This window comes from Roseateles sp. (assembly GCF_031397715.1).
In the GTDB taxonomy this organism is placed as follows: domain Bacteria; phylum Pseudomonadota; class Gammaproteobacteria; order Burkholderiales; family Burkholderiaceae_C; genus Paucibacter_A.
In genome coordinates this window covers 1-57,178 of sequence record NZ_JANNMI010000454.1, presented here as the reverse complement: position 1 = coordinate 57,178, position 57,178 = coordinate 1, and the positions used below count along the sequence as shown (strand labels likewise).

47 protein-coding genes are annotated in these 57,178 nt (G+C 64.7%); 23 read left to right on the top strand and 24 right to left on the bottom strand.

Annotated elements, in window-relative coordinates; translation table 11 throughout:
• Positions 1-1,666, bottom strand: a 1,666-nt coding sequence (locus tag RMO57_RS20245) for a putative bifunctional diguanylate cyclase/phosphodiesterase (RefSeq protein WP_310389740.1), incomplete at its 3' end; no start/stop codon positions are given.
• Positions 1,667-1,695: 29 nt separating this feature from the next.
• Positions 1,696-2,976: an HD-GYP domain-containing protein gene (locus RMO57_RS20240; RefSeq protein ID WP_310389738.1), complete on the bottom strand. Its 1,281-nt coding sequence runs from the start codon at positions 2,974-2,976 to the stop codon at positions 1,696-1,698.
• 290 nt (positions 2,977-3,266) lie between these two features.
• On the opposite strand from RMO57_RS20240, the gene pcaF reads away from it, so the two are divergent.
• From pcaF to RMO57_RS20225, 3 genes are all read left to right on the top strand, one after another.
• Positions 3,267-4,472, top strand: a complete 1,206-nt coding sequence (gene pcaF, locus RMO57_RS20235) for a 3-oxoadipyl-CoA thiolase (RefSeq protein ID WP_310389736.1) — start codon at positions 3,267-3,269, stop codon at positions 4,470-4,472.
• A 67-nt stretch (positions 4,473-4,539) separates the two neighbouring features.
• Positions 4,540-4,743, top strand: a complete 204-nt coding sequence (locus RMO57_RS20230; protein WP_310389734.1) for a hypothetical protein — start codon at positions 4,540-4,542, stop codon at positions 4,741-4,743.
• Between the two features lie 110 nt (positions 4,744-4,853).
• Complete coding sequence (locus tag RMO57_RS20225) at positions 4,854-5,699, top strand: IclR family transcriptional regulator domain-containing protein (RefSeq protein ID WP_310389732.1); 846 nt, start codon at positions 4,854-4,856, stop codon at positions 5,697-5,699.
• Here the strand turns inward: RMO57_RS20225 and RMO57_RS20220 are convergent.
• Complete coding sequence (locus tag RMO57_RS20220) at positions 5,696-7,222, bottom strand: 3-hydroxyacyl-CoA dehydrogenase (RefSeq protein ID WP_310389729.1); 1,527 nt, start codon at positions 7,220-7,222, stop codon at positions 5,696-5,698. The two genes, RMO57_RS20225 and RMO57_RS20220, sit on opposite strands and share 4 nt — an antisense overlap.
• The gene (locus RMO57_RS20215) at positions 7,219-8,004 is read right to left on the bottom strand and encodes an enoyl-CoA hydratase-related protein (protein WP_310389727.1); all 786 of its coding nucleotides are present in this window, start codon (positions 8,002-8,004) and stop codon (positions 7,219-7,221) included. Before RMO57_RS20215 ends, RMO57_RS20220 begins: the two co-directional genes overlap by 4 nt.
• A gap of 82 nt (positions 8,005-8,086) precedes the next feature.
• Here RMO57_RS20215 and RMO57_RS20210 point away from each other — a divergent pair, with 82 nt between their 5' ends.
• From RMO57_RS20210 to RMO57_RS20200, 3 genes are read left to right on the top strand one after another with little or no spacing between them, the layout of a single operon-like run.
• Entirely contained in the window at positions 8,087-9,787 is a 1,701-nt protein-coding gene (locus RMO57_RS20210; protein ID WP_310389726.1) for an NAD(P)H-dependent oxidoreductase subunit E, read from the top strand.
• Positions 9,780-12,587: a formate dehydrogenase subunit alpha gene (fdhF, locus tag RMO57_RS20205; protein ID WP_310389724.1), complete on the top strand. Its 2,808-nt coding sequence runs from the start codon at positions 9,780-9,782 to the stop codon at positions 12,585-12,587. The genes RMO57_RS20210 and fdhF overlap by 8 nt, the downstream gene beginning before the upstream one ends.
• Positions 12,587-13,765, top strand: a complete 1,179-nt coding sequence (locus tag RMO57_RS20200) for a hypothetical protein (RefSeq protein WP_310389723.1) — start codon at positions 12,587-12,589, stop codon at positions 13,763-13,765. Before fdhF ends, RMO57_RS20200 begins: the two co-directional genes overlap by 1 nt.
• A gap of 125 nt (positions 13,766-13,890) precedes the next feature.
• On the opposite strand, the gene RMO57_RS20195 is transcribed toward RMO57_RS20200, so the two are convergent.
• From RMO57_RS20195 to RMO57_RS20135, 13 genes are all read right to left on the bottom strand, one after another.
• Complete coding sequence (locus tag RMO57_RS20195; RefSeq protein ID WP_310389721.1) at positions 13,891-14,502, bottom strand: PEP-CTERM sorting domain-containing protein; 612 nt, start codon at positions 14,500-14,502, stop codon at positions 13,891-13,893.
• 394 nt (positions 14,503-14,896) lie between these two features.
• A complete protein-coding gene (locus RMO57_RS20190) occupies positions 14,897-15,304 on the bottom strand; it encodes a PIN domain-containing protein (RefSeq protein ID WP_310389719.1) in 408 nt (135 codons plus the stop codon).
• Positions 15,288-15,509 carry a ribbon-helix-helix protein, CopG family gene (locus RMO57_RS20185; protein ID WP_310389717.1) on the bottom strand — a complete coding sequence of 74 codons (222 nt, stop codon included), beginning with the start codon at positions 15,507-15,509 and terminating at the stop codon, positions 15,288-15,290. The genes RMO57_RS20190 and RMO57_RS20185 overlap by 17 nt, the downstream gene beginning before the upstream one ends.
• Positions 15,510-15,518: 9 nt before the next feature.
• Positions 15,519-16,127 (bottom strand): hypothetical protein, encoded by a 609-nt coding sequence (locus tag RMO57_RS20180; RefSeq protein ID WP_310389715.1) that lies wholly within the window; start codon positions 16,125-16,127, stop codon positions 15,519-15,521.
• A 41-nt stretch (positions 16,128-16,168) separates the two neighbouring features.
• Positions 16,169-17,737: a vWA domain-containing protein gene (locus RMO57_RS20175; RefSeq protein ID WP_310389713.1), complete on the bottom strand. Its 1,569-nt coding sequence runs from the start codon at positions 17,735-17,737 to the stop codon at positions 16,169-16,171.
• On the bottom strand, positions 17,734-18,963 hold the full coding sequence (locus RMO57_RS20170; RefSeq protein ID WP_310389712.1) for a toxic anion resistance protein: 1,230 nt from the start codon (positions 18,961-18,963) through the stop codon (positions 17,734-17,736). Before RMO57_RS20170 ends, RMO57_RS20175 begins: the two co-directional genes overlap by 4 nt.
• Before the next feature lie 22 nt (positions 18,964-18,985).
• The gene (locus tag RMO57_RS20165; RefSeq protein ID WP_310389710.1) at positions 18,986-20,110 is read right to left on the bottom strand and encodes a hypothetical protein; all 1,125 of its coding nucleotides are present in this window, start codon (positions 20,108-20,110) and stop codon (positions 18,986-18,988) included.
• Between the two features lie 105 nt (positions 20,111-20,215).
• Positions 20,216-21,232, bottom strand: coding sequence for a tetratricopeptide repeat protein (locus RMO57_RS20160; protein ID WP_310389708.1), 1,017 nt, complete (start codon positions 21,230-21,232; stop codon positions 20,216-20,218).
• Positions 21,233-21,345: 113 nt separating this feature from the next.
• A complete protein-coding gene (locus tag RMO57_RS20155; RefSeq protein ID WP_310389707.1) occupies positions 21,346-21,957 on the bottom strand; it encodes a glutathione S-transferase in 612 nt (203 codons plus the stop codon).
• Positions 21,958-21,982: 25 nt separating this feature from the next.
• On the bottom strand, positions 21,983-23,458 hold the full coding sequence (locus RMO57_RS20150; RefSeq protein WP_310389705.1) for an oligopeptide:H+ symporter: 1,476 nt from the start codon (positions 23,456-23,458) through the stop codon (positions 21,983-21,985).
• 104 nt (positions 23,459-23,562) lie between these two features.
• A complete protein-coding gene (locus RMO57_RS20145; RefSeq protein ID WP_310389704.1) occupies positions 23,563-27,588 on the bottom strand; it encodes a response regulator in 4,026 nt (1,341 codons plus the stop codon).
• A gap of 103 nt (positions 27,589-27,691) precedes the next feature.
• Positions 27,692-28,717 (bottom strand): Stealth CR1 domain-containing protein, encoded by a 1,026-nt coding sequence (locus RMO57_RS20140; RefSeq protein WP_310389702.1) that lies wholly within the window; start codon positions 28,715-28,717, stop codon positions 27,692-27,694.
• Positions 28,718-29,296, bottom strand: coding sequence for a YSC84-related protein (locus RMO57_RS20135; protein WP_310389700.1), 579 nt, complete (start codon positions 29,294-29,296; stop codon positions 28,718-28,720). It abuts the gene before it with no gap.
• Between the two features lie 314 nt (positions 29,297-29,610).
• On the opposite strand from RMO57_RS20135, the gene RMO57_RS20130 reads away from it, so the two are divergent.
• The 4 genes from RMO57_RS20130 (at position 29,611) to RMO57_RS20115 (ending at position 37,079) form a co-directional block, all read left to right on the top strand.
• Positions 29,611-33,411 (top strand): AsmA-like C-terminal region-containing protein, encoded by a 3,801-nt coding sequence (locus tag RMO57_RS20130; protein ID WP_310389698.1) that lies wholly within the window; start codon positions 29,611-29,613, stop codon positions 33,409-33,411.
• Positions 33,412-33,482: 71 nt separating this feature from the next.
• On the top strand, positions 33,483-34,526 hold the full coding sequence (locus tag RMO57_RS20125; protein ID WP_310389696.1) for a phospholipase A: 1,044 nt from the start codon (positions 33,483-33,485) through the stop codon (positions 34,524-34,526).
• 58 nt (positions 34,527-34,584) lie between these two features.
• Positions 34,585-35,625 carry a patatin-like phospholipase family protein gene (locus tag RMO57_RS20120; protein ID WP_310389692.1) on the top strand — a complete coding sequence of 347 codons (1,041 nt, stop codon included), beginning with the start codon at positions 34,585-34,587 and terminating at the stop codon, positions 35,623-35,625.
• 2 nt (positions 35,626-35,627) lie between these two features.
• The gene (locus RMO57_RS20115; RefSeq protein ID WP_310389690.1) at positions 35,628-37,079 is read left to right on the top strand and encodes a GntP family permease; all 1,452 of its coding nucleotides are present in this window, start codon (positions 35,628-35,630) and stop codon (positions 37,077-37,079) included.
• A gap of 62 nt (positions 37,080-37,141) precedes the next feature.
• On the opposite strand, the gene RMO57_RS20110 is transcribed toward RMO57_RS20115, so the two are convergent.
• Genes RMO57_RS20110 through RMO57_RS20095 form a run of 4 tightly spaced genes read right to left on the bottom strand, consistent with a single transcriptional unit; the run spans position 37,142 to position 40,676 of the window.
• Positions 37,142-37,771 (bottom strand): hypothetical protein, encoded by a 630-nt coding sequence (locus tag RMO57_RS20110; protein WP_310389688.1) that lies wholly within the window; start codon positions 37,769-37,771, stop codon positions 37,142-37,144.
• A 39-nt stretch (positions 37,772-37,810) separates the two neighbouring features.
• Positions 37,811-38,956 carry a copper resistance protein NlpE N-terminal domain-containing protein gene (locus tag RMO57_RS20105; protein WP_310389686.1) on the bottom strand — a complete coding sequence of 382 codons (1,146 nt, stop codon included), beginning with the start codon at positions 38,954-38,956 and terminating at the stop codon, positions 37,811-37,813.
• A 36-nt stretch (positions 38,957-38,992) separates the two neighbouring features.
• Positions 38,993-40,225: a hypothetical protein gene (locus RMO57_RS20100; protein ID WP_310389684.1), complete on the bottom strand. Its 1,233-nt coding sequence runs from the start codon at positions 40,223-40,225 to the stop codon at positions 38,993-38,995.
• A 16-nt stretch (positions 40,226-40,241) separates the two neighbouring features.
• Complete coding sequence (locus tag RMO57_RS20095; RefSeq protein ID WP_310389683.1) at positions 40,242-40,676, bottom strand: glycine zipper 2TM domain-containing protein; 435 nt, start codon at positions 40,674-40,676, stop codon at positions 40,242-40,244.
• Between the two features lie 269 nt (positions 40,677-40,945).
• On the opposite strand from RMO57_RS20095, the gene RMO57_RS20090 reads away from it, so the two are divergent.
• Both RMO57_RS20090 and RMO57_RS20085 read left to right on the top strand, forming a co-directional pair.
• A complete protein-coding gene (locus tag RMO57_RS20090) occupies positions 40,946-42,205 on the top strand; it encodes a patatin-like phospholipase family protein (protein ID WP_310389682.1) in 1,260 nt (419 codons plus the stop codon).
• 113 nt (positions 42,206-42,318) lie between these two features.
• Positions 42,319-42,906, top strand: a complete 588-nt coding sequence (locus RMO57_RS20085) for a hypothetical protein (RefSeq protein WP_310389681.1) — start codon at positions 42,319-42,321, stop codon at positions 42,904-42,906.
• Between the two features lie 144 nt (positions 42,907-43,050).
• Here RMO57_RS20085 and RMO57_RS20080 read toward each other — a convergent pair whose 3' ends face one another.
• From RMO57_RS20080 to RMO57_RS20070, 3 genes are all read right to left on the bottom strand, one after another.
• On the bottom strand, positions 43,051-44,301 hold the full coding sequence (locus tag RMO57_RS20080) for a phospholipase A (protein WP_310389679.1): 1,251 nt from the start codon (positions 44,299-44,301) through the stop codon (positions 43,051-43,053).
• A 79-nt stretch (positions 44,302-44,380) separates the two neighbouring features.
• Positions 44,381-44,758, bottom strand: a complete 378-nt coding sequence (locus RMO57_RS20075; protein ID WP_310389678.1) for a PLDc N-terminal domain-containing protein — start codon at positions 44,756-44,758, stop codon at positions 44,381-44,383.
• Between the two features lie 126 nt (positions 44,759-44,884).
• The gene (locus RMO57_RS20070; RefSeq protein ID WP_310389676.1) at positions 44,885-45,832 is read right to left on the bottom strand and encodes a LysR family transcriptional regulator; all 948 of its coding nucleotides are present in this window, start codon (positions 45,830-45,832) and stop codon (positions 44,885-44,887) included.
• Positions 45,833-46,030: 198 nt separating this feature from the next.
• Between RMO57_RS20070 and RMO57_RS20065 the strand changes: the two genes are divergently transcribed.
• The 11 genes from RMO57_RS20065 to RMO57_RS20015 all read left to right on the top strand — a co-directional run.
• Positions 46,031-47,449, top strand: a complete 1,419-nt coding sequence (locus RMO57_RS20065; RefSeq protein ID WP_310389674.1) for a basic amino acid/polyamine antiporter — start codon at positions 46,031-46,033, stop codon at positions 47,447-47,449.
• A gap of 34 nt (positions 47,450-47,483) precedes the next feature.
• Positions 47,484-48,737, top strand: coding sequence for an arginine deiminase (arcA, locus tag RMO57_RS20060; protein ID WP_310389672.1), 1,254 nt, complete (start codon positions 47,484-47,486; stop codon positions 48,735-48,737).
• Between the two features lie 193 nt (positions 48,738-48,930).
• On the top strand, positions 48,931-50,043 hold the full coding sequence (locus tag RMO57_RS20055; RefSeq protein ID WP_310389670.1) for an efflux RND transporter periplasmic adaptor subunit: 1,113 nt from the start codon (positions 48,931-48,933) through the stop codon (positions 50,041-50,043).
• Positions 50,040-53,117, top strand: a complete 3,078-nt coding sequence (locus RMO57_RS20050) for an efflux RND transporter permease subunit (protein WP_310389668.1) — start codon at positions 50,040-50,042, stop codon at positions 53,115-53,117. Before RMO57_RS20055 ends, RMO57_RS20050 begins: the two co-directional genes overlap by 4 nt.
• Before the next feature lie 5 nt (positions 53,118-53,122).
• Entirely contained in the window at positions 53,123-53,737 is a 615-nt protein-coding gene (locus tag RMO57_RS20045; protein ID WP_310389666.1) for a hypothetical protein, read from the top strand.
• Positions 53,730-54,263 (top strand): Na+/H+ antiporter subunit E, encoded by a 534-nt coding sequence (locus RMO57_RS20040; RefSeq protein WP_310389664.1) that lies wholly within the window; start codon positions 53,730-53,732, stop codon positions 54,261-54,263. Before RMO57_RS20045 ends, RMO57_RS20040 begins: the two co-directional genes overlap by 8 nt.
• On the top strand, positions 54,250-54,585 hold the full coding sequence (locus RMO57_RS20035) for a monovalent cation/H+ antiporter complex subunit F (protein WP_310389662.1): 336 nt from the start codon (positions 54,250-54,252) through the stop codon (positions 54,583-54,585). Before RMO57_RS20040 ends, RMO57_RS20035 begins: the two co-directional genes overlap by 14 nt.
• On the top strand, positions 54,570-54,881 hold the full coding sequence (locus RMO57_RS20030; RefSeq protein ID WP_310389660.1) for a monovalent cation/H(+) antiporter subunit G: 312 nt from the start codon (positions 54,570-54,572) through the stop codon (positions 54,879-54,881). The genes RMO57_RS20035 and RMO57_RS20030 overlap by 16 nt, the downstream gene beginning before the upstream one ends.
• Entirely contained in the window at positions 54,878-55,819 is a 942-nt protein-coding gene (locus tag RMO57_RS20025; protein ID WP_310389658.1) for a hydrogenase subunit MbhD domain-containing protein, read from the top strand. The genes RMO57_RS20030 and RMO57_RS20025 overlap by 4 nt, the downstream gene beginning before the upstream one ends.
• Complete coding sequence (locus RMO57_RS20020; protein WP_310389656.1) at positions 55,816-56,166, top strand: NADH-quinone oxidoreductase subunit K; 351 nt, start codon at positions 55,816-55,818, stop codon at positions 56,164-56,166. Before RMO57_RS20025 ends, RMO57_RS20020 begins: the two co-directional genes overlap by 4 nt.
• A partial coding sequence (locus RMO57_RS20015; protein ID WP_310389655.1) for a complex I subunit 5 family protein occupies positions 56,166-57,178 on the top strand: 1,013 nt, incomplete at its 3' end. The genes RMO57_RS20020 and RMO57_RS20015, both read left to right, overlap by 1 nt.

The window sequence follows — 57,178 nt, the reverse complement described above, 5'->3', positions numbered from 1 at the left end:
GCTCAAGCAGCTCGGGCGGCAGGCCCGAGGACTTCAACACCGCCGCCACCGTGTCGACAAACTGGCTCTGCTGGAACTGCAGCGCCGACACATTGACCGCCACCGGCATGGCCCGGCCCTGACGCGACCAGCTGGCCGCCTGCTCGACCGCCTGGCGCAGCACCCATTCGCCGATGGCGACGATAAAGCCGCTCTCCTCCGCCACCGGAATGAACTCGCCGGGCGAAATCTCGCCGCGCAGCGGGTCGCGCCAGCGGATCAAGGCCTCGGCGCCGATGACCCGGCCGCTGCCCAAGGCAATTTGCGGCTGATAGTGCAGGCGGAATTGGCCCTCTTGCAAGGCCTGCCGCATGGCATGGTCGAGGCGCATCCGTGACAGCAAGTCCACGTCCTTGCGCGGCAAATGGAAGTGGAAGGTGCCGCGGCCACTCTCCTTGACCCAATGCATGGCCCGCTCGGCGCTGGCCATCAACTCGTCGGCCGTGCCACCGTCGCCCGGAAACAGCGCAATGCCGGTGCTGCAGGTGACGGTGAAGCTGAGCGTATCGAAGCTGAACGGCCGGGACATCGCGTCCTGCACCCGGCGCGCCGCGTTTTCGGCGCCACGCGCATCGGCCTGGTGAATCAGCAAGGCGAACTCGTCGCCGCCCAGCCGCGCCACGGTATCCACCTCACGCAAGCAACTCTTCAGGCGCTCGGCCACCTCCTTCAACACCCGGTCACCGTAGGAATGCCCGAGGGTGTCATTGATTTGCTGAAACCGATCAAGGTCAACGCTGAGCAAGGCAAAGGGCACGCTTTCACGCCGGGCGACGGCCTGCGCGTAGTCGACCCGCTCGGCCAGTGCGCGCCGGTTCGGCAGGCCGGTCAACATATCGGAATGCGCCAATTCCTCGATGCGCTGGCTGGCGGCGAGTTTTTCACTCAGATCGCGGAAGGAATAGACCCGCCCGACCGCCCGGCCGCGGCTGAACTGCGGCAAGGACACGCGCTCCAGCACCCGGCCATCCGTCAACGCGATCACATCGCTGCTTTGCAGCAAGGGCGCGTCTTCGATCGCGCTCAGGCGCTGCGCATAGACCTTGCTGTCCAGCACGCTGCGGCGCATCCAGGTCTGCACCGCCTCGTCGTTGCGCTCCTGCAGCAAATCGGCGGGAATGCCCCACAGCGACGCAAAGCGCCGGTTGAATGAGCGCATGCGCCCGGCCAGGTCGGTGACCAAGATGCCGTCGGCCGTCGACTCCAGCGTCGCCTGCAACTCAGCCACCAAGGCCTCGCGCTCCTCCTCGCTCTGGCGCTGCCGACTCTGGTCGCGGATCACCACCAACCAATAGCCGCTCAAGCCCGCGCCCCCGAGCTGGACATTCGGGGCGATATAGCTGATGCGGCGGGTGACCCAGAGCATCTGCCCGTCGGCATGCCGCATCAGGGTGTCCGAATTCAAACTGGCCGCGGTACTGCCGGCCGCCTCCATCCAGAACACCGCGTCCTCGGGCGTGCTGACCAGCGACTCGACCGCCTGGCCGATCAACTGCTCAGGCCTCAGGCCCAGCATCTGGTGGGCCAGCTTGTTCACTGCCAGGATGCAGCGGCTCGCCCCATCAACCAACCATGCGCAGTCCAGCAGCCCGTCCAACAGGGCGGCATAGGGTTCGATGGGGGCCAATGGGGGCGCCAAATGCAGCCTGGGAACCGTCACGCCGCCAACTCCGACGCCATGCCCGCACCCACAGGCTCAAAGAAGTAAGCGACGCGTGCGCGCGGGCTTAAGTAGTCCATCGCCGCACGCGGCAATTGCTGCGCCTTGATGCTGCGGCGAATACCCAGGTCGGGCTGGGCTTCCAAACTGAGCACCAAGGCCTCCTCGCGCGGCACCTTGGGGTCGTGCACCATCACGCGGGGTTTGAGCGGCCGCGAGGAGTTGACGGACACCACCAGCGCATACCGGTCATCGGTCAGTTGCACCGCCGAACCCGGTGGGTAGACGCCCATCATGCGGATGAAGGCATTCAACATGGTGGCGTCGAAACGGTTGCGGCCCTGCGCGAACATCAGGGACAGCGCCTCGTGCGGCGTCATCGCCTTGGAGGCCAGCAAGGGATTGCACAGGCCGTCGAAGCGATTCACCAGCGCCACGATGCGGGCCCCGGCGCTCATCTTGTCCATATTGATGCGCTGCGGGAAACCGCTGCCGTCAGCGTTCTCGTGGTGCTGGGCAATGATCAGCAACGGGCCGGGCGAGAGGCCCATGCCTTGCGCAATCGCCACCCCTTTGGCGACATGCTGCTGGTACATCTGCACTTCCGGGCCGGTAAAACCGTCCTCACGGTGGCGCAGCCGCGCCACCACCGCCAACTTGCCCACATCATGCAGCAGCGCACCGACGCCGAGGTCGAGCATCTCGTCGCGGTTGAGGCCAAAAGCGCGCCCGAGCAGCAGCGAAATAATGGACACATTCAAGGCATGCGCGGTGCTGCGGTCACCCGCGCCCTCATTCAGCAGGCGAATATTCAAATCGCCCTCGATCAACATCTTGTCCAACAAGGCCGCTGCCAAGGCGGTGCTCTGTTCACGGCCGCTGCGCGGATCCTTGGGCACCAGCTCCATCACCGCTCGAAACGCGGCGGCCGCTTCGCTGTGTTGGCGCTCGCACAGCTGCAAGGCCGCCCGCTCCGCCGCCAACGCACGCCGATGCGACTCGCGGGCCAGCTCCTCACTGGAGACTGCCGACAAATCAAACGCCGCGACCGTCGGCAGCGGCAACGGCGTCGCATCCATCTGCAGCTCGCTCTTGCCCGGGCTCCACCGCACCTGACTCAAGCCCAGGCGGCGCAAGATCAGCAACTGCTCCTCGCTGGCGAGCTTGAAGCTGCTGAGCGGGAATGGATGAGCCATCCAGCCCAGATCCAGGTGGATAAACATCCCCACCTTCAACTGACTGACATCGATCAATGGATCGGCGCTAATGTCCTTCATATTTTTCCTACGCCTATTCGTTGAGGCGCCCTCGGGTCAAGCTTCGGCACGCGATGATTAAAACTTTAGTCGTTCAGCGAGTATTCGGTGCCTGAAGCTCCAATGGCAGAAATTCCCGTGCGAATTGTCACGCCCGCCAAAGCCCGCACAGCACAGTCGATTGGCACGCGTCGAGTCCGCCTGAATATGGCCCTAACGCTAGCCCGGCCCACTATATATAGTCACACAGCCAGCGCCCCGCTCCGCCTACTCGTTTACGTGCATAAATTCAGCCCCATCCAGGAAACCTCATGACCCAGCATGCCTATATTTGCGACGCCGTGCGCACCCCATTCGGGCGCTACGGTGGCGCCTTGTCCTCGGTGCGGGCGGACGACCTGGGTGCGATCCCGCTGCGCGCGCTGATGGCCCGCAACCCCGGCGTTGACTGGGAGGCCGTCAGCGACCTGCTTTACGGTTGCGCCAACCAGGCCGGCGAGGACAACCGCAACGTTGCGCGCATGTCGGCGCTGTTGGCCGGCCTGCCGATCGGCTTGCCCGGCGCCACCATCAACCGCTTGTGCGGGTCCGGCATGGACGCGATCGGCTCGGCCGCGCGTGCCATTCGCGCCGGCGAAGCGGGCCTGATGCTGGCCGGCGGGGTCGAGAGCATGAGCCGGGCCCCGTTTGTTAGCCCCAAAGCCGAAGCGGCCTTTTCGCGCAGCCAGGCGGTCTACGACACCACCATAGGCTGGCGCTTTGTCAACCCACTGATGAAGCAGCAATACGGCGTTGACTCGATGCCTGAAACGGCCGAAAACGTCGCCAGTGACTTTGCCATCAGCCGCGCCGACCAGGACCTGATGGCCTTGCGCAGCCAGATCAAGGCGGTGGCGGCGCAACAGGCCGGCTATTTCACGGCCGAGATCACCCCGGTGTTGATCGCGCAGAAAAAGGGCGAAGCAATCAGCGTCACACGCGACGAACATCCCCGCGAAACCAGCCTCGAGGCCCTGGCCAAGCTCAAACCCATCGTGCGCCCGGACGGCACGGTGACCGCGGGCAACGCTTCGGGCGTCAACGACGGCGCCTGCGCCCTGTTGCTGGCGAGCGAATCTGCGGCCGCGAAAAATGGCCTGACCCCACGCGCCAGAGTGGTCGGCATGGCCTGCGCCGGTGTGGCGCCGCGCATCATGGGCATCGGCCCGGCGCCGGCCAGCCAGCGCGTGCTGGCCATGACCGGTCTGAGCCTGGCGCAGATGGATGTGATCGAACTCAACGAGGCCTTTGCCGCCCAAGGTCTGGCCGTGTTGCGTCAGCTCGGGCTTGCCGACGACGACGCCCGCGTCAACCCCAACGGCGGCGCCATCGCGCTGGGTCATCCTCTGGGCGCCAGTGGTGCGCGCTTGGTCACCACCGCCGTCAATCAGCTGCAGCGCAGCGGCGGGCGTTATGCCTTGTGCACCATGTGCATCGGCGTCGGTCAGGGTATTGCCGTCATCATTGAACGGGTTTGAAGCGCGCCGCCAGCGATGACTAAAACGCACAAGCAAATGAGAATTGCTCCCGTTTAATCCAGACAGCATGACCGGCGGCTGGGCCTTCGCATGGCATACTCGTTTGGATTTTTTGGCGTACAGCGCCGATATATCAACGGAGATTCCACTAGAAAAGTTGCCGATCCAACGCTTCTATTGGCGCATCAGCAGCGCTCTGCCGCTTCATGGCGCCGGGGCTTTCTTTCAGAAATTGGACTTACGCAAAATTACCCCGATCCACTGGCCTTGAGCCCCGCGCATGGCCCAAGTGACGACTCCTTAAGCCTTGTCGCGGCGGGCAGGCTTGGGCAGGCTTGAACAATTTTGCGCAAGTCCTGAGAAGTACACGCTCTCCCGACCATGTCAGCTGCCCGCAATTTCGATGACCTTGACTACCCCGTCGCCGGCGGTGATGCAGCCGCATCGGCAGGGACTCAACAGACCGCCGCCGGCCCGCTCAAACGCGACCTCGTCGCCGGGCTTGAAAAAGGCCTGGCCGTGATTGAAGCCTTTGACCAAGAGCGCCCGCGGCTGACCATCAGCGAAGTTGCCGTGCGCACCGGCCTGACGCGTGCGGCCGCCCGGCGTTACTTGCTGACCTTGTCGCACCTGGGCTTCGTCACCCATGACCGCAAGATGTTCGCGCTGACGCCGCGGGTTCTGCGGCTGGGGCAGAGCTATATGCATTCGGCCAGATTGCCGCGCATCGTCGAGCCCGAACTGCACAAGCTGGCCTTTGCCTTGAAGGAAGCCAGCTCGGCCGGCGTGCTGGACGGCAACGATGTGATCTGCATCGCCGCCACCAACTCGGGCCGCCTGGTGTCGCCCGCCTTGCAGCCGGGCCTGCGCGTGCCGGCCCATTGTTCAGGCACGGGCCGGGTTATGTTGGCGGCCCTGCCGCCGCTCGAACTCGCGGCCTGGATTGGCCGCCAGCAACTCACCGCGCTGACGCCAAACACCATCACGCAGCCCGAGCGCCTGAACAACGAAATCGCGCGTGCCCGCGTGCTCGGCTATGCCTGCATTGATCAAGAGCTGCAACTCGGCCTGCGCACCGTCGCGGTACCGTTGAGAAACTATGGCGGCGAGGTGGTCGCCGCCATCAGCATCACCGCCCATGCTTCACGCATGAGCATGGATCAATTGCTTGAGCAATGCCTGCCCGCGCTGTTGCAGGCGCAAGCGCATCTGCGCATGCTGCTTTAAGTCGCCAAATCAGCCCAGCGCCGCTGCTGCAGCAAGGGGCTGACGCGGTAGCGCTCGCTGCGGTAGGCCAGGAACAAACCGTCCAGCAAGGCCACCACGGCCTCGGCACCGGCTTGGTTCAGCCATTCAAACGGCCCGGCCGGATAGTTGACGCCGAGCTTGCAGGCCAGGTCCGCCGCGGCCTCGTCGCAAACGCCCTGCCACACCGCATCGCAGCCCTCGTTGACCAGCATGGCGACCGTCCGCGCGACCGCCAGCCCGGGCACATCGCGCAGGCGCAAGGGCTGCCAGCCCAGGGCCAGCCACACATCCTCAACCGCCGCCATGCCCGCCGCGCTGACACGGGGCGCAAAGCTCAGCGCCAAGGCATCGATGCGGTCGGGCGCCAGCGGCCAGTCCATCACGGCCGTTTCCGGATGCTGCCATTCGGCCGCCAACTGCGCCGCCGTGACACCGCGACTCAGATGCACATGAACATGGCCGATCACCAAGCCATTCCAGTCGGCCGACTCCCCGCGCGTGAAGGCCAGGCCTTTCAGCGTCAAGCAAGCAGCCAACCGATCGGCCAGCGCGCCGCGCCCGACCACGCCAATCGGCGCCAGCTCGTCACTCGGCTCAGCCAGCGCCGGCACCGGCTCGGGCAAGCCGATATAAAACCCCTTGCCCGTTTTGCGACCCAGCCGCCCGCCGTCGACCAGGTCCTTCTGCACCAGTGAGGGGCTGTAGCGCTTGTCGCCAAAATTGGCCTCGAAGACCGACTGCGTGACCAGAAAATTGGTGTCATGGCCGATCAGGTCCATCAGCTCGCACGGACCCATGCGAAAGCCCGCAGCGCGCAAGGCGCGGTCAATTTGCGCCGCGCTGCCGGCCTGCTCCTGCAACAAGGCCAGCGCCTCGGCGTAAAAAGGCCGGGCGATGCGGTTGACGATAAAGCCCGGCGTCGACCTGGCATGCACCGGCGTCTTGCCCCAGCGCCGCGCCAGGGCCTCGATCACTGCCGCCACGTCGGCCTGGGTTTCGGCACCCGAAACCACCTCGACCAGCTTCATCAGCGGCACCGGGTTGAAGAAATGCATGCCGACCAGGCGGCCCGGGTTGGCCATACCATTGGCCAGCGCGGTCACGCTGATCGACGAGGTATTGCTGGCGATGATGGCGCTCGCGGACAGCAGCGCGTCCAGCTCGCGCAACAGCGCCTGCTTCGGCTCCAGTTTCTCGACGATGACCTCGATCACCAGGGCCGCGTCCTTCAAGTCGGCCAAGCTTGTAGCGGGCTGAATTCGCGCCAGCAGCGCCGCGCGCTCCTGAGCAGCCATCCTGCCCTTGGCCACCAACCCGTCCAGCGCCTTGGCCGTCTGGGCAATCGCCGCCGCCGCCGCGCCCTCGCGCAAATCCAACAGCAGCACCGCATGACCGGCCTGCGCGGCCACCTGGGCGATGCCCGCCCCCATGATGCCGGCGCCGACCACGCCAATCAGCGCCGGCGCGGCGGCCGCTACCGCCCATTCAGCCGATCCGGTCATAGCGGACTCCAAGCCGCCGGACGCTTGGCCACAAAGGCGGCAAAGCCTTCGCGCGCCTCGTCGCTGCTGCGCACGCGCGCGATCGTCTGCGCCGTCAACTCCCGCACCGGCTCGGTCACCGGGCCGACCTGCAGCTGCGCGAACAGCGCCTTGATCTCGGCCTGCGCCCGCGGGCCGCCGGCCAGCAAGTCGCTGACCCAGCGATCGATGGCCGCGTCCAATTCGGCCGGCGCCACCACCTGGTGCAGCAGGCCGATCTGCAAGGCCTCGCCCGCACCGATACGGTTGGCCGTTAGCGCCAGGCGCCGCGCCTGCCGCGTGCCGACCGCGTTGACCACATAGGGGCCGATGACAGCCGGCAGAATGCCGAATCTGGCCTCGCTGACGGCGAACTTGGCCTCGCTGCTGGCGACCGCGATATCACAGGCGCAGGCCAGGCCGACGCCACCGCCCAGGGCCAGGCCGTGGATGCGCGCCAACGTCGGTTTGGGGCATTCGGCCAGTTGCTGCAGCAGCGCGGCGAAACGCCGGGCGTCGGCCAGATTGGCGGCTTCGGAGGCGGCTGCCGCGCGGCGCATCCAGTCAATATCGGCGCCGGCGCTGAAGGCCTTGCCGGCGCCGGCCAGCACGATCACGCGCACGCCGGGGTCGGCGCGGCAATGCTGAACCGCCTGGGTCAACTCCGCGATCATCAGTTCATTGAAGGCGTTGAACACCTCCGGCCGCGTCATGGTGATGTGGGCCGCGCCGCGCGCGTCGACCGCAATCGTCAATGTCTCCATGTCTGAAACTCCTTGTAATCTACTCAGTATCGCAGCGCCTTTCCTTGCTGATGGTCGTCAATTCACCCGGCACAATGCCGCCATGCAAGCCGTTATCCCCATCCACAGCGAAGCCTCTCGCCGCCCCGCCAAAGGCGGCGGCCTGCGGGGCCGCCAAGCCAGCCCTGCTGCCATTGGAGCGGTGCGCGATTTACTGGGAAACCAGCCGCACCGGCGCGACTTGTTGATCGAACATCTGCACCGCATCCAAGACGCGCAGGGCCATCTGAGCGTCGACATGCTGGCCGCGCTGGCCGAGGAGATGCGGCTCTCGCAGGCCGAGGTGCATGAGGTGGCGAGTTTTTATCACCATTTCGACATCGTCTATGAGGGCGGCGAAGCACCGCCCGCGCTGACCGTGCGCGTCTGCAACTCGCTCAGCTGCGCCATCGCCGGCAGCGCCGCCTTGAACGCCGAGCTGCGCACCCGGCTGGCCGCACAGAGCGGCGTGCGCGTGATCGAGGTGCCCTGCGTGGGCCGCTGCGAGCAGGCGCCGGTGGCTGTCATCGGCCAACGCCCGCTGGGCCACGCCACCGCGAGCGCGACCTTGCAACTGCTGCAGCAAGGTTTGACCCAGGATATTCGCCCGCAGCACCGGCCGCTGGCCGACTATCTGGCGCAAGGTGGCTACCGCGTGCTTGACGAGTTATTGAGCGGTGCGCGCACCGTTGACGAGACCATCCACACGCTCAGCGCCTCCGGCCTGCGGGGCTTGGGCGGCGCCGGCTTTCCGCTCGGGCGCAAATGGTCCATCGTGCGTGCGCAGCCGGCACCCCGGCTGATGGCCGTCAATATCGACGAGGGTGAGCCCGGCACTTTCAAGGACCGCTACTACCTGGAGCGCGAACCGCAGCTGTTTCTAGAGGGCATGTTGATCGCCGCGCATTGCGTCGGCGCCGAGGCCATTTATGTCTATCTGCGCGACGAATACCATGCGCTGCGGCAAGTTTTGAGCAAAGAGATTGCCGCGCTGCAAGCGGCGCGCAGCGGCCTGCCGCTGATTGAGCTGCGGCGCGGCGCCGGCGCCTATATCTGCGGTGAAGAGTCGGCGATGATCGAATCGATCGAAGGCAAACGCGGCTGGCCGCGCCAGCGCCCGCCCTATGTGGCCGAGCGCGGCCTGTTTGGGCGCCCCACCCTGCAACACAATATCGAGTCGCTGCATTGGGTGCGGGTCATCCTGGAGCGCGGTGCTGACTGGTTCGCAAAGCAAGGCCGCAATGGCCGTAAGGGGCTGCGCTCGTTCTCCTTGTCGGGTCGGGTCAACCAACCCGGCGTCTACCTAGCACCTGCCGGCATCACCGCGCAGGAGTTGATCGATGAATACGGTGGCGGTATGTTGACTGGCCATCGGCTGTATGGTTACTTCCCCGGGGGAGCTTCGGGCGGCATGCTGCCGGCCAGCCATGCGAATGCGCCATTGGACTTCGACACCTTGCAGGTGCATGAATGCTTTATCGGCTCGGCGGCGGTGATCGTGTTCTCAGACCAAGACAGCGCGCGAGCCCTGGCGCTGAACGCGATGGAGTTCTTCGAGCACGAGAGCTGCGGCCAATGCGTGCCTTGCCGCGAAGGCACGCAACGCGCCGTCGAGTTGATGCGTCAGCCGGTCTGGGACCATGCGCTGCTGGAGGATCTGGCGACGGTGATGGCCGACGCCTCGATCTGCGGCCTCGGCCAAGCCGCGCCCAATCCCTTGCGCTGTGCGATGCGCTATTTCCCGCAAGAGTTCGTGAATGGATGAGATAACGTTCAAAATAGACGGCCATGAGATACAGGCTCAAGCCGGCGAGACGATTCTGAGCGCCGCCCGGCGCCGCGGCCTGAGCATCCCGACGCTGTGCCACCAAGACGGCCTCAAGCCGGCCGGCAACTGCCGCGCCTGCGTGGTCGAGATCAGCGGCGAACGCGCCTTGGCCGCCTCATGCTGCCGCCAGCCACGCGAGGGCATGGCGGTCAGCCTGAACAGTCCCCGCGTACAGCGCAGCCAGCGCCTGGTGTTGGAGCTGCTGGCCGCCAAGGCGCCGGATCTAGCCCACACGCTGAACTCCGAACTGACGCAATGGTGCGAGGCCATGGGCGTCGGCCAGCCGCGCTTCACGCGGCCAGCGCCGCCGCCGCCCGACCGCAGCCACCCCGCCATCAGCGTGCAACTCGATGCCTGCATCCAATGCATGCGCTGTGTGCGCGCCTGCCGCGACGAACAGGTCAATGATGTGCTGGGTGTGGCCGGCTGGGGCGCGGCCACCCGCATCAGCTTCGACGCCGACGAGGCGCTGGGCCAGAGCTCCTGCGTCGCCTGCGGCGAATGCGTGCAAGCCTGCCCGACGGGGGCGTTGACGCCGGCCAATGGCGCCGCGCTACAGGCCGCCGATGCGATCGTTGATTCGGTCTGCCCCTATTGCGGCGTCGGCTGCCAGCTCAGCTACCGGGTCAAGGGCAACAAGGTGCTCGAAGCGATCGGCCGCGATGGGCCGGCCAACCAAGGTCGCCTGTGCGTCAAGGGCCGCTATGGCTTCGACTATGTGAGCAGCGATCAGCGTCTGACCACGCCCTTGATCCGCCGCGAAGGCGTGGCCAAAGACCCCGCCGACATAGGCAGGGTTCGGCGCGGTGAGTTGGCCTTGAGCGCGCTGTTCCGCGAAGCGAGCTGGGACGAGGCGCTGGACTTCGCCGCCGCCGGCTTGCGCCAATTGCGCGACAGCCATGCCGTCGGCGCGGCCCGCCCGCTGGCCGGCTTCGGCTCCGCCAAGGGCAGCAACGAAGAAGCCTATCTGTTCCAAAAGCTCATTCGCCAAGGCTTTCAGACCAATAACGTCGACCATTGCACCCGCCTGTGCCATGCCAGCTCGGTCGCCGCACTGCTGGAAGGCCTGGGCTCCGGTTCGGTCAGCAACCCGGTGCTGGATGCGCAGCACGCCGAGCTCATCTTGCTGATTGGCGCCAACCCCAGCGCCAACCATCCCGTCGCCGCCTCCTTCATCAAGAACGCTGTGAAGGCCGGTGCCACGCTGATCGTCGCCGACCCACGGCGCGCACCGATGGCGCGTTTCGCCACCCACCACCTGGCCTTCCGCCCCGACACCGATGTGGCGCTGCTGAACGCTCTGCTGCATGTGATCATTGCCGAGGGCCTGACCGACCCCGACTTCGTTGCCGCTCGGGTCAACGGTTATGAGGCCTTGAAAGCTGCAGTGGCCGAGTGCACGCCCGAACGCATGAGCGAGATCTGCGGCATTGAGCCCGACCTGCTGCGCGCTGTGGCGCGGCGTTATGCCGGCGCAAAAAGCGCGATGATTTTCTGGGGCATGGGTATCAGCCAGCATGTGCATGGCACCGACAACGCGCGCTGCCTGATCGCGCTCGCGATGATCACCGGCCAGATCGGCCGACCCGGCTGCGGCCTGCATCCGCTGCGTGGCCAGAACAATGTGCAGGGCGCCTCGGACGCCGGCCTGATCCCGATGATGCTGCCCAATTACCAGCGTGTCGCGGTCCTTGAGGTGCGCGAGCATTTCGAGGCGCTGTGGGCCTCGCCGCTGGATGCGCAAGCCGGCCTGACTGTGGTGGAGATCATCCACGCCGCCTATGCAGGCCGCATCAAGGGCATGTTCATCGAGGGCGAGAACCCGGCCATGTCCGACCCCGACCTTGACCATGCGCGTGCGGCCTTAGCAAGACTGCAGCATCTGGTCGTGCAAGACATCTTCGCCACCGAAACCGCGCTGCTGGCGGACGTGATTCTGCCGGCCTCGGCGCAGCTGGAGAAATGGGGCAGCTACACCAACACCGACCGGCTGATTCAGCTGGGGCGCCCAGCCTTGCAGCCGCCGGGTCAGGCGCGCCAAGACCTGTGGATCATCGAGCAATTGGCGCGCCGCATCGGCCTGGGCTGGCACTACTGGCAGGCCGCGGACGGCGCAGGTCACCTGGCGGCCGAGGCACCGACCGCTCGCGTGTTTGAAGAAATGCGCGCGGTGATGGCGCCGCTGGCCGGCGTGCCTTGGGCGCGCCTGCGGCGTGAAGAAGCGGTGGTGACGCCGGCCCCGCTTGAGGGTGAACCCGGCCACGCCATCCTCTTCGAGCAGAGTTTTCCGACACCGAGCGGCCGTGCGCAGCTGGTGCCGGCCAGCTTCATGCCCGGCCCCGAGCAGCCCGACCTCGACTACCCGCTGGTGCTCGGCACCGGTCGCGTGCTGGAGCATTGGCATACCGGCGCGATGACCCGCCGTGCCGAGGTGCTGGACGCCTTGTCGCCCGAGCCCTTGCTGAGCATGCATGCCGAGGACGCCGCCGCGCTGCGTCTGCATGAGGGCCAGCCCATCCGCATGGCCTCGCGTCACGGCGAGCTGCAGGCCCAGTTGCAAATCAGCCCCGAGGTGCGCCGGGGTCAGGTCTTCCTGCCCTTTTGTTATTGGGAAGCAGCGGCCAACGTTTTGACCGGCAGTGCGCTGGACCCGACGGGAAAAATTCCCGGCTTCAAGGTCACCGCCGTGCGCGTCAGCGCGGCCGGCAACCCATCATCGAAAGCCCTGAGCGAGTGATGCCCCAACACCGATCAAGTCTGACCCTGCTCGTCGCCTGCACCTTCGGCCTGCTCGGCTGCGCCGGTTCTCGCCACCATCAAGCGCCCTATGCACCGCGCCAGGATGCCTCGGCCGCCCAGCAGCGCGCCCTGGATCTGGCGGCACGCGGCTACCCAGGCGCCGCGCATCAGGCGGACCCAGCCGGCCAGCCACTCGCGACCGTGTCGCAGCAATGGGTCGTCAAGGGCGACCCGCTGCCGGTCACGCTGCTGACGCCCGTGGGCGGTTCCGCCAGCTTGCCCTTGTTGGTCTATTTGCCCGGCCTGGGCGAATCGGCCCAAGCCGGTGCACATTGGCGTTATGCCTGGGCCCGCGCAGGCTACGCCGTGCTGAGTTTTCAGGCGCTGGAGGGCGATGCCAACGCCTGGTCCTCGGCGCTGGCCCGGCAAGCCGACTTCAAGGCCTTGGCGCTGCAGCACAGCCAGGCGCCGCTGCTGACGGCCCGGCTGCGCATGCTGGAAGGCGTGCTCGCCGAGGCCAGATTGCGCGCCGCCAGCGGCGACGCCCCGTGGGCAAGAGTTGATCTGGACCGCCTCGCGGTGATCGGCTACGACCTGGGCGCCGCCACCGCAATGGTCTGGGGCGCCCGCCTGACGCCGATTGCCGCCGGTCAGGCGCGGGCGGTGATCATGCTGAGCCCAGCCGGCCTATCGCGCATGCAGGCCGAGCCATTGCTGGCGAGCATGCCGCCCCGGTTGCCGCTGCTGGCGATCAACTCGCGGCGCGCCGCCGACCTCACCGGCGTGCTCGACTCGGCCGCCGAGCGCACCCGCTTCTTTGATGCCGTGCCCGCCAATTCAAACAAATCCCTGCTGCTCTTGAACAGCCCCAGCCACGCCGCGCTGGCCGGCGCGGCCGGCATGGCGGAGTCCCCCAATGAGCCGGCCAGCCAGCGCGGCATCAAGGGTGCGGCAAGCCGAAGCAGCCATGGGCCGGGCCAACATCAGGCCGTCATGAGTGCCGCGCCGCCGCCTCTGCTGCTGGACAAGGGCAACCAGGAGGCCGGCGTCGCGATTGAGCACATCAGCATCGCATTTTTGAACCAACACCTGCGCGCCAACCCACAGGCGGCAAGCTGGCTGCAACAGTCCGCCGCGACCTGGCTGGCAGGTCTGGGCGACTGGCAGCAACGCTGACCCAACTACGGGGCACCGACGATGGTGGTAGCGGGCAAAAAGCAAGGGCGCTTCATCGAAGCGCCCTACCCACTCGCACCACCCTATTGACCGGCCTCAATGCAAGGCCGGCTCAGCACGGCAAATCAGTTCTGCTGGCGACGCCGCGCCATCAAGCCGACCGCCACCAGGCCGGCCAACAGCAAGGCGTAAGTTTGTGGCTCGGGCACCGCGCTGGTGACGCTGATATTGTCCAGCGAGCTGCCCAGTTGGTCGGACACACCGCTGGCGCGGAAGGACAGCTTGGTCGCGCCGGTGGCCACAAAGCTGGTGCTGAACGACTGCCAGTCATGCAGATTTGTATTGTTGCGGGCCGACGTCGTCAGCGAATTCCAGGTGCTGCCATCCAAGCTCCAGTCCAGCCCGTTGCTGGCTGCGTCGACCTTGATACGGTTGGCGTAGCTGAAGTTCAGCGTGTAACTTTGGCCGGCCGTTGTGGCCAGAACTTGGAACATGCTGCTATTGCCGGTGGTGTCCAGCTCGACGAAATTCGTGCCGTCCAGTGCGTCGCCGACGGCGTTCTTGCGCACTTCGATGCCTTTGGAAGCGCCAGTCCAGCCATTGATATTGCTGAAGATGTCCCAGCCCTCGCTGCGGCCGATCTTCACCTCTTCAAAACTACCGTTGGTGACCAGGTTGCCTGCGGCCGAGGCCAGCAAAGGAGCAGCGAGCAAAGCGGAGATGAGGATCTTCTTCATTGGGATTTCCTTGGTTGTGGTGAGGCTGCGGCGGGTATCGATTGCCGACAGCGTCATTCTTTCCGCCCGCCCTGCCTAGGGATACCCCTGAGTAAAGGGGTGCGGGCGGTCGCTCGTGACGCAGGTCACGGCTGCCCTGATATTCATAACAGCGTTGCCATGCCGGTGGCTCGTTGTTCGCGGGCAAGCTGCAGGCGCGGGGCTGCCGCCCGGCTCATGGCAATCGCGGCTTGACCGCGCCAAGCCGGCTGGCGGCGCTAGCGCTACCACAGCCGACGCCCCCGGACCACCTACACGGTCATCGCCCCTCTGGCCATGGGCAGCCCGCGCTTCCACTGGCTGGCCTATCTGGGCTCGCTGCTGCTGCTGCTGGCTTAAATGCTGGGTGCATCGGTCACGCGCAGCCCTTGGCTGGGGCTGTGATTCGCCGCGGAGCTTCGGCGATATAAGGCACGGCGACGCCCCGGCCGACTTGCGCGCCCTCGATCGGCTCGCTGGTCACCAACACCAGTTGGTTGACGGTGGCGGTGGCCCAGGTCAGCGCCCGCTGCGGGTCCAAGCCGGCATGCTCGCCGGCCAGCTTCAAGGCTTCATCGGCGATGGATTCGCTGATGGACAAACGTTCGAACGAGCGCAAAAACGCACGCGTGGCCTCTTGCAGCTTGGGCGGGCAGTGCCTCATCACCTCCAGCCAGGTGACCACGCTGATGGCCCGGTGCGTGCAGTTGTCCAGAGCCGCCGCCGCCTGCGGCTCGCCCTTCAGGTAATCGATCAGCAAAGCGGTATCAATCAGGGCGTTCATGGCGCAACCTCTTGACTTTGGTTTGAGCTGCGGGATTGACCTCCTTCCAGAGCCCAAACCCATCGCCATTGACCTCGGCATGGCCGGTGATGAAGTCACGCAGCGCGCGCCGCACCGCCTCGGCGCGCGAGATGCTCAACAGTTTGCACAGGCGATCAACCTCCTGCATCTGCGCGGTCGGTATGTCGATGATGGTGCGCGGCATGGCCTGAGCTCAAGTTTGCAAAAAATCGGGCCGGTTGAAGCGGGCGTGTAAAAACTCACCGTTCGCCAGCAGCGCCTTGGCGTCACTGCCGGCCACGTTGACCACCACCTCCTTCAACTTGGCGTCGAGCAAGGCCAGCTGCTCGCCCAGCAACTGCTTGGCGGTCTTGCCCTCGCTCAACAGATGGGTGGCGCGAAAGGCCGGCGGCAGCGCGACGTAATTGGCCAGCGTCTCGGGCAGATAGCTCAGCACCGTCTCGCGCACGGTAAATAAATCGTTACCGGCGCTGCTGCTCGCGAGCAGGCGCGGCAACACTTCGGCCACGGAGATGCGGATCGCATCCAGACTGCTGCGCATCTCATCCGCCAGATGCGGGCGCGCACGCGCCACCAAATCATCCAGCCGCGCCAGCGTTTGCTCCACCGTCAGGCTCTGCTCGATATGGCGCTCCAGCGCTGGCGGCCGGCGCCCCAGCAGCCAGCCGCCGACATAGAGCCCGGCCGTGATCAAGAACCAACCGCTGTCTATCACGCCGGCAAACAACAGTGCCGGCCCCAACAAGGCCAGCGCACAGCCGGCAATATTGGCGCTGCTGTAGAGGAACAGCAGTGCACGCATTTTCAAGCTCCTGTCCACGCGCCGGGCTCCGTCTCAGGCGCTCACTGGTAGCCGCGAATTTCGCGGAAGACCTGCGCCAGGCTGGCCTTGCGCGCGTCAAACTCGCGCCCGCCGGTGGCCGCCGCCAGCGCCTGCATCTGCTTGACATTGGCTTCGCCAAACAGGATCGGGAAGACCCGCGTCGGCGCGCCGGCGCCATGGCGCTGGCTGAACTCTTCAAAGCTGATGCCGGCGTTGTTCTCGCCGTCAGTCAGCAGCACGATGCTGACCAAGCGATCGGGATCGCGCTGCTGTTCTTCGCGGGCCAGGGCCTGCGCCGCAGCCAAGGCGGAAAAGATCGCCGTGCCACCGCGCGGTGACAGCGCATCGGCGCGGCTGCGGATGATGGCCCGCGCGGCTTCCAGATCACCGCCCTCAAAGCGCACCCACAGCGGCGCATCGACCTTGTCATCAAAGGCGATCAAGACCACCCGTTCGCGCGCCTGAAAGGCGGCGTAGCGGGCCGAGGCGGTGCTGGCGTCCGCACCGGCCAGCACCTTGAGCGCCTCGCGCATGGCGACAATCCGCTCGCCGCTCATCGAGCCGCTGATGTCCAGCACAAAGATCGACGTCGCCGGCCGCCGCCATGCGGCTTGGTAGTTAGCCAACACCGCATCGATCACCTCCAGGCGATTCGGGAATGACAGCTCCGCCACCGCCGCCATCGGTAAAGCGGCAGCCGGCTTCACCTCGGGGTTGGCCGGCCGCAAAAATGCAGCCGCCAGCGCATCGCGCTGGAAGGGCACGCCCTTGAGGGCGGCCACCAAGCTGTTGTAGGGCTCGCGCTTGTCGGCGTTCAACAGCATCAGCGGGTAGTCGGCCGAGATCATGCCGTCGCGCGGGTAGATCAGGCTGAGCCGGTCGGTCGGCGCCAGCCGCTCATTGGCGCGCAGGATCACGGCCTCGTAATTGATCATCGCGTCGAGGTCTTGCGGCGCCTTGACAAAGGCCTCGGCCAGCCAGCCCGAGCTGCCGGCGGTCAACTTCTGGCCGGACAAAAAGGCCTTGATCACGTCCGCCTTGACATCCGCTACGCCCAAATCTTCGCTCTTGCCGGCCGAGGCCGAGGCGACCGCAAACAGCGCGCTCATGCCCGTGTTGGAGCTGCTGGCATTGGTCATCGCATAGCGCAGCTGCTTGCTACCCGCGGCCGCGGCGATCTCGTTCCAGCCGGGCGGTTGGCTGTCCCAGCCCAGGCTTTTGAGCTTGGCCGGTTTGACGCCCAGCGCGATGCGCGAGTAGAAAAGCTTTTCGCGCGCCAGCGGTTTGCTGTTCAGCGCCAGGGCGGGGTAGGCGCCGTTGGCCGGCAGGATGGCATCGAACTGCTCGCCGGCATTGATGCGCTCGACGATCTCCAGCGTGCCCGCATAGCTGAGCTTGATCTCAACGCCGGCCGCTGCGGCTGCGGCCACGATGGGCGCTTCAAGGTCTTTCAGCTCGGAGCCCGCCAGGATGCTGAAGACCGGGCGGGCGGGCTTTGCCGGCGCTGCCTCATTGACCTCGCGCTTGCCACAGCCCAGCAGCGCCAGAGCGGCTATGGCGGCAAAAGCAGCAGCCGCCCAGCGCCTCACAGTCTGACCTCGCCCGGCGCCTGCAGCGCCGCAGCCGACGCTTGGCTGTGCGCGCGTTCCAGATAGCTCTTGCTCTTGGCGACCTCGTCGCTCAAGGTGTTGACGGTGGTCTGCATCGCGTCCAAGGCCTTGACCTTGAAGTCGCCGATCGCGTCCATGGTCAGGTAGATATTGGCGAATGCCTGCTGCAGCTTGGCGATCTCGATCGTGCCGGAGGCCGCTTGCTGGTGGATGGCGGCACTTTGATCGCGCAGCATCTCGCTGGTCGATGCGATCAAGTTGCCGGTGGTGGTGTTGAGCGCGCTGATCTGATCCAGCACCAGCTTTTGGTTGTTCAGCGCCTGCGCCACGATGACCGCCGTGCGCAGCGCCGAGACGGTGGTGGTGGTGGCCCGGTCGACGCCCTTCATCAGCTCCAGATTGTTCTTGCGGATCAGATCCAAGGCCAGATAACCCTGCACATTGACGGCCATCTGGGTCAGCAGGTCGGTGACCTTCTGGCGCGTGTAGAACAGCATTTCCTCACGCACCACGCGCGCCTTTTCGGGATCGCTGACGTCCAGCAGCCTGGCCTTGTTGTCGAGCTCGGTGTCGAGCTTCTTGCCGATATGCAGGTACTTCTCCAGCCGCTCCATCAACCCCCACAGATTGACCTTCTCCTGCTCGATCGCCACGTTGTCGCGCAGCAACTCGTCTTTGCCACGCTTGAGCGCCTCGATGATGGCGTTCAGATGGCCCTGCGAGGATTGGTAGCGGTCAAAGTAGTCGACCAGCTTATTGCCCAGCGGAATAAAACCCAGCAGCTTGCGGGCGCTGAACAAATCTCCCTGGCGCGATGGATCCAGCGACTCGACCGTGCGGCGCAGGTCGATCAGCGATTGGCCGATCTGCGCACCCTGGTCGAAGCCACCATTCTTCAGCGAGCCCAGCGGCCGCTCAAGCATGCGGTTAGACACCGAGGCCGAGGCCTCGATATCCTTGACGCCCATCGAATGGATACGCTCCAGCGCCTCTTTGAACTTGGGGTCTTGGCTGTCGTGTGTGCTGATGTCATCAATGAACTGCGCCACTTGGCTGTCCAGCTGCGTGACGTCGTCGGCTTTCAGCCGCACCTTGCCGCTGGCCGATTCGATCGCCATCGGCAAGACGGCGGCCGGCGCTTCGAGCGCGAAGGAATTCGGCGGTGCGAGCTCGGTGCTGCTGGTTTGGGGCGCGGAATTGCTCATGGGCTGACCTCGATCAATGGAATTACTTGAACTTGTTCTCGACGCCTTGAATCATGCGTTCGAGCCATTCGTGACTGGGTGGGTCAATCACATCGACCAGCACCTCGGGTGCCTTGATGCCGCGTTTGGCCCAAGCCTCGGGGCCTTTGACGTCACCGCCGGTGCGAAAGCCAAACTCATGCGCCAGTTCGCGCAGCTTGGGGTCGGTCTCTAACGCTTCACCCAAGCGCATGCCAGCGGGCGTGTAGGGCACCAGGACATGCTTGGAAAACACCGTCGGCTTCGGGTAGAGCAGCACCATCTCGCTCTTCAAGCGCTCGGGGTTCTTGAGCCAGAACTCGATCATCTGCGACTCGTAGGCCACCAGCAGCGGCGCCTTGCCCATGCCCAGCGCCAGATAGTCTTCAAACGGCCCGGCCGAGCTTTGCTCCTGAAAACCCTGGCGCAGAAACAGCGGCGCCACGGTCGGCATCACCTTGTCGACCTCCGCCGCGCTCTGCACAATCTGCTGCTCATTGGCCAGATAACTGGCCAGCGCCAGGTACATGGCGGCCGAATTCGAGGTGCGCACATCGGTCGAGTTGATCAGCACAGCCTTGCCGGTCGCGAAGGCTTCGCTCTTGCGCAAGTCGCGCCAACGCGCGCCCTTGTCGATCAAGGCGATCAAGGCCGGCAGGTCGACAACGTAGTAGAAATCACCCTGCTTGGCCGCGATGCCATTGGCCACCAAGATCTCGGCAATCGGCCGCCAACTGGCGAACACGATCGGCGTGTAGAAAGGGTTGTAGACGCTGGCCGCCTTGGCTGCGGCCTTGAGCTGCTGCGCGGCGGGTGCGCCGGACGGGAAGCCAAAGTCGTAAAGCTTGGGGTCAAAGCGCCCGGCGATTTCGCGCGAGCCGGCCTTCTCCACCACCACACTGATGCCGTGCACGGCGAGTGCTTTTTTCACCCGCGCGTCGGCAAAGAAGGCTTCTTTCTCGGAGCCGATCAAGCCGCGCAGCGCGACCTGCTGCGCCTGCTTGGCTTGCGCCGAGGCCTCGATGGCCTGTTGCGCGCCCAGGCGGGTGTTGGAGTACCAAATCCCGCCGCCGATGGCCGCGAACAAGACGGCGGCCAGCGTCGGGGCAACGAGTTTACGAAGGTCCAAGTAGCTGACTCCCATCTAGCCCCAATTCGGGATCCAACGATATCGTCATGTGATGACGTCAGCAAGTGAAGATCGATGAATTTTTTGTGACAGCGCCACTGCAACTCAGAGTTTGGCCAAACTCTTGCGTGCGCTTTCGACGTTATTGGGGTTGGTGTTTTTCTTCGCAATAAAGCGCTCGTAGGCGGCCTTGGCCTGCGCCTTGTCGCCCTTGGCCAGCAAGGCGTCGCCCATTCGGTGGTCGACGGGCAAGTCGTCCGCACCGTCGAGCGTTTTGGCGCGTTCGAACATGCGCACCGCCTCATCGCTCTGGCCCATTTCGGCATGCACGCGCGCCAAGCCATAGGTGCCGGCCGCTTGCGCGGGCTGCTCGCGCTGCAACTGCTCAAACAAGCTCCGGGCCTTGTTCAAGTCCTTCGCGTCCTTCAGATAATGGGTGGCGAGCTGCAGATAGGCACCGCGAGCTTCGTCCAGCAAAGTCGTGTCTTTGGCGGGCTTCAGCGCCAGCAGCTCGGTCTCCATCTCGGCCCACTTCTTGGCCTCGGCGGCGATGTGGATGCGAATGATGCGGGCCTGCTCGGGCTGACTGTTATGTACCGCCGCCTCCAGCTCACGCGCCTTGGCAACGCTGCCGCCCAACATGCCCGGCGCAAACAAATAGAGCTTGGCCAACTGGATGCGCGCCATTGCCATGTTCGGCTCCAGCTCCAGCGTGCGGATCAGCGCGGTCTTGATGTCGCCCAGCATCGAGGCCATCCTGAACATGCCGGCGCCACCCATCTGCACATTCAGGCTTTGCGCCGTGACCAGCTGGCACACCGCCACCGCTGGATGCTGCGCCACGCAAGCCTTGGCTTGGCTTGCGCCGGCCTCGACGCGCTTTTTGTCGCCGCTATCCAAAGACGTGAGCGCCAGCGACAAGGCTGCGCTGGCCTCGGCATCGGCCGGGCTGGCCTTCAGCCGCGTCTGCGCCAGTCGCTCCAGCTCGGCGAATTTGTTCGCGTCCGAGAGCGCGTCGAGTTCCTTGTCCTTGAAGATCGCGGCCTGGGCCGAGCCCAGCGCGGTCAGCAAGGTCAAAGTGGCCAGCCAGGCAAGTGAGCGGCGTTGGATTTGAGTTTTCATGGGCGCAAAGTGGGTGGAAGCGGTCAATGCCGGCGATTGTGCCGCCCGCTCAAACAGGCATCCAGCCGGCTGCGACGAGCTGCAGAATTGCCGGCCTGAGTTGCTTCGCCCGCTCAAGCGCCGCTGCGCAAAATCGCTTTTTTGTAGGCGGGCCGCGCCTCCAGCATCGCCACAAAACGGCGCAAGTTCGGGAAGGCCTCGGCCGGCGCGCCCTTGACGGCGATCTGCGCCACGAAGGAGAGTTGCACGTCGGCGCCGCTGAGCTGAACGCCGACAAAGTAATCCCGCCCTTCCAATTCGGCTTCCAGATAACCCAGATGATTTTGCAACTCGCTGCTGATGCGCGGCTGCAGCGCCAAGCCCCCCGCGCCCAAACGCCCGACATAGAGCTTGAGCATCAGCGGCAACATCGCCGAGCCCTCGGCATAGTGCAAGAACTGGCTGTAGCGGTTGTAGTCCGGGGTGCCGACGAGCGGCGCGAAGCGGCCGTTGCCATAGCGGCGCACCAGATACTCGATGATGGCGCCCGACTCGATCATCACCAGTCCGCCGTCGCGCAGCACCGGCGCCTTGCCCAGCGGGTGAATCGCCATCAGCTCGGGCGGCGCCAAGCGAGTCACCGCGTCGCGCTGGTAACTGATCACTTCGTAGGGCTGGCCCAACTCCTCCAACATCCAGGTGATGCGGCGTGAGCGGGATTCGTTCAGGTGGTGGATTTCGATCATGACAAGCTCCGTTTTGATAAATAAATTAGCTGCGCCCTGCAGTCTGCACGGGCGACAAAATCAGCCGCCGCAAAAACGGCACCAGCAGCGCCAGCACCACGCCCACCGCCACGCTGCCCGCGCCCAGCTGCGTGAACAGCGCGCTATAGGCCGGGTTGCTGATCAAGGCGGTGCCGTCGGCCGGTTGCGCCACCAGGCCGGAAAAATCGGCGGCGAACAGCGAAGCCAGACCGGTCACCAGCATCCAGCTGCCCATCATCACGCCCTGGTATTGGCGCGGCGCCAAGCGGCCGATCATCGCGTAACCGACCGGCGCGATCAGCAGCTCGCCCAGGCTTTGCAACACATAACTTGTGAATAGCCATTCGAAGCCGACTTGGCCCTGAGCGTCGGCGAGCGCGATGCCCAGCGGCAGCGCCAGAAAGCCCAAGCCCATCAGCACCAGTGAGGCGGCGAACTGCTGCGGAATGTCAACCGGCCAGCCACGTTCGCGCAGGCTGGCGAACCAGCCGGCCAGCAGCGGCCCGCCGATCACGATCACCAGCGTGTTGATGTTTTGCACCCATTGCGGCGCGATCACAACACCGAACAACTCCAGGCGCACATTGCCGACCGCAAACAGCTGCAGGCCGCTCGGCGCCATCTGGTAGAGCGACCAAAACACCAGCGAGCCCAAGGTCAGAATCAGATAGGCCCACATGCGCTTGCGCTCGGGCGCGTCGGGGTGTTTGACGGTGATGTAGACCAAGGCGGCCGCAACCAAGGCGCAAATCCCCTTGAGCATCAGGCCGGTGTCCTTGGGGTTCTGCAGCAGCAGCCACAGAATCGGCACCAGGCCCAGCAAGATCGCCACACCGACAGCAAAGCGCAGCCGAAACTGCGCCGGGCTGGCCAGCAGCAGCGGCGTGTCCAGGTCGGCCAAGGTCTTCCAGAACATCGCCGCCAGCACAATCGCCAGCACGCCGCCAACGGTGGCAAACATGAACAGGCCGCGGTAGTTCTCGCTCAGCTGGTAATGCCCGGCCATCGTGAAGCCGATGAAGAAGCCGATATTCATGCCGGCGTAGTTCCATAAAAAGGCGCCCTCGCGGCGACTGTCCTCGGGCGCGAAGCGCTGGGTCAGCATCATGTTCAAGCAGGTCACATTGAGGCCGCTGCCGACCAGGAACAGCGCCAGCCCCCTGTAAAGCAAGGCGCTGGTGCCGCCCGCAATCGAGGCGCAACCCAGCACTTGCAGCAGCATGCCGCCGACGAACAGGTTGCGGTTGCTGAGGAACCGCCCACCCAGATAGCCGCCGAACAAATGCAGGCCGTAATTGAAGGCGCCGAACACGCCCATCATCATCGCCGCCTGCTCGGCGCTGAAGGCCAGATGCTTGGTGGCGTACAGCACCAGGCTGGAATAGAGCACCGCATAGCCCAGCGTGGCGAACATCTGCACGAAGAACAAGGCGCCAGCGCCGGCCGGGATGCGGGCCAAAAAGTGGGTATGTGAAGACAAGATTGAATCCAGTAGAGGTGCGCGAGCCCAGCGTTACAAAAAGACCAAGTGCCGCATTTTCGCTGCACCAGCCTGTCTGCCCGCGCTCGCTGCAAAGACGCCGTTCAAGCCAGCGCTTGCACCTGATTGAGCAAGGCTCGGCATGCGGCGATGGCCGCGTTGAATTCAAGCCGCCCAAGGGCCTCATCCAAAGCCTGCAGGTGCCCGCCCAAGATGGCGCCGTAACGGCTTTGCAAGACGGACATCACTTGCAGCGCGTCCATGTCCGAGTCTTGCAGCCGCCGCAGCAGCTCGCCCAGCGTCTTGAGCAACTTCTGCAACTCGGCCGCAGGCATCTCGCTCAATGCGGCCAAGGCGCTCAACTCAGCGAGCGCCGGCGGCGCGGCCGCGCCGGCTTGGTCTTGCATCACCCGCAGCAACTCGGTCAAGCCGGGCTTGGCCGAGGCCATGGCGACGCAGCTGCGCTCGACGCAGGCCAGCAGCAAGGCCTCAGGCTCCGGGCCTTCAGATACCGCCTCCCCAGCCCCTTGATCGGCCTGGGCCGCCATCAGGGCCCGCTCCGCCTGGCTGGCTTGATCCGCCAAGTGGACGGCGCCCAGGGTTGCGGCCACACCCTTGAGCGTGTGGATCAGGCGCAGCGCGGACCGCGTATCGGCCTGCGCCAGATGCAAGCGCAGCTGCGCCTGCATGGCGCCCAAGTCGGCCGTGAAGTTGCGCAGCATGCGCGCATAAACGGCCGGCTTGCCGCCCATACGTTGCAGCGCGGCAGCCAGGTCCACGCCCGCGCCGGCCGCCGCCTGACTCCATGCCGACGTCACTGTGCCCCCGCGCTGCGTGGCCGCGGCGCCCGCCCCGTCCAGACTTGCCCGCCCGCCATGCTGGCGCAAGACCCGCACCAGCTCATCCAGATCAAAGGGCTTGCCCACATGGTCATTCATGCCGGCCGCGAGGCAGGCGTCACGGTCCGAGCTCATCGCATTGGCGGTCATCGCCACGATGGGCAACGCCGTCAGCCCCAAGACCACGCGCAGATGCTGGGTCGCGGCGTAACCGTCCATCACCGGCATCTGCAAGTCCATCAAGACCACATCAAAAGCTTGCGGGTCGGCCGCAAGCGCGCTGACCGCCTGCTGGCCATCAGCGGCGATCTGCACGCTCGCGCCCTCGCCGCGCAGCAGCTCGCTGGCGATCTGCTGATTATTGAGGTTATCTTCCACCAGCAGCAGGCGCATGCCGACCAAGCGTTGCTGCTCGGCAGCTGGCACGGTCTGTTCGCGTTTGGCGCGCCGCAGGCTTGGGTGCAGGCCCGCATTGGCCACTGCATCGGCCACGACATCAAACAGCATCGAAGCCGTGACGGGCTTGACCAGATAGCCGTCCAGCATGGCCTGATCCGCCTCGCTGCACTGCGCCAGCTGCTCACGGCCCTGCGCCGTCATCATGGCGATCACCGGCGCCGTCCCGGCCAGCCCCAGCGTGCGGATGCGGCGGATGGTTTGCCAACCGTCCAGCCCAGGCATTTGCCAGTCGATGAAGAGGGCTTGATAGGGCCCTGCCGCCGTGCCGGCCTGGGCTTGCAGGCAGGCAATGGCCTGCTCGCCGCTGGCGGCCAGGTCCATCGTCCAGCCCTGCGCGCCGCACATCCGGGCCAGCACCTCGCGGGCGGTGGCGTTGTCATCGACGATCAGGCCGCGTGCTCCTGCGCTGGCCGGAAGGGCTAGCGCCGTTGCGGCTGCACCCGTATCAGCAAGCGCCAGCGTCAGACTGAACTCAAAGCAGCTGCCGCGCCCCTCCTCGCTGTGCAGCGCCAGCTCGCCGCCCATCAGTGTGACCAGTCGTTGGCTGATCGCCAGCCCCAGCCCGGTGCCGCCAAACCGGCGCGTGGTCGAGGCCTCGGCCTGCGTAAAGCCGCTGAAGATGCGCTGTTGATTTTGCGGCGCAATGCCAATGCCGGTATCGCTGACGGCGAAATGCAGCCTCACCGAGTCTTGCTTGCGCTGCAAGACCTTGATCGCCAGCACCACCTCACCCTGCTCGGTGAACTTGATCGCATTGCCGCTCAGATTGATCAGCACCTGCTGCAAACGCATGGCGTCGGCCACCAGCTCGCGCGGCAAGGCCGGGTCGATATCGAACACCAGCTCCAGTTCTTTGGCGCCCACATTGGCCGAAAGAATCACCGACAGGTCGCGCAGCAAATGGTCAACCCGCATGATTTGGGGGTCCAGCGTCATCTTGCCGGCCTCCACCTTGGAGAAGTCCAAAATCTCATTCAGCAAGCCCAGCAAGGCACGCGCGGCATGCTCGGTTTTGCCGGCGTAGTCGGCCTGGCGCTCGCTCAGCGCCGTCTTACGCAAGAGCGTCAACATGCCGAGAATCGCATTCATCGGCGTGCGGATTTCGTGGCTCATATTGGCCAAGAATTCGCTCTTGGCCTTGCTGGCGGCCTCGGCCACCAGCTTGGCTTCACGCAACTCGGCCTCGATGCGGTGATGTTCAGTGGTGTCCCAATTGACCCCCACCAAACGGAGCGCTCGTCCGGCCTCATCGCACATGATCAAAGCAGAACCGCGGATGTGATGGACCGAGCCGTCCGGCCAGACAATGCGGAACTCGGTCGCAAAGGGGCGCCGCCCGGCGATCGCTTCTTGCAGATGCAGCTCGGATTCGACGCGATCATCCGGATGCAAGAGGCGTGCCCACAAGTCATAGGGCACCGCTTGCGCGCTCGGCACTTGGCCGTAAAGCTTGTACATCCAGGCATCCCACTTCAGGTTGCCCTGCACCAAGTCATAGTCCCAGACGCCGATGCCGCCGCTGTCGGTGGCCAGTTGAATCACGGCATGGGCTTCTTTCAGTGCCAGCCGCTCCCGCACACGCTCGGTGACATCTTGAAAGGCCCCGACCAAGCGCACGGGTAGGCCCTGTTCGAATTCGACCGTGCCCACTGCGCGCACCCAAATCTCACGCCCGTCACGCAGCTCTTGCTCCAGTTCGAGATCCCAACCCTCGCCGCTCGCCACCGCATGCTCGACCGCGGCTTGAATCACGGGCCTGGCGTCAGGTTTGTAGAAGGCCAATGCCTCTTCAAGGCTGGGTGTAAAGCCTAGTTCCACAGCATGAATGCGACATGTCTCGTCGGACCAGAACACACTGTTGTTGGCCAAGTTGACTTCCCACCCACCCACACCCGCCATGCGCCCAGTGCGGTCCAAAAAGGCCTGGCTGGTGCGCAGGGCATCTTGTTGGCGGCGAGCCTCGGTGACGTCTTCCACCGTGCCTACATAACCCAATGGCACACCGGCCGCATCCAGTCGCAATTTGGCGTTGGCTCGAACAAGCCTTTCGTGTCCAGCGGGCAATTGGATGCGGAACTCGGCCGCCATATCCAGCTGCTTTGCCAAGGCGCCAGCCCAGAGCGCCGCGATTCGCTGGCGGTCATCCACATGCACCAGCTGCGTCCAATTCAGGTCTTGCTGGCGCTGCAAGCCAAAAATTGCCAGCAGGCGCTGATTCGCAAAACTAAAGCCGCCGCGGGTGTCGGCCTCAAACACGCCGATCGGCACGCTCTCACTGAGCAAGCGAAAGCGCGCTTCGCTGTCCGCCATTTCATGCGATATCTGCTTGACCACCCGCAGTGCTCGCCGCCCTTCCAAGGCCTGGGCCGCCGCCGCTGCCAGCTCCATCAGCACTTGGCGCTGGGCCTCGCTCAGGCGCTGAGGTTGGCGGTCGATCACGCACAAGGTGCCTATTCGCGAGCCGTCGCTGAGCCGCACGGGCGCGCCGGCGTAGAAACGAATGTCGGGCTGGCTGGCGACCAGTGGGTTGTCGGCAAAGCGCGGGTCGAGCGCCGCGTCGGGCACTTCGAACAACTCGTCCCCCAGCACCGCATGGGCACAAAAAGCCAGATTGCGCGGCGTTTCGTGCACGCCGGGCAAGCCAATATTGGCCTTGAACCACTGCCGCTCCACGTCAATCAAACTGATCAATGAAATCGGCACCCCGCAGACCAGCGAGGCCGCCCGCACCAAGGCATCAAACTCCGCCTCGGGGCCGGTGTCCAAAATCTCCAGCGCACGCAGCGCGGCCAGGCTACGGGCTTCGTCATCGCGAAGCGGGGCAGATTGCATTGGGCAGGGGTCTCGCGCTGGACTGAACGCCCAACTATGCCTGAAGTCGGCACGCACTCAGAGCCATGGGCGCAAATTTGCCAACGCCATAGACCGAGATTTTTCAAACAGCAGCAGCAGCAGCAACATCGGCGGTGGCCCGCTCAAAGCTTGATGGCAGCGCGAACATCTGCTGCAAGGCGGCGCGCACTCTGAGCAAGCGGGGGTCGTCGGCGCTTGCATCATCGGTGGTGTCGTTGAGGCAGAAAAAGTCCAACCGGCCCGCGGCCGCAACCAGGGTCTGCAGCGCGGCTTGCGCCTCGGCGTCGTCATGCGCAGCGCCGGTGGCCAGGAATAAATGGCTATAACTGCGCAGCTTGGCGCGGCCCCGGCTGAGCGACCAGCGCATCACGAAGTCCGACACAATCGTCGGCTTGTTCCAGACCCTGAAAACCGTCGAACGAACCGTTCCGAACAGCTCCGGGGCCAGCGCCTCCAGCTCAAACAACACCGAGCGCAGCATCGGCCGCGGCGCATGGGCAAAGGTGCGAAAGATCGGCGAATAGGCCGCCACGGGCCGCTGCGGGCTGGCACTCAGCCACAGATGCGAGAGCCGGCAGGCATTGTCCAGCGCGGTCGCGTCGGCCCGCATCGGCTCATCGCTGACCGGCGCCTCGTCCGACCAGGCGGTGTAGGTGCCGCCGGGCCAGAACCAGTCATCCAGGCTGACCGGTGCGCCAAAAAAGACATCGTCGTTCAAATAGAGAAAACGCTCCGACAGCCCCGGGATCCGGTGGATATAGGACTCGATATGCCCGGAGTCAAAGGTCGGCAAGGCGCCGGCCGGCATCAGCACGCTGTGATCAATGACGGTCAGCCGCTCGGACTCGATCAACCAGGCCGGACGCTGCCCATCGGTGACCAAATAAACATGGCCATGTGCGGGGAAGTAACGCTCCAGTGCGCGCAAGCTGTAGCGCAGCTCATCGTTGTCACGAAAGCGCCCTTCGACATTGCCAAAGACGGCCATCGCCTCGCGTTTGCCCGCACACAGGCGTGCGGCGGCGCGGCGCCGCTTACGCCGCCAAGCGGGGTCGCTACCGTCTACCCACAGGTAGACGATGTCTACCGACTCGGCGCGGGGCGTCAATTAGTTGAAGGTCAGCGGCGTGATGCGGCTGCCGTTCAGGCTCAGATTGCCCATCAAACCACCATTGGTCAGGATGAAACCAATGATGGGCTGCTGCGCGGTCTGGGTCGACACGCTGGCGCTGGCACCGATATTGATCATGGTGACCGAGCCATCGGCACCGGCGGTCCAACCCCGGCTGGCCTCGAAGTTCGCCAATGCGGCGTCCGTCATGAACAACATGAACACGCCCTGCGACTGCGCGCCGGCCAAGAAGCCGACCGAGGCCTCGGTCATACGGAAATGCCCGGTGGTCTTGCCGCCTTTGCGCAAGGAGCCGGTGCCGCTGGCACCGCCAACAATGAAACCAGCCGACACGAAGTTAGGGAACACCAGCACGCCCTTGGCCGACGCCACCAACTGCTTGGCGCTGGCGTTCTCGTTGTACAGACGCGCCAAGGAGCTATCAACGGCGGCATCAATCGCCGCGCGCTGAGCGGCCGGGTCGCCCGCCGCGCCGCCGGTGGTGCTGCAAGCGGTGCTCAATAGGGCAACAGCTGCCAAAGATGCGCCGCTGACGAGAAAGTTTCTCTTGTTCATGGATGTGATCTTTCTATTGTTCGAGACTTCGGGGGGAACACCCGCCTGGGTGTGCGCTCGGGCAAGCGCCTGGTCGGGCGCCTCTCGGCTTGGCCCTTGCAGAATGCGCAGACCGAGCCCGATCTAGTGTACGCAACTTGCACTGCGATTCAAGCGTTAGCAGGCCAAGCCGTGATGGGCCTGGGCGTTTTTGCCACAGTGGCTGTCATTTATGATTCATCGATGAATGTCATCCACCGGCACGCCAAGCCTTGGCAGCGCTGCTCAAGGCTGCGGATCTGCGCGGCCCACAACACCGCACGGGAGCGCGGGGTTTGAGTTTGAGCCGGCGCCGTTTGGCAGCGCTGCTTGCGGGCCTGATCGCGCTGCCTGCAGCCTTGCTGGTCGCTGCCTTCATGGGGGAGCTGGCGCTCGATGTGTCGCCCTGGCGCCAGTGGGCACAAGCTCAGGCGTCCGCCGCCTTGGGCCGCCCGCTGCTGACGCAAGGCGCGCTGGTCTTGAAGCTCAGGCGCAGCCTTGATGTTGAGCTGCAGCTGGCGCGGCTGCGGATTCAAAGCCCGGCCGGTTTTAGCCAAGCCGACCTGCTCGTGCTGGACGACGCTCAGGCCGACCTGGACCTGATCAAGGCCCTGCGCGGGCGGATGCCGCTCAAGCGGATTGAGGCCGGCGCCGCCGCCCTGTTCCTGGAGCGCGGCGCCGACGGGCAGGGCAATTGGATGGTCAACCCTTCTCGCAGCCCTCCTCCCAACCCGAACTCGCCGCCCGCCGACCTTGACCTCGCGCCGTTCACGCTGCATCGCTTGGACCTTCATTACCAAGACCTCGGCACCGCCCAGCAATATGGCCTGGCGCTGCACGAGCTGAGCGGCAGCGCCCGGGCCGGCGAGGACTTGCGGCTCTCGTTGCGCTGGCAGCCGGCCGCTGCGAGCCCGCACACGCCGGCCCCGCCACTGAGCATCGCGCTGGCAGGCGCTCCGCTGGCCGCGCTGCTGGCGGGCACGGCGCCGTGGCCCTTCAAGCTGGACGCCCATTTCGACGGTGCCAGCCTGCGTGCCGAAGGCCAGGCCCAGCTGCAAATAGCCCCCAAGATCAGCTTGACCGCGTTGTCCGCAAGCCGGGGCGAAACCGAGCTGACGGGGCGGCTGACGCTCGCGTTCGACGCGGCGCGCCCCCGACTCAGCGGCGCCTTGAAATTCACCACGCTGGATCTGCAGCCCTGGCTGCAGACTGGAGAAGCCGGGCCGCAGCCCTTTGCTCTGCGCCGCCTGGTGCCGCCTGGCCTGGATCTGCAACTGGATTTGAGCGTGGCCCGCTGGCTGAGGTCCCCAGTGGACCTTGGCGACAGCGCGTTTGCCTTGCGCAGTGAGGGGCAGGCGGCAAGTTTGAAGTTCAGTGCGAAGGCCGCCGGCCTGCCCTTTGCCGGCCAGCTCGATGTGGACACCCGCCCGGCAAGCCCAAGGCTGGCCTTGCGGCTTGAGGCTGCAGACCTCGCGCTCGGGCCTTTGCTACAGCAACTGGACAACCAGGGCGACGCTTTGGCCCAAGTCCAGGGCCAGCTGGGTCGCCTGGACCTGCGCGCCAGTGGCCGCGGTGAAACGCTGGCCGAGCTGCTGCCCCAGCTTGATTTTTCGCTCGCGGCAACGGCGGCACGCTTGAGCATCGCCAGGCCCGGCGGCGATAGCGCCGCAGCGCCGCTGGCTGTGGTGCTTGATCGCCTGAGCCTGGGCGCACGCGCAGGTGGCCGCTTGAGCGGGCAGGCAAGCGGCAGCCTGCTCGGCCAAAGCGCGCGGCTATCGGTGCACGCCGGCTCGCTGGAGCAGCTGTGGCGTGAGCTCGCCGCACCGCTGGCGCTCGAACTCAAACTCCAACCCTCGAAAATGAGCTTGCGCTTGGACGGCCGGTTCACGCCCAGCGCCTGGCGCGAGACCGCGCTGAGCTTTGCCTTCAAGGCGCCCAGCTCCGGTGATCTAGCGCCTTATTTGAGCGTTGCACCTGCGTCCAGGCTAGCGGTCGCCTTGAGCGGGCAGCTGCAACTCAGCGATGCGGCGCTGCGCTTGCGGCAAACCACCTTGAAGCTCGGCCGCAGCGAGCTGCATCTGGATGCCGACCTCAGCCGTGTCAAGCCGCTCAGCCGGGCCACGCTGCACAGCCCTTTGATTGATATCGCCGAGCTCTCGACCCTGCAGCCCGCACCCAGGGAGGCGCTCAGTCCGCGCTCCGCTGAGCCCCTGTTCGCTGCCATGCTCGGCTGGCCCGATGCCGACCTGGACCTGCGCCTGCAGCGCGTCGTGCTGGCCCGCCCCGATCTGGCCGAGCTCAATGACCTGAGCCTGCAAGCCCGGCTGCGCGATGGGCGCTTGGCGCCCTCGGCACTGAGTGCCCGGATTGCCGGCCAAGCGCTGCACGGCTTGCTCGAGCTGGACCCGCGTGCCGAGCAACTCAGCGCCAAGCTGGCACTTGCCAGCGGCCCGCTTGACATCGGCGCGCTGCTGCGCGGGCTCGGCGCGGCCGAGTCCATCAATGGCAGGGCCGCTGCCGTGCAGATCAGCTTGAGCGGTCAAGGCAATAGCGTCCGGGAGTTCTTCGACCAGGCGGCCTTGGAGGCCCATATCAGCGGCGGCAGCATCACCGTGATCGGCGCGGGGAGGCGCCCGGTCACCGAACTCTTTGTCAACAAGGCCACCGTCCATGCCGCCGGCGGCCAACCGCTGTGGGTGGAGCTGGACGGCAGGGTCGACCAAACGCCGCTCAAGCTTGGCTTGCGAGTCGGTACGCTGGCAGGCTTTACAAAGATCGATGAGCGCCTGCCCTTCTGGCTGGAGGCGCAAGGGGCCGGCGCGCTATTGACGCTGCAAGGCCTGGTGACGCTGCCCTTAGGCCGCGAGGCTGACCTAACCTTCGAAATAAGCGGCGACAGGCTCGACACTTTGAGCGCGCTGACACGGGTCAAGCTGCCACCCTGGGGGCCTTGGCGGCTGCGCGGGCCGGTGCGCATGACGCCCAAGGGCTACGAGCTGGAGCAGCTGCGCCTGCGCGTTGGTGAGAGCCAACTCGGCGGCAGCGGCAATATCGACCTGAGCGGGCCGCGGCCACGCCTGGATGCACGCTTGTCCGGGCGCAGCGTTCAGCTGGCCGACTTCCCGACCCCTGAGCTCTCCGACGCGTCGACAGCCGCAACCGACGAGGATGTTGCTGCGGCAGCGGCGGCGAACGGCAGCGCGATGTTCAGTCTGCGCAACCGCATCAGCCGCATCGCAAGCAACACCGAAAACCTGTTGAGCGCGGGATTTTTGCGCCGCTTCGATGCCAATATTGATGTCGTTGCACGCGAAGTCTTCTCCGGCGAGGACCGGCTGGCCGACGGCGAGTTGCATCTACAACTCAAGGACGGGCGGCTGCGCCTGGACCGCGCCTTCGTCAACCTGCCTGGCGGCGGCATGCGGATGACGGCCAGCTTCGACCCGACCGGCGAGCAAATCGAGTTCGAGGCGCATGCTGCCGTTGCGCGTTTTGACTACGGCATCATCGCCCGCCGCATGGGCCGCGAAGGCCAGGTCCAAGGCTTGTTCAGCATGAATCTGGATCTGGCCGGCCAAGCCCCCAGCCTGGACACCGTGCTGCGCAATGCCAATGGCAAGATTGATGTGGCCGTCTGGCCCAGCAACCTGCGTGCCGATGTTTTTAACCTCTGGTCGGTCAATCTGGTGCTGAACCTGTTGCCGCTGTTTGACCCGGGCGGCCGGCCGCAAGTCAATTGTGTGGTGGCCCGCTTTGACCTCAGGGACGGCAAGCTGACCGAAGACAACCTGACCATAGACACCACCCGGGTGCGGGTGCGCGGCAGCGGCTTTGCCAATCTGGCGACCGAAGAGTTGAGCTTTGTGTTTCGCCCGCGCGCCAAAGGCTTCGCGCTGTTTCGCCTGCAAACCCCGTTGCGGGTCAGCGGCACACTCAATAACCAGCGCATCGGCATCCAGCGCGGTGACCTGATCGGCTCGACCCTGCGCTCCGTGCTCTCGCCCATCTGGTTGCCGATCGAGCGGCTGATGCGCGGGCCGAACCCGCCCGACGGCGCGGATATTTGCACCGACCCTTTGAGCGACAGAAGCCGCTGAGCTCGGCTATCATCGGCGCGGTTTTTGCATACTCAAAGACCCGCCGATCCTCATTCCCGCTTGCTGCACCCATGAAAAAACTCCCTCTGCTTTCGCTCAGTTTTTCCGCCCTGGCGCCGCTGGCCGCTACGGCGCAGTCTTGCAACGAGATCCCACTCGATACCGAGCGTTTGGCCTGTTATGACCGCGCCGCCGGGCGGCCTGCTGTTGCGCTTGCCCCAGCAGCAGTTGCGGCGCCGGCGCCGGCCCCTGCCCCGACCGCGACCGCGACGCGTGCGCCGACAAAGTGGGTGGGCCAGAGCTTTTCGGAACGCTTCGAACTCGACCCCGAAACCAAGGACGGCCTATTCAGGGTCAAACCGCATCTGCCGGTTTATATCTTGGCGATGAGTTGGCGCGACAACGTCAACCACAACCCCAGCTCGCCCAACCTTTCAAACACCGTGACCGGCGCAAGCGAGAACAATCAAAACTTCGAGGCCAAATTCCAGCTCAGCCTGAAGACCAAGATGATGCAAAACATCCTGGGCAGCGAGATTGACTTGTGGGCGGCCTACACGCAGCAAAGCTTTTGGCAGATCTACAACGCCGAAGATTCGCGCCCTTTTCGCGAGACCAACTACCAACCCGAAGCCTTCTTGACGATGCCGCTCCGGCTGGGTCCGGATTGGCTCCAATTGCGCATGCTCAATCTGGGCTTTGTTCATCATTCGAACGGCCAGACCGATCCGCTGTCGCGCTCCTGGAACCGGGTCTATGCGACCTTAGGCGCCACCTCGGGCAACCTCAGCCTTTTCATCAAACCCTGGTGGCGAGTCAGCGAGAAGTACGAGACCGACAACAACCCCGACATCAGCGACTACGTCGGCCGCATCGAGGCGCAGGCGGTCTATGACTTTGGCGGGCATGTGGTGTCGGCCACGCTGCAAAACAATCTGAAGTTCAATTCAAGCACCCCGAATCGCACCAACGCTCAGATCGAATGGGCCTTCCCGCTGGTCGGTGAGCTGCACGGTTATGTGCGCGGCTTCGCCGGTTACGGCGACTCGCTGCAAAACTACAACTTCCGCAACTTTGGGCTCGGCCTGGGGGTTTCCCTAGTGCAGTGGCGCTGACCGTGAATTTGATCAGTTAGGGGTGTATTTGTCACACAAGCGGCACTAATATGCTGCAATGCACAAAACCAACCAACCCCGAAGTCGCAAGCCCGTCCTGGTTGACCTAGCATTGCAAGGCGGGGGCGCCCACGGCGCCTTCACCTGGGGCGTGCTGGACCGTCTGCTCGAAGAAGACTGGCTCACCGTTGACGGTATCTCGGGCACCTCGGCGGGTGCGATGAACGCGGCGGTGATGGCCAGCGGCCATGCGCATGGCGGCGCCGATGGCGCAAAAGCCGCGCTGGAAGACTTCTGGAAATTGGTCTCCGACGGCGCCAAATTCAGCCCGATGAAGCGCAGCATCATGGACATCATGAGCGGCAAATGGACGCTGGACAATTCCCCGATGTACCGCGCCGCTGAGATGATGACGCAGGTCTTCTCGCCCTATGACCTGAACCCCAGCGGCAAGAACCCGCTGAGCGAGATTCTGGCCAAGACGGTCGATTTCGAATGTTTGGCCACAGCGCCGATCCGTTTGTTCATCACCGCCACCAATGTGCGCACCGGCAGCGGCCGGGTCTTCCGCAATGCCGAGATCACGCCCGACGTGCTGATGGCCTCGGGCTGTTTGCCGACGATGTTCCAGGCGGTCGAGATCGACGGCGAGTTCTATTGGGACGGCGGCTACTCCGGCAACCCGACCATCACGCCGCTGGTGCGCGAATGCAAGTCACGCGACACGATTCTGGTGCAGATCAATCCGATCGTGCGCGAAGCCATCCCCAAGACCGCGCGCGATATCGCCAACCGCCTGAACGAAATCTCGTTCAACGCGCCGCTGCTGAAGGAGCTGCGCATGATCGCGCTGCTGCACCAATGCGCCGACTCGGACAGTGGCGAAGGCGGGCAATGGGCGCGCATGCGCATGCACCGCATCGCCACCGACCGCGTCACCGAGCTCGACTCCAGCTCCAAGATGATCACCGAGTGGAAGTTCCTCTGCGGCTTGCGGGACGAAGGCCGGCGCACCGCCGAGCTGTTCCTTGCAGCCCATGGCGATTCCCTGGGCGTGCAGTCCTCGCTCGATTTGAACGCGATGCTGGAGGTGCAGTAACCATGGGCTTGCTCGGCATCCTTTTGGGCTTGGGCCTGTTGGTCTGGCTGGCGTTTCGCGGCTGGAGTGTGCTGGGCCTGGCCCCCGTCGCCGCCTTGATTGCCGCCGGCTTCGCGGGCGAGCCGCTGCTGGCACATTGGACGCAAACCTTCATGGGCTCGGCGGCCGGCTTCATCGCTTCCTTCTTCCCGCTGTTCTTGCTCGGCGCGCTGTTCGGCAAGCTGATGGCCGACAGCGGCTCGGTCAGCGCCATCGCCCAGTTCATCACCGCAAAGCTCGGCAGCGAACGGGCCATTTTGGCGGTGGTATTGGCCGGCGCCTTGGTCACCTATGGCGGCGTCAGTCTGTTTGTGGCGATGTTTGTGTTGGCACCGATGGGGCAGGCCTTGTTCAAGGCCGCCAACATCCCAAATCGGCTCTTGCCCGGTGCGGTGATGCTGGGCACAGCCACCTTCACGATGTCGGCGCTGCCGGGTTCGCCGGCAATTCAGAACGCCATTCCGATGCCGTTTTTTGAGACCACGCCCTTTGCCGCACCGGGTCTGGGCTTTATTGCCGCGGCCATCATGTTTGGTTTTGGCATGTGGTGGTTGAGCCGCTCGGAAGCCGCCGCGCGCCGCAACGGCGAGGGTTTTGGTGGGCCGCTTGCTACTGCCGCCGATGCCGCCAGCGATAGCGTGGTGCGCGAGCGCGCCACCGCAGCGCGTGAGTTTGATCCGGCCGAGTTGGAACATGGCGCCCGCAGTGTCGAGCTGCCCGGCATCGGCATTGCGCTGCTGCCCTTGATCGTGGTGATGGCGGTCAACCTGACGATGTCGCTGCTGGTGCTGCCGCGCCTGGACACCGACTTCCTGGCCGAGCCGCGTTGGGGCGGCACCAGCATCGCCAGCGTCGGCGGCATCTGGTCGGTGCTGCTGGCCTTGAGCGCGGCCATCGTGGTCTTGTATGTCTGCAACCGCAGCCGCTTGCAGAGCCTGCGCGACACCGTGGACGCCGGCCTGAATGCATCCGCCCTGCCCATCATCAGCGTCGCCAGCCTGGTCGGCTTCGGCGCCGTCGTCGCCGCCCTGCCGGCCTTTGCGGTGGTGCGCGAATGGGTGCTGACGATCGAAGGCGGGCCACTGGTCGGCCTGGCGATTTCGACCAATGTGCTGTCGGCGCTGACCGGCTCGGCCTCGGGCGGCTTGACGATCGCGCTGGGCGCTTTGGGCGAAACCTATATGGCCCTGGCCTACCAATACGGCATCGACCCGGCGCTGATGCACCGGGTGGCGGTGATCGGTGCCGGCTCGCTCGACAGCCTGCCGCACAACGGCGCGGTGGTGACCATGCTGGCCGTCTGCGGGGCCACGCACAAAGAGAGCTATTTCGACATCGTGATGGTCGGCATCGTCAGCGCGATCCTGGGGCTGATCGCGGTGGTGGTGCTGGGGACGCTGTTCGGTTCGTTCTAGCCAAGCTTTCGAGCAAGAAAAAAACGGGCCAAGGCCCGTTTTTTTGTTAATGCGATAGCGCCTTACTTGACCGCAATGACCTGGCGGCCTTTCAGCTGCTCAATGATCAGGTTGGCAAACGCCGGCGCCTCCTGCGCGACCGAGCGCGGGTTGAAGGTGGTCGTCGTGACGGCCCATACCAACCGCCTTGTGCTCACGTCGAACAGCTTGGTCTCGACGGTGGCCAGGTCGTACTGACGAATTTCCTGAACCGGGAAGCTGCCGCGTGAATGCATGCCGCCCCAGCTGTTGGTGGCACCCCAGGAGTTGTGCCCCCAGCCCATGCCGCCATGCACCATGGTGGTCGAGACTTGCGTGCGCTGATCCACACCCAGCACCCGCACCAACAGCAAGCCTTGCGCGCCGACTCCCTTCACCGCCGCTTCAAAGTCGGCTTGCGACAGGTTCGGGTCATCCAGGCGCAGCGTGTGGCCGGCGACCGCGTCGACGCCCACCGCACGCATGCGCTCGACGAACACCTCTTCGACCAGACGGTCCTCGGCGACCGAGTTGATGCTGCCGGCGACGACAACCTTGCGCATCGGCGGACCTTTGAAGTCGGTGTCAAACCAAGCCGATCGCACCGAAGTGGATTGGCAACCGGTGGCCAGCACGGCCACGGCCAAAACGGCCAGAGTTGATGCAAATTTCATGCTGAATACTCCTGAGTTAACGGGTTTACAAACAAGGAATCAAGGCTTCTCGGTCGCCGACTCGACCACCAGATCAAGCACATACAGATAGGGCGCGCCGCCGCCGACGGCCGCCCGATCGAAGCGCTTCAGCCGCAGCACATTGCGCACGCCGGGCTTGTGGGTATAGCCTTCGATGGTTTCAGCAAAAGGCGTCCATGCGCCGGGCGTGCCGACCACCAAGCCTTGCTCATCAAAGCGGCGTTCGCGTACCTGCAGGCATTCGGCGTTAGCGCCCTGGGCATCTCTACAGGCCACCCGGCTCGCACTCACTTCCATGAAGACTCTTGTGGCCTTGCCGTAGCGCGCCTCGGGCGTCATCTGGCCGGTGAAGAACAGCGTCGCGTTGGCAGGATTGGTCAGCCGCAGCGTGGTCGCCGTGCCGGTCAGCATCTCGCTCTTCAGTGGCGCGGCCAGCAGCTCCGCCAAGGCGGAATCCACCTTCATGGCGGCCGGCTCGCAGGCCATCATGCTCGAGGCCATGCGGCTGAAGCCCAGCTTGCCCCCGGCATCGATCTGGTAGCCGCTCAGCATGCGGTTGCAGCCGCCTTCGATATTGACGCGGCCGGCGCTGAAGTTGAAGTTGATCTCGCGCGGCGTCACCGCCGGCAGGCCAGCAATCGGCTGACCCTGGGCGTCTGCGGCCCAAACCAAGGTCCATCGATGCGCTTCGAGCGTGCGCGGCAATTCAGCGGCGGCGAGCGGGTTCAGGCGCGTCAACTGGCGCTGAGCATCTTGCGGCCAAGTGGTCGCGGCACCGGCGGCCAACAAGGCAAGCCGGCCCTCGCCGACCAATAATTGCCGCCCGCTGCCTTGTTCATCGAGCGTGATGGCATTGCCGACGGAATTCCAAGTGAAACGGCCACGGGCAACCTTGGGCGCCGGGTCGCGCTCCAGATACTGGACCGAAAGCTCGAAGCTCTCGTCCCGGTTCAGCCGCAGCCGGGTCTGCACGCCGGGGCAATTGGCGCAGGGCAAGGTGCCTGCGTAAGTAGCGGCCCAGTCGAGCGCATTGCGGCTGCTGTGAGCGGGGTCGGCCACGGGAGCTTTAGCCCCGCCGTCAGCCAAGGGCGCACAAGCCGCCATGGCCACCACGGCCAGCGTACTCAGCGCCAGCCTGAGCCATCGAGTTTGCTTTCTCTTCATCACCATCTCCTAGGGAATTGAGTTGGGCCACCGGCATCAGGCGGGCCGTCGAAAGAAGCCGGCGGTCTCAAAAGTCGCCGGCGCAAAGCCGCGGCCATTCAGCTTGAGGCTGCGCTTGAGGACGAAGTCAAACAACAAGATATTGATCTCGCGCAGCCGCCGCAAGGTGTCGAGTGCGGCCGGGTCCAGCATCTTCTGTTCGACCACGGCCTTCAGGTAAATCAGCGGCACGATGCCGGGCAGCGGATAGTCGGAACCATTGACCAAACGGCTATGCCAATCGGGCCGCTCCAGCAACTTGGACAGCACATTCATGCGGTTGCCTTGCGTGACGGCAGCGATGTCGCCGAGCAAATGGCTGCGGTAGCCGGGCTCATCCATCAGGCGCCCAAACAGCTCGAAATTGGGCCGCATGGTGCCGCCTTTGCGGTCGGTGTCTTCACCCTCGCCAAGCGAGGCGCAATGCGCGATCACCACCTGCACACCCGCATCAAGCGGGCGCCGCAGGCGCAAGGGGTTACCCAGATGCTCGCCAAAGCCGTGCACCGCGCGCTCATCACCGGCATGGCTGATCAGCGGGATCTTCAGGGCCGCGAGCTTGGCGAAGTAACGATCGCAGCGGGCGTCGGCCGGGTCGATGTTCTGGGCCGAGGGCAGCCACTTGATGGCTCTGGCGCCGCGCGCGGCAGCAGCGTCGAGCCGATCCAGCGCTGCGGGGTCATAGGGGTGAACCGACGCCACCCATTCGATCTGTGCCGAATGCTTCTGGGCCAGGCCGGCCACATAGTTGTCGGGCACATGGAAGGTGGAGCTCTCCGGCAGCGCGGCACCGGCTGCATCGCGCGCCCAATCAAAGCCGAACAACATGACCTTGAAGCCCGGCGCCATCGCCCGGCATTGCGCCAGCAAGCGCTCGACAAAACTGGCGTCGGCGCGGCCGGACGACTCATCCACGCAAGAGGCGTTGACGTACAGCGCTTTTTGCGCGTAGCCGACCGGCTTCCAAATATTGTTCAGCCGCGGGTTGAACCACAGGCCACTGCCCGAGGCGCCGTCGCCAAAGGCATGGCAATGGCTGTCCCAGACCTTGCTGGCATCAATGCCGCGCCAAGCGGCCTGCACCAGCGGGTGCTCGCGCAGCTCGGCCGGCAACTCGGGCACGCAGGGGTTCAATACCCCGTCGCGCAGTGAAAAATCACAGCCGCCCAAAAGCAGACCAGACCCAACAGCGGCGCCGGCAGCGGCGCCGATAAAGCCACGTCGCTGCATACGGCGCCGCGCTACATCAGAGCTGCTGGATGCCGTTGGCCGAGACGCGCACGCGGTCGCCAATGCGCAGCGCAGGGGCAGAAGTTTGCTCGATGGTGGCACGGCTGCCGTCGTCATAACGCACGCCGATCTGCCACACGAGGGTTTGTTGTGAGGCGATCTGGTTGCCCGCCATCGCACCGGCGCCCGCGCCGACCACCGTCGCCACCGTTTGCCCGGTTCCGCCGCCAACTTGGTTACCCAACAGGCCACCAATGACCGCGCCAGCGATAGCGCCACCGGTCGCATTGCCTCTTTGCTGCTGGCCTTGAACGATGGACTCGACCACGCCGTCACGCGACGCAGGCTGGGTCACTTGAAACGCGGGCGGCGTGCTGCAAGCCGCCAGCATCAGCGTCAAGCCGGCGGTGAAAACGGTGGCGGCACGTCGAATGGTTGAAAAATTAATCATTTAAAACTCCTATAAAAAACACACGGACATGCCAGCTTACTCGGGAATCAGGTTCAGCGAGAACGTTGCGCATCGCATAACCGGCTTCGCTGCAAGCACCATTTTGTCCGCGCAGGCCTTGCCTCGATCAATCGGCTAACACACCACGCCAAGGCCTGAGTATCATGCGCGGCCGACAGCTAAAACGCCGTCTCAGTGTACAGCGGGGGTTTGCGTTAGCAGGGGCGAAAAAGGCATCTGCAATGGTCGCAAAAACAGGAGAGAGAACTTTGAGCTCATCACTTGCCCTGCGGCGCTTATTGCAAGCTTGCGTGCTTGGCCTGTTGGTCCTCATGAGCGCTTGCGGCGCCTTGCCACGCAACCCCGTGCCTGCCGCCTACTCGGCCGCCGCCATAGTGCCGGGCATGCCCGATATTCGCGCCAGAGCGGGCCAGCCCAGCGCGGCCATGGAGGCTGATCTCGCGGCCTCGTTCAAAATGGAATCAGCCAATGACTTTCCGGCCAGCACCGATGGTTCTGTACGTTATGCGCATTTAGCCCTGTCGGGCGGCGGCGCCAATGGTGCATTCGGCGCGGGCTTCATCAATGGCTGGACCAGCAGCGGCAGCCGGCCCGTCTTCAAGATCGTCACCGGGGTCTCCACCGGCGCGCTGATGGCGCCCTTTGCCTTCCTGGGCCCGGGCTTTGATCCGGCCCTGCGCGACTTCTACACCACCACCAGCACGCGTGACATTTTCAAGCTGGGGTCCGTGCTGCGCCAGCTGCTGTCGGGCGAAGCCTTGGCCAGCACCGAGCCGCTGGCGGCCATCATCGAACGCAATGTCGACGCCAAATTTTTGGGCCAGATTGCGCTCGCGCATGGCCAGGGCCGGCGCCTCTACATTGGTACGGCCGACCTCGACGCGCGCGCCTTTGTGATCTGGAATATGGGCCTGATCGCCAGCAGCGGCCGGCCCGAGGCACTGGACTTGTTCCGCAAGGTCATGCTGGCCTCGGCCTCGATTCCGGTGGCCTTTCCGCCGGTTTTCTTCAAGGTCGAAGTCCAAGGCGAAAGCAGCAGCAGCGGCGAAGGCAAGGTCGAGCCAAGCAGCTATGACGAGATGCATGTCGACGGCGGCGTCGGCTCGCGTGTCTTCGTCACCGGCGGCGTCTACCGCTCATCGGTCATTCATCAGCGCGGCGGCCTCGGCGCCGGCCATGAAGACTTCTTTGTCATCCATAACGGCCAGTTGCTGCAGGGGCCCGATCCGGTTGCCCGCAGCATGTCGGCGATTGCCATCCGCGTGCTGGACGCCACCGGCCGCGTTGCGGTGCTGGGCGATCTGTTCCGGATTTACGGCCATGCCCAGCAAGTCGGCGCCGGCTTCCGCTGGATCACCATCCCCAACGACGTCAGCATGACGAGTGCCGAAACCTTTGACCCCGTGCAGATGAAGATGCTGTACCAGTTCGGCTATCACATGGCGCAGTCAAGCGCGCCCTGGGCCACCGCACCGCCCGGCCGCCAGAGCGAGCGTGTGCTTGAGTGATGTCAATCATCCGTCAAATTGGCAAATTAGGATTTCGTTTGCGCTTTCAAGTTCCCGCCGGCAGCATGGTTTGCCATCTGCCCTTCATCCACCTAGCAAGGAAGCGAATCACCATGACCAAGAAAAGCCAGATGTCCGCAGCGGCCGCTGTGCTCGCCGCGCTGCTCGCCAGCGCCTGCTCAAAAGCGCCCGAGGCCCCGCCGGTGGTGGCGCCCCGCGCAGCGATTACGGTTGAAGACGTCAATGCCGCACAGCAGGGCTGGTGTGATGCCTTGATCAGCATTGCCAAGGCGCATGCCGAGGGCGGCGACTACAAGGCGATCGCCACGGCTGTGCTGTCCAACGTCTACAACTATGACGCCGGCATGGTGCTGTTCAATCCGACGCTGACCTTTGGTGCGCAGAACTTCCGGCTCGACAAAGAGGGAGCGGCGGCCTACTTCATCGGCGGCAACCCCAAGTTCCCCAATGACAGCGGCTTTGCGCTCAAGCCCTGGGTCAATTGCAGCTACACCAACGCCGGCAATAACGCCGGCGTGATGATTGAGGGCGACATCGCCATGACCATGGGCAATGTGACCCTGATCGACGACAAGGGTGCGCAGACCACGGTGGACAAGTTCTTCGCCTTCAAGCGCGGTGCCGACGGCAAGCTCAAGATCATCGTCCACAAGTCCGCGCTGCCCTTCGCACCGACTTGATGCAAGCTCAGGCCGGACGGCACAACTTTTGTAGCGAGCGACCGTCAGGCTAGGCGGACGAAGCGCAGAAACCGGAACGTACTACCTGTACGTGAGGATTTCGAGCATTCGACCAACGACGCATGGCGGCCGCGCAGTAAAAAGTCAACGCCAGATGGCGTAGCCGAAGCGCAGCGCCCAGGGCTCACGCTGGTTGTAGTTCAGCAGCGTCTCGCCGTAGCCGGTGAAGTACTGGGCCATCAAGTAACCCGATAGCCCAGCGACAAAGCGGTTGAGCGGATAAGACGCCTGCAGATTGGTACTGAAGGCCTTGGACAGCGTGCCTTTGCGCAGATCCAGGGCGAGCTGCCAGTCGTTGTTCTTGCCATAGGTGAAGCGGAAATCGCCGTAGCCGCGATATTTCTGGATGTCCGGGTTCTCGTCCTTGTCCAGATAGACAAACAGCTTGGGCTCAAACGTGCCGTGAAAGCCCAAGCTATCGCCGACGGTAAACAGCGGCTTCACATAGAGGATGTCAATGCTGCGCGACTTGGCGTCGAGGTCATCGCGGCCATTCGATTCATGCTCATAGCCGGCCGCAAAGCCGACTTCGTTGCCCGCCACACGCAGGCCGGTGCTGGGCGACTGATAGAAGAAACCGGGTTTGTACTTGGTGTCGACAAAGGGCTTGGACTCGCCGGTCAAATCCCAGAACGCGGTCTGGGTATAGCCAAGATACAGATTGTCGACCAAGCGGCGCGACAGCTTGTCGGCCGGCTCATACAGGCGCAGCTTGAAGCTGATCTGAAACTTGGCGTTCGCCTCAATGCCCGAACCGACCACAGCAAACATCGGCTCATTGAAGCTCAAGCGGCCTTGGTCCTGCAAATTGGGGTCGCTGTCAGCGCGCACGGCCAGGGTCGTGACGGCCGGCGCGCTGGCCGCCTCCCCCGGCGCAGCGGCAGCGGGAGCGGGAGCAACGGCAACGGCAACGGCATCCGCAGGCGCGCTGGGCGTGGACAGTTGCACCAGCATCGCCGGTGCGTCCAGGTCCAGCGCGTCAATGCGCACCCGTCCGCGCAGATTGGCCGGCAGCTCGCCGACATAGTTGATGCGCAAAAACTCGCCGGGACGCAGGTCGATCTGCGGCGGCAGTGGCGCTTCGAGCCGCAGCTTGACGCTCACCAGCGCGCCCAGGTCGGGCGTTAGCGTCACCCGCAGCAGCTCGGGCAGCGAGTAGGAGCGCGCCTCGGTCTCGGCGCTCAACATCAGGCTGAGCTTGAAGGGCTGGCTGGGGTCCAGCGTGCGGCTCGGCGCCAGCAAATGAATGTCTGCCTGCGCTGCCAGCGGCGCCAAGCCCAGGCCTATCAACAAAACGAGGGCCTGCACTTGAGGTGGTGTCGAGCGCTTGAGCATGGTGCGCCTCCGTGAAGAATACAAAAAGGAACGCCCTGCCAACCCGGGAGGCGGCAGGGCGCTATTCAGCAGCCGGCCATCAAGCCAGCGCTTTGGCCTTGAGCTTGGCGAACTCGTCGGCGCTGATGGTGCCGGCGTCAAGCAGCACCTTGGCTTCGGCAATATCGGCCGCCGGCGACTTGCCCGCCACGCCCTTGATATAGGCCTCGGTCTCGGACTGCGCGCGTTTGACGCTGGCATCTTGGCGGCTCGCCATGCCCTTGCCGCGCGCGACGATGTAGATGATGGCCGTCAGCATCGGAATAAAGATCAGGCCGATGATCCACAGCACCTTGGAGCCGCCGCCCATGTCCCGGTCGCGGAACAGATCGACGACGATCTGAAACATGATGATCAGGTAGGCCACAAACACAAAGGCCGAAATCATCAACAGGATGGAATCCCAAAAATTGCTCATATCAATTCCTCTTTGGTCTAAGAAAAATAGGCAGTCACCACCGCGGTGATCATCACCTCAGCAGCAAGGCGGTTGGCGGCGCAGTCTACACGCGCCGCATGGCAGTCTGTGCAAATACCGCGCTAGCTAAGGTGATGACACGTCCGCATATTGCGCGCAAACATGCTCAATCAGTTGTTGCGCCAGTACACCTCGCGCACGCGCGCGAGCGGACACCACAGCAACCGGGCGGGCCACGCCGGCCAAGTCTATCGGCAGGCGTATCAGCTGGTGCTGCTGATCGCCAAACTCGAAGCTTGCGAGCATGCCGAAGGACAGCATGCCGCCATGCTGCGTCAAGCCCACCTGCACCGGCACCGAATAGGCCTCGACCGCCGTGCGTGGCATCGTCAGGCCCAAGCCGGCCAGATTGCGCCGCACATATTCATAAAAAATGCAGTCCGGCGGCGGCATCACCCAGCGCTGCTGCAACAGCTCATCCCAGGCCAAGCGCTCGCGCTTGACCAGCGGATGGTCGCGGCCTGCGAACACGGCCAATTGCTCATCAAACAAGGCCGTGGCCCGCATGTCGGCATCCAAATCCACCAGCGAGAGCCGCAGAAAAGCCAACTCGATATCGCCCTTGCGCAAGCGATCAAACAACTCGGCCTCGCGCGCCTCGACCACCGACACAAAGCACTCGGGGTAAATCTTCACCAACGCCTGGACAGCAATCGGCAGGAAGGGCGTGGCCGTCATTGGCACCGTACCCAGGCGCAACTCGCCGGTTGCGCCGCTAGCGAGAGTGGCCAATTCCTGGGCGGCGCGGCGTAACTCGTCGAAGATCGCCAACGCTCGCGGAGCAAAGCTCAGGCCATAACTGGTCGGCTCGACGCCATTGGCATGGCGTTCAAACAGCTTCACGTTCAGCGTCTGCTCCAGGCCGGCAATCGACTTGGTCACAGCCGGCTGTGACAGGTTGACGACCGCCGCAGCCTTGTGGAAATTGCGATGCGTCAGAACGGCCACAAAGACGCGCAGCTCGCTCATCTTCAAATGCCTAGGCAGCCTATGGATCAAATTATCGGACGGCATGGCGCTCCCGGTGGTTTGACAGTTACTTCAATAACGGAAATCGGGAAAACCCTAGTCCGTCGATTTCATTTCATTATCACTCGATAAGAAACTAGCCTCTGCAACTACTGGTTATGTCCTTCAGACGAACTGATACTACAACGGCTGTCTGTGCGATCACACACGTAATCAAACTTGAAATTGACCAGGAATTGAAACATGGCTGAACAAAAAATGTCGCGCATGGCTCTGACCGCGATGGTGGTCGGTGGCATGGTGGGCGCGGGCATCTTCTCGCTGCCGCGCACCTTCGCCAATGCCACCGGGCCGCTCGGCGCGGTGATCGCTTGGCTGATCGCCGGCACCGGCATGTATATGTTGGCGCGGGTATTCCAGGCCCTGGCCGAACGCAAGCCGGAGATTGACGCCGGTGTCTACGCCTATGCGCGGGAGGGCTTCGGTGACTACCCCGGCTTCCTGTCGGCCTTCGGCTACTGGATCGGCAGTTGTATCGGCAACGTCTCCTACTGGGTCTTGATCAAGTCGACGCTGGGGGCCTTCTTCCCGATCTTCGGCGACGGCAACACGGCGATCGCGATCGCGGTCGCGTCGGTAGGCATCTGGGCCTTCCACTTCCTGATCCTGCGCGGCGTGCAGCAAGCGGCCTTCATCAACAAGGTGGTCACGGTGGGCAAGATCATCCCGATCGCCATCTTCATCTTGATCATGCTGTTCTCGTTCAAGCTGGATTTGTTCAACTTCAACTTGTATGGCGGCGACCTCACCACCGGCCTGTTTGACCAGGTCAAGGCAACCATGCTGGTGACGGTGTTTGTGTTCATCGGTATCGAAGGTGCCAGCGTCTATTCGCGCTTCGCCAAGGACCGCGCCGACGTCGGCAAGGCCACCATCCTGGGCTTCATCAGCGTGACCTGCCTGATGGTGATGGTCTCGATCCTGCCCTATGCGGTGCTGCAGCGCGCCGAAATTGCCGGCATGCGCCAGCCCTCGATGGCCGGTGTGCTGGAGGCAGTGGTCGGCCCCTGGGGTGCGATCTTCGTCAGCGTCGGCCTGTTGGTTTCGGTGCTCGGTGCCTACCTGGCCTGGGCGCTGATCTGCGCGGAGGTGATGTTCGCGGCCGGCAAGTCCAAGGACATGCCCAAGGCCTTCGCCAAGGTCAACAAGAACGATGTGCCGGTGACGGCGCTGTGGGTCACCAGCAGCGTGATCCAGGTCATCGTGATCACCACCTACTGGTCGCGTGACGCCTTTGCGCTGATGCTCAACCTGACCAGTGCGACGACGCTGATCCCCTATCTGTTCGTGGCCGCCTACGGCCTGATGATCGCCAAGCGCCGTGAGACCTACAACATCATGCCCGAGGAGCGCAATCGCGATCTGGTCTTGGCCACGCTGGCGGTGCTGTACACGCTCTTCATGATCTACGCCGGCGGCCTCAAGTTCATCATCCTGTCGGCCGTGCTGTTTGCTCCAGGCACCATTCTGTATTTCATTGCCCGACGTGAGCAGGGCAAGCCAGTGTTCGTGAAGACCTCGGACTGGGTCACCTTCGGCGTCATCGTTGTGGCGGCCATCTACGGCGTATACGGTCTTGCGACCGGCGCTGTATCCATCTAAGAAGCTCGTTACTTGTCAACCACAGGAGTTCAAAATGACAACTGCAAGTGAAGTGAAACTCGGCGTCCATTCGGAGGTCGGCCAACTGCGCAAGGTGATGGTGTGCGCACCGGGCCGCGCGCATGCGCGCCTGACGCCGTCCAACTGCGATGCCCTTTTGTTCGATGACGTGTTGTGGGTGGAGAACGCCAAGCGCGACCATTTCGACTTCGTCAGCAAGATGCGCGACCGTGGCATCGAGGTGCTGGAAATGCACAATCTGCTGGCCGAGACCCTGGCCGTGCCCGAGGGCAAGAAGTGGATTCTTGACAACCAGGTGGTGCCCAACCAGGTCGGCCTGGGCTTCATCAGTGAACTGCGCGGCTACCTGGAAAGCCTGGACAACCGCCTGCTGGCCGAGACCCTGATCGGCGGCCTGTCGACGAATGAGTTCCCCGAGGATGTTGGCGGTTCGGGCTTCTCGGTCGTGCGCGATGCGGCCGGCGTCACCGAGTACCTGCTGCCGCCCTTGCCTAACACTTTATACACACGGGACACGACCTGCTGGATCTACGGCGGCGTGACGCTCAACCCGCTCTTCTGGCCGGCCCGCCATGAAGAAACCATCCTCACCACGGCGATCTACAAGTTCCACCCCGACTTCGGTGCCAACGTCAATGTCTGGTGGGGCGACCCGACCGAAGACCATGGCCAGGCGACGCTGGAAGGCGGCGACGTGATGCCGATCGGCAACGGCGTCGTGCTGATCGGCATGAGCGAACGCACCTCGCGCCAGGCAATCAGCCAGCTCGCCGCGACGCTGTTCAAGAAGGGCGCGGCCGAACGCGTGGTCGTGGCGGCCATGCCCAAGATCCGCGCCGCCATGCACCTGGACACCGTCTTCACCTTCGCTGACCGCGACTGCGTGCTGGTGGCGCCGGACTTCATGACTCAGACCCGCACCTTCTCCTATCGCCCGAGCGATCACCCGAGCGGCGTCGAACTGCACGCGGAGAACAAGCCCTTTGTGGACGTGGTGGCCGAGTCGCTGGGCTTGAAGAAGCTGCGCGTCGTCGAAGCCGGTGGCACCGATTACCAGCGCGAGCGTACGCAGTGGGACAGCGGCGCCAACCTGGTCTGCGCCTCGCCCGGTGTTGTCTATGCCTATGACCGCAACACCTACACCAACACGGCGCTGCGCAAGGAAGGCATCGAGGTCATCACCATCGTCGGCGCCGAACTTGGCCGCGGCCGTGGCGGCGGCCACTGCATGACCTGCCCAATCGTGCGTGACGCGGTAGATTTCTGATCAAGCGCTGACTTGGCGCCCGCCGCTCGACGCTGACCACTCCGGCAGCGCGCGGCGGGCGTCATTACGTTGCCGCGTGCTGCCCTCAGAATCACCCTCGTGCATTGCGCAGCGCCTTGATGTGCTGGAACTCATTTCTAATTTGTCGCCATGCGGCGTTCAAACTAACCGCAGCCTTGATCGGAACCGCCCCGTGCCTGATAACTTCATCACTCTGCGTACCCTGCACCGCCCTTCGCTCAGGGTCACCGCTGCCCTGATGTCTTTGATCGCGCTGACCGCCTGCAATCGCACGGTCGAAGCGCCGCCGCCGGAGGTGCGCCCGGCGCGGGTGATGACGATTGACAAACTGGCCAGCAGCGGCAAGGTGGCGCTGACCGGCACGGTGCAGGCGCAAACCGAGATCAACCAGGCCTTTCGTATCGACGGCCGCCTGATTGAGCGCACCGTGGACATCGGCGACACGGTACGCCCCGGCCAGCTGATCGCCCGGCTGGACCCGCAGAATGAAGAAAGCGGCCTGCAGGCCGCGCGCGCCCAACTGGCGGCCGCACGCGCCCAGTTGGTCGAAGCCCGCAACAACCATGTGCGGATGCGCGACCTGGTCGCCGAGGCTGCCGTCTCGCGGGCCCAGTTCGACCAGGCCGAGGCGCTGCTGAAGACCGCCGAGGCGCAGATCGAAGCGGTGCAATCGCAAGTCAATCTGGCGCAGAACCGGCTCAGCTACACCCGGTTGGTGTCCGAAGTGGCGGGCGTGGTGACGGCGCGCGGGCCGCAGCCCGGCGAGGTCGTCGCGGGCGGCCGCATGATCATCCAGGTCGCTCGCGACGGTGCGCGCGACGCTGTCTTCGACGTGCCCGGCCAAATCAAGGACTCCTTGCCCAAAAATCCGGCCGTCACGGTGAGTCTGAGCAATGACCCCAAGATCACGGCAAGCGGCAAGGTCCGCGAGGTTTCACCGCGCGCCGACGCCGTCACCGGCACCTTTGCGGTACGCGTACAACTGCTCAGTCCTCCTGCGTCGATGCGCCTGGGCAGCACCGTCACCGGGCGCATTCAGCTCGCCGAGGTAGCGGGCATCAAGATTCCGTCGGCGGCACTGGTGCGCGCCGATGGCAAGGCCGCCGTCTGGGTGGTGGACGCCAAGGCCAGCACGGTCTCGCTGCGCAACATCACGCTGGGTAGCAGCGACGCCGACACCGTTTATGTGGCCTCGGGCTTGAACGCCGGCGATGTGATCGTCACCGCGGGCGTGCAAGCGCTGCGCCCGGGCCAGAAGGTTCGTAAGCTTGAGACCAAAGCATGATCGGGCCCAACCTCTCCGAGTGGGCGCTGTCCAAGCGCTCACTGGTGGTTTTCATGATGATTGTGTCCGTCATCGCCGGCACCTTTGCGTTCATGCGCTTGGGCCGCGGCGAAGACCCTGCCATCACCATCCGCACCATGGTGATTGGCGCGGGGTGGCCCGGTGCCACCGTCGATGAAACCCTCAAACAACTGACCGAGCGGCTGGAGCGCAAGCTGCAGGAAACCAATCATCTGGACCGGATTCGTTCCTACACGACCGCCGGTCAGACCACCATCTTCATTGACCTGAAGCAGTCAACGCCGCCGGCGGCCATTGCGGATGTCTGGTACCAGGTGCGCAAGAACATCGGTGATATCCGCCACACCCTGCCTGCCGGCACCGCCGGCCCTTTCTTCAACGACGACTTCGGCGACACCTTCGGCATCATCTACGGCTTCACCGCCGATGGCTTCAACTTCCGTGAGTTGCGCGACCATGTCGAGGACGCCCGCTCGCGCTTGCTGCACGTGCCCGATGTCTCCAAGATCGAAGTGCTGGGCGCGCAAGATGAGCAGATCTTTGTTGAATTTTCGGCCGAAAAACTGGCCGGCCTGCGCCTCAATATCAGCAGCATTCTGGCGACGCTGCAGGCGCAGAACATGGTGCGCCCGTCGGGCACGATTCAGACCGAAAAAGAACGCGTTTTTCTGCGCGTCAGCGGCGCGTTTGACAACGAGGCCGACATCGAGGCGGTCAATATCGTCGCCGGTGAGCGGATCTTCCGGCTCGGCGATATTGCCAGGGTCAGGCGCGGTTTCGTCGACCCGCCGCAGCCGATGTTCCGCGTCAACGGCAAGCCCGCCATTGGCCTGGCGATCGCGATGCGCGACGCCGGCGACATCCTCACCCTGGGCCAGAACATCCGCACCGAGATGGCCGCCATCAACGCCAACTTGCCGCTCGGTATCGAGTCGACGCTGGTGGCCGACCAGGCCGTGTCGGTGGATGTGGCGATCAGCGACTTCATGACCTCGCTCTGGCAGGCGATTGTGATCATTCTGGTTTGCAGCTTCGTCAGCTTGGGCGTGCGCCCCGGCACCGTGGTGGCGCTGGCCATCCCCCTCACGCTGGCGATCGTGTTCGCTGTCATGAGCATGCTGAATATCGACCTGCACCGCATCTCGCTCGGTGCCTTGATCATTGCGCTGGCGCTCTTGGTGGACGACGCGATGACGACGGTGGACGCGATGATTCGCCGTCTCGGTGCCGGTGACACACCGGATCAGGCCGCCACTTTTGCCTACCGCACCTTGGCCGCGCCAATGTTGATCGGCACCCTGGTGACCATCGCCAGCTTTGTGCCGATCGGCTTTGCGCAAAGCTCGGCCGGCGAATACACCTTCTCGATCTTTTCGGTGGTCGGCATCGCGCTGATCGCGTCCTGGTTGGTGGCGGTGCTGTTTGCACCGCTGATCGGCAAGGCGCTGCTAAAGCCGCCCAAAGCGGCAGCGGCGGCTGAAACCAAGGTCAAGCCGAGCAAGCTGGAGGCCGGCTACCGCGCCCTCCTCTCCGGCGCGATTCGCATGAAGTGGCTGACCATCGGTCTGACGCTGGGGGCCTTCGTGCTGTCGCTGTTCTTGTTGCGGATGGTGCCGCAACAGTTCTTCCCGGCGTCCGACCGGCCCGAGCTGACCGTGGACCTGACGCTGCGCCAGAACTCCTCGATCTACGCCACTGAGACGCAGGTCAAGCGTCTGGAAGAGATCTTGAAGGGCGACCCGGATGTTGACCACTACAGCAGCTATGTCGGGCGCGGCGCGATCCGTTTCATCCTGACCTTGAATGTGCAACTGGCCGACCCCTTCTTTGGCCAGTTTGTGATCGTCACCAAGGACCTCGAAGCCCGCGAACGCCTGCGCGCCAAGCTCGACAAGGTCTTGGCCGAGCAGTTCCCCGAGGTGATCGCGCGCGTCTCGCCGCTGGAGCTGGGCCCGCCGGTCGGCTGGCCGCTGCAGTACCGGCTGACCGGGCCGGACAAGGACGAGGTACGCCGCTTGTCCTTGGAGTTAGCGCAGATCCTCGGTGCCGATCAACGGACCCGTCATGTCAACTTTGACTGGATGGAGCCGGCGCGGCAATTGCACGTGACGGTCAACCAGGATCAGGCCCGCCAACTCGGCATCAGCTCAGGCGCCATCGGCAATGTACTGAACGCCGCCGTCACCGGCACCGCGGTGACGCAGGTGCGCGATGACATCTACACCGTCAATGTGTTGGCGCGCGCGGTCGACAGCGAGCGCGCATCGTTCGACACCCTGCGTTCGCTGCAAGTGCCGACGCCGAGTGGGCGCATGGTGCCGCTGAGCCAGTTCGCCACACTGAGCGAGGAGCAGGAGTTCCCGCTGGTCTGGCGGCGTGACCGCCTGCCGACGCTGACCGTGCGGGCCGACGTGATGCCCGGCGGCAGCCCGGATGACGTGGTGACGAGCTTGAAGCCCAAGATTGCCGAGTTCTCGGCCATGCTGCCCGCGCAGTACCAGGTCGTGACCGGCGGCATGTATGAGGAAAGCGCCATCTCCAGCGCCTCGGTGTTTGCAGTGATACCGCTGATGATTGGCCTGATGCTCTTCATCATGATGATCATGCTGGTCAGCTTCCGGCGCCTGGCGATGGTGGTGGCCATCATGCCGCTGGGTTTGATCGGGGTGGTGATGGCGCTGCTGGTCTTCAACCGGCCGCTCGGCTTTGTCGCCATCTTGGGCGTGCTGGCCTTGATCGGCATGATTGCCAAGAACGCGGTGATTCTGGTCGTGCAGATCGAGACCGATCGGGGCGAGGGCAAGGGCGTGCTGGAGGCGGTGATGGCCTCGGCGACCGGGCGCTTCCGGCCGATGATGCTGGCGGCGGTGTCGACCGTGCTGGGCCTGATTCCAATCGCGCCGACCGTCTTCTGGGGTCCGATGGCATTTGCCATCATGGGCGGGCTCTTGGTGGCCACGCTGCTGACGCTGGTGCTGCTGCCGACCGTCTATGTGGCGGTGTTCGGCAACGAGAAGCCGGCGTCGCCAACCACCGCGCCTGAAACCGTCTGAATGCCATGACCGGCTCCTTGTTAGCCCCGCTGAAGGATGTGATCCCCGAGCCCGACGCGGGCGACGGCGGCGACGGGAACAACACGCTGGAGCTCTATCTGGGTGAATCGCGCCAGCTCTTCAACTCGATGGACCCGGCGCCCTTCCGCAAGCGCGATCTGGACCCCAAGGCGGCCGACTACATTGTCGACTGGGCACGCGCGGTGCCGGCAGGCTCCCCGCTGAACCTGATCGTTCATCTGGGCCAGGAATCGGCCAGCGCCGACGATGCGGTGATGTTGCGCGAGGCCATGCAGGACTACTTCAAACGCCGTGCGGTGGACACTCGCAAAAGTCTACGCCGTCTACTTCGCGTCGGCCGCATCAGCCTCTTGGTAGGCGTCACCTTTCTGGGCGCGGTGATGCTGCTCACTGAAGCCGCTGCCCGCCTGCTCGAGCCCACCACCTATGGCACTTTGATCAAGGAAAGCCTGTCCATCGGGGCCTGGGTGGCACTCTGGCATCCAGCCGACATCTTGTTGCATCAATGGTGGCCCATCCTCGGCGAAGCCCGGTTGTTAGACCGGCTGTGCGCCATCAATGTGCGGCTCTACAGTGCCGACAACGCGCCGCATGAATAGCAACAAGCCCCCCGCAGCAAGTGCCAAGCCAAGCTCGAAAGCCGCCTCCGCCTGCGCGCGCGGCCTGTTTTACGCCGGCTTCTGGCTGATCCTCCTGCCCAGCGCCAAACCGGCCGATCTGCTGCTCGGGGCCCTGACCGCAGCGGCCGCGACCTGGCTCAGCCTGCACCTGCTGCCGCCCCGCTGCGGCGGGCTGCGCGCAGGTGCCTTGCTCGCGCTGCTGCCGCATTTCCTCTGGGAGTCGGTGCGCGGCGGGCTCGATGTGGCCCGGCGTGCACTATCACCCAGCATGCCGCTGAACCCCGGCTTCGTCACTTGCCCCATGAAGTTCGCGCCCGGCCTGGCGCGCAATAGCTTTGCATCCATCACCAGCCTGATGCCGGGCACGCTGCCGGTCGCCGATGACGCCGGCAATCTGATGTATCACGCCCTGGACATCGGCCAGCCGGTGGCCGAACAGCTGGGCGCGGAGGAGCGCCTGCTGGCCGGCGCCCTGGTGGAAGGCGAGGGTCATGGCCATGGCTGAGTTCTTGCTGGCGGCGGCCGCCTTCCTCTTGCTGACGGTGGCGGGGGGCCTGGTGCGCGTCTTGCGCGGACCCGGTGACGCCGAGCGCATGATGGCCGCGCAATTGCTCGGCACCGGCGGCATTGCCGCCCTGTTGCTGCTGGGCGTGGCGAGCGGCCAGAGTGCCGGCCTCGATGTTGCGCTGACCTTGGCCTTGCTGGCCGCGTTCGCCGGCTTTGCGTTCGTCAAGGCGCAGGGCTTGGCGGCGCAAGACGACGAGCACGACCACGACCACGACCACGACCACGACCACGAGGACAGCAAACCATGCGAGCGGCGCTAGATATTTTCACCATGCTGGCTGTGGTCGCCGGCCTGTTCTTCTTTCTGGCCGGCACAGTAGGCCTGCTGCGTTTTCCGGATTCATTGACGCGTCTGCATGCGCTGACCAAGGCCGACAACCTCGGCCTTGGCCTGGTCGCGCTGGGCCTGATGGCGCAGATGGACGGCGTCGCGGCCATGCTCAAGCTCGTTTGCATCTGGCTGCTGATGCTCTTGTCCAGCGCGACTGTCTCGCAGCTGATCGCCTACGGCCTGCGCCGGAAGATGACTCAACAGCAGCAAGAGAGACGGCCATGACCGATCTGCTCAATCTGCTGTTGGCCCTGCTGCTGCTGTGCCTGGCGCTGTGGAGCGTGGTCTCGCGCCAGGCCTTCGCGGCGGTGGTCGGTTTCCTCGCCTATGGCCTGCTCTTGAGCCTGGTCTGGGTGCAGCTGTACGGCCTCGACGTCGCGCTGACCGAGGCGGCCATTGGCGGCGGCCTGACCGGCGCCTTGCTGATAGGCGCGGCCAAGCGGCTGCGCCACACCGAGGCGGCGGCGCAGGCCGAGCGGCCCGCTGCGGCAACGCGCTGGCTGGCCGCCCTGCTGTCGGCCGGCGTCACGGCCGGGCTGATTGTCTGCGTGATGACCCTGCCCGACCCGGCGCCTTCGCTGGCCTATGAGGTGCAGGCCAAGATGGGCGCAACCGAGGTCGGCAACCCCATCACGGCGGTGCTCTTGGGCTTTCGGGCGATGGACACCTTGCTGGAGGCGATCGTGCTGCTGTTCGCCTTGATCGGCGTCTGGTCGCTAACTCCGGACGAGTTCTGGGGCGGCCGGCCCGGCCTGACTCAGAGCAGCCCGGCCAACGGCATGCTGGCCTATGCGGCGCGCTTGGCTGCGCCGCTGGGCATCGTGGTGGGCGCCTATATCTTCTGGATCGGTGCCGACCACCCGGGCGGCAAGTTCCAGGGCGCCACGCTGATGGCGGCGATGTGGTTGCTGGTCTTGATGGCCGGCCTGGCCGACGCGCCGGCGATCGGCCGCAGCTGGTTGCGCGGCCTGCTGGTGGCCGGCCCGCTGATCTTCATCGCCGTCGGCGTGTTCGGCGTGGTCTCGGCCGGCGCTTTTCTGGCCTACCCGGTCGGCTCGGCCAAGCCGCTTATTTTGGTGATCGAGTTCGCCCTGATGCCGACGCTGATCCTGATCCTTGGCCTGCTGCTGCTGGGTGCGGCGCAACGCGGGGCCAAGCCATGAGCGGCGCCTTGTTGTTCGGCCTGTGTGCCGCCTTCCTGGTCGGCATCGGCCTCTACGGTCTGATCGTCAACCCGCATCCGCTGCGCAAGATCCTCGCCTTCAATGTGGTCGGCAGCGGCGTGTTCCTGCTGTTCGGCGCGATTGCGCGGCGCGGTGCCGGCGCCGGCTTTGGCGGTGACCCGGTGCCGCAGGCCTTGTTGATCACCGGCATCGTGGTCGCCTTCTCCGCCACCGCCCTGGCCGTTGCCCTGTTGCTGCGCCTGTTCGAGGCCAGCGGCTCGGTGTCTTTGGCCAATGATGTATCGGCCCAAAAGACCCCGCCCAAACAGAAAGACGGGTTGAGTTGATGGCGACGACGGCGGGTGGCTATTTATTGGTGCTGGCGGTGCTGGCGCCCTTTGTCGGCGTGCTGCTCGGCCTGCTGCTCGGCGGCCACCAGGTACGGCGCGTCGTCGCGCTGACCTTGCTGGTCGGCCTGGCCACGGCCGCGGCGCTGCTGTCGACCTGGCTGGATTCAAACGGCAGCTTGGTCTATTTGCTCGGCGCCTGGGCACCGCCGCTGGGCATAGCGCTGCGCGCCGACGGCCTCGCGGTGGCGATGATGCTGGCCGTTAGCGTGGTGATCAGCGGCATCGCCCTGTATGCGCGCGCCGACTTTGACACACCCGCCGATGGGCCCGAGCAGCGCGCGCCCTTGATCTTCTGGCTGCTGCTGATGGCGGTCTGGGGTTCGCTGAATCTGGTCTTCGTCAGCGGCGATATGTTCACGCTTTATGTCGCGCTGGAGTTGCTGACCTTCTCCGGCGTGCCGCTGGTCTGCCTGGACGGCAAGGGCGAGACCCTGCGCGCCGCGCTGCGCTATCTGGTCTTCGCGCTGGCCGGCTCTTTGCTTTATTTGCTCGGCGCGGTGCTGCTCTACGGCGGCTACGGCACGCTGGACATCACGCTGCTGAGCCAAGCTGTTAGGCCTGAGCCGATTGCCTGGGCCGCCGCAGCGCTGATGACGGTGGGCCTGTTGGCCAAGACCGCCTTGTTCCCGCTGCACATTTGGCTGCCGCCGGCGCACGCCGGCGCGCCGGCCGCCGCCAGCGCGATCCTGTCGGCCTTGGTGGTCAAGGGCTCCTGGTTCCTGGTCGTGCGGCTCTGGTTCGATGTGATGCCGGCCGTCATCACCCTGCCCGCCGCGCAGGTCCTGGCCGGGATGGGCGCGGCGGCCATCGTGGTCGGCAGCGTGGTGGCACTGCGCCAGCAAAGGCTGAAGTTGCTGGTCGCCTATTCCACCATCGCGCAGATCGGCTATTTGTTCCTGATGTTCCCGCTCGCCTTCGAAGCGGCGAGCGGCATGCTGGCTCATGGCGC

What these genes read in the sequence shown, in the direction of transcription:
- RMO57_RS20135 (WP_310389700.1), bottom strand. Translation starts at nt 29,296, where the DNA reads ATGAACAAGAGAAACTTTCTCGTCAGCGGCGCATCTTTGGCAGCTGTT.
- RMO57_RS20180 (WP_310389715.1), bottom strand. Translation starts at nt 16,127, where the DNA reads ATGCGTGCACTGCTGTTCCTCTACAGCAGCGCCAATATTGCCGGCTGT.
- fdhF (WP_310389724.1), top strand. Translation starts at nt 9,780, where the DNA reads ATGGATGAGATAACGTTCAAAATAGACGGCCATGAGATACAGGCTCAA.
- RMO57_RS20080 (WP_310389679.1), bottom strand. Translation starts at nt 44,301, where the DNA reads ATGCTCAAGCGCTCGACACCACCTCAAGTGCAGGCCCTCGTTTTGTTG.
- RMO57_RS20195 (WP_310389721.1), bottom strand. Translation starts at nt 14,502, where the DNA reads ATGAAGAAGATCCTCATCTCCGCTTTGCTCGCTGCTCCTTTGCTGGCC.
- RMO57_RS20045 (WP_310389666.1), top strand. Translation starts at nt 53,123, where the DNA reads ATGACCGGCTCCTTGTTAGCCCCGCTGAAGGATGTGATCCCCGAGCCC.
- RMO57_RS20185 (WP_310389717.1), bottom strand. Translation starts at nt 15,509, where the DNA reads ATGCCGCGCACCATCATCGACATACCGACCGCGCAGATGCAGGAGGTT.
- RMO57_RS20230 (WP_310389734.1), top strand. Translation starts at nt 4,540, where the DNA reads ATGACCGGCGGCTGGGCCTTCGCATGGCATACTCGTTTGGATTTTTTG.
- RMO57_RS20145 (WP_310389704.1), bottom strand. Translation starts at nt 27,588, where the DNA reads ATGCAATCTGCCCCGCTTCGCGATGACGAAGCCCGTAGCCTGGCCGCG.
- RMO57_RS20095 (WP_310389683.1), bottom strand. Translation starts at nt 40,676, where the DNA reads ATGATTAATTTTTCAACCATTCGACGTGCCGCCACCGTTTTCACCGCC.
- RMO57_RS20160 (WP_310389708.1), bottom strand. Translation starts at nt 21,232, where the DNA reads ATGAAAACTCAAATCCAACGCCGCTCACTTGCCTGGCTGGCCACTTTG.
- RMO57_RS20170 (WP_310389712.1), bottom strand. Translation starts at nt 18,963, where the DNA reads ATGAGCAATTCCGCGCCCCAAACCAGCAGCACCGAGCTCGCACCGCCG.
- RMO57_RS20035 (WP_310389662.1), top strand. Translation starts at nt 54,250, where the DNA reads ATGGCCATGGCTGAGTTCTTGCTGGCGGCGGCCGCCTTCCTCTTGCTG.
- RMO57_RS20100 (WP_310389684.1), bottom strand. Translation starts at nt 40,225, where the DNA reads ATGCAGCGACGTGGCTTTATCGGCGCCGCTGCCGGCGCCGCTGTTGGG.
- RMO57_RS20155 (WP_310389707.1), bottom strand. Translation starts at nt 21,957, where the DNA reads ATGATCGAAATCCACCACCTGAACGAATCCCGCTCACGCCGCATCACC.
- RMO57_RS20075 (WP_310389678.1), bottom strand. Translation starts at nt 44,758, where the DNA reads ATGAGCAATTTTTGGGATTCCATCCTGTTGATGATTTCGGCCTTTGTG.
- RMO57_RS20050 (WP_310389668.1), top strand. Translation starts at nt 50,040, where the DNA reads ATGATCGGGCCCAACCTCTCCGAGTGGGCGCTGTCCAAGCGCTCACTG.
- RMO57_RS20025 (WP_310389658.1), top strand. Translation starts at nt 54,878, where the DNA reads ATGACCGATCTGCTCAATCTGCTGTTGGCCCTGCTGCTGCTGTGCCTG.
- RMO57_RS20110 (WP_310389688.1), bottom strand. Translation starts at nt 37,771, where the DNA reads ATGAAATTTGCATCAACTCTGGCCGTTTTGGCCGTGGCCGTGCTGGCC.
- RMO57_RS20085 (WP_310389681.1), top strand. Translation starts at nt 42,319, where the DNA reads ATGACCAAGAAAAGCCAGATGTCCGCAGCGGCCGCTGTGCTCGCCGCG.
- pcaF (WP_310389736.1), top strand. Translation starts at nt 3,267, where the DNA reads ATGACCCAGCATGCCTATATTTGCGACGCCGTGCGCACCCCATTCGGG.
- RMO57_RS20220 (WP_310389729.1), bottom strand. Translation starts at nt 7,222, where the DNA reads ATGACCGGATCGGCTGAATGGGCGGTAGCGGCCGCCGCGCCGGCGCTG.
- RMO57_RS20240 (WP_310389738.1), bottom strand. Translation starts at nt 2,976, where the DNA reads ATGAAGGACATTAGCGCCGATCCATTGATCGATGTCAGTCAGTTGAAG.
- RMO57_RS20190 (WP_310389719.1), bottom strand. Translation starts at nt 15,304, where the DNA reads ATGAACGCCCTGATTGATACCGCTTTGCTGATCGATTACCTGAAGGGC.
- RMO57_RS20200 (WP_310389723.1), top strand. Translation starts at nt 12,587, where the DNA reads ATGCCCCAACACCGATCAAGTCTGACCCTGCTCGTCGCCTGCACCTTC.
- RMO57_RS20070 (WP_310389676.1), bottom strand. Translation starts at nt 45,832, where the DNA reads ATGCCGTCCGATAATTTGATCCATAGGCTGCCTAGGCATTTGAAGATG.
- RMO57_RS20215 (WP_310389727.1), bottom strand. Translation starts at nt 8,004, where the DNA reads ATGGAGACATTGACGATTGCGGTCGACGCGCGCGGCGCGGCCCACATC.
- RMO57_RS20225 (WP_310389732.1), top strand. Translation starts at nt 4,854, where the DNA reads ATGTCAGCTGCCCGCAATTTCGATGACCTTGACTACCCCGTCGCCGGC.
- RMO57_RS20020 (WP_310389656.1), top strand. Translation starts at nt 55,816, where the DNA reads ATGAGCGGCGCCTTGTTGTTCGGCCTGTGTGCCGCCTTCCTGGTCGGC.
- RMO57_RS20040 (WP_310389664.1), top strand. Translation starts at nt 53,730, where the DNA reads ATGAATAGCAACAAGCCCCCCGCAGCAAGTGCCAAGCCAAGCTCGAAA.
- RMO57_RS20120 (WP_310389692.1), top strand. Translation starts at nt 34,585, where the DNA reads ATGCACAAAACCAACCAACCCCGAAGTCGCAAGCCCGTCCTGGTTGAC.
- RMO57_RS20030 (WP_310389660.1), top strand. Translation starts at nt 54,570, where the DNA reads ATGCGAGCGGCGCTAGATATTTTCACCATGCTGGCTGTGGTCGCCGGC.
- RMO57_RS20065 (WP_310389674.1), top strand. Translation starts at nt 46,031, where the DNA reads ATGGCTGAACAAAAAATGTCGCGCATGGCTCTGACCGCGATGGTGGTC.
- RMO57_RS20115 (WP_310389690.1), top strand. Translation starts at nt 35,628, where the DNA reads ATGGGCTTGCTCGGCATCCTTTTGGGCTTGGGCCTGTTGGTCTGGCTG.
- RMO57_RS20105 (WP_310389686.1), bottom strand. Translation starts at nt 38,956, where the DNA reads ATGAAGAGAAAGCAAACTCGATGGCTCAGGCTGGCGCTGAGTACGCTG.
- RMO57_RS20210 (WP_310389726.1), top strand. Translation starts at nt 8,087, where the DNA reads ATGCAAGCCGTTATCCCCATCCACAGCGAAGCCTCTCGCCGCCCCGCC.
- arcA (WP_310389672.1), top strand. Translation starts at nt 47,484, where the DNA reads ATGACAACTGCAAGTGAAGTGAAACTCGGCGTCCATTCGGAGGTCGGC.
- RMO57_RS20125 (WP_310389696.1), top strand. Translation starts at nt 33,483, where the DNA reads ATGAAAAAACTCCCTCTGCTTTCGCTCAGTTTTTCCGCCCTGGCGCCG.